Consider the following 57,671-nt stretch of genomic DNA (forward strand, 5'->3'; position numbering starts at 1 on the left):
TAATTTTGAAGTTACCAGGAAGTACAGCGCCAACTTTTGCAACTGGTACTTTTAAACCTTTTGCAATGTTAGCAGCTCCACAAATAATTTGAACCGGTTCTTCTTCACCGATATCGATTAAGCATTTGCTTAATTTATCAGCTTCTGGGTGTTTTTCACATTCTAATACGTGACCAACTACAACACCTTTTACACCTTTATTTAATACTTCAACACCTTCTACTTCAATACCACTTTTCGTGATTTTGTCTGCTAGTTCTTGTGCTGTTACATCTTTAATATCTACATACTCTTGTAACCAACGATATGATACGAACATATTTATCCTCTCCTTCCCTTACGCTCGTTTGAATTGTTGTAAGAAACGTACATCATTTGTATAGAAATGACGAATGTCATCTACGCCGTATTTCAACATTGCGATACGCTCTGCGCCCATACCGAATGCGAAACCTTGATATTCTTTTGAATCATAACCAGCCATTTCAAGTACGTTCGGGTGAACCATACCTGCTCCTAAAATTTCGATCCAGCCAGTCCCTTTACAAGTGCCACAACCTTTACCGTGACACATCATACAAGAAATATCCATCTCTACAGACGGCTCTGTGAATGGGAAGAAACTTGGACGAAGACGGATTTCACGATCTTCACCGAACATCTTTTTCACGAATACTTGCAGTGTACCTTTTAAGTCACTCATGCGAATGTTTTTATCAATTACAAGACCTTCAATTTGCATGAATTGGTGTGAATGCGTTGCATCATCGTCATCGCGGCGATACACTTTACCAGGACAAATAATTTTAATCGGTCCTTTTTCTTTATTCTTTTCCATCGTACGTGCTTGCACAGAAGATGTATGTGTACGTAGTAACGTTTCTTCTGTAATGTAGAATGTATCTTGCATATCACGCGCTGGGTGATCTTTCGGTAAGTTTAATGCTTCGAAGTTGTAGTAGTCTTTTTCTACTTCTGTTCCTTCAGCTACTTCATAACCCATACCGATGAATACATCTTCAATTTGTTCAACAACTGCTGTTAACGGATGGTGACAACCTGTTTCAACAGGACGACCTGGCAGTGTAACATCAATTGTTTCAGTAGCTAATTTCGCCTCAATTACTGCTTTTTCTAAGTTACCAATTTTGTCTTCTAGACGCGTTTGAATCGCTTCACGTACTTCATTTACTAATGCTCCCATACGTGGACGCTCTTCTGCTGATAATTTTCCCATGCCGCGTAATACTTCTGTAATTGGACCTTTTTTCCCTAAATACGCTACGCGTACGTCGTTTAAGCCCTTTAGCTCTTTCGCTTCTTCAATAAGCTCTAACGCTTTTTGCTTTAGCTCTTTTAAACGTGCTTCCATTTGGAACCCTCCTAATTTTAAAAATAAAAAAACCCCGCTCCCAAAAAGGGACGAGGTAAATTCGCGGTACCACCCTAAATTGACAGAACAAGTCTGCCCACTCATTAGTTATAACGATCAATTCTGACCGGAACGCCTTTACATATAAATGGTCCTGGCGCCAACTCCAGAGGTGAATTCACTTCCATCTACCATAAGAATGCTTTCAGTCTACGGCACTCTCTCCCTATATGGCGATTTTGTAAGCTACTCTTCTCTATCAACGTTTTTCATTAATATACTTTTATTATATGTTCAAAAAAGTTCGATACTCATTTCACCACTTTTTTATGAACATGCACTTCAACTTATTATAAGAAGTTTTTTATCGATTCGCAACTGGGCTTTGTAAATAATACGTTAAAATCCCTGCTGCAACCGCAACATTTAATGATTCTGCCCCGCCGTAAATCGGAATATACAAGTTTTGATCACTTTTCGCAAGAATTTCTTGGCGTACGCCGCTTCCTTCATTCCCTACAATTAATGCAAAACTTCCAGCCGGGGTTACTTCAGCAAATGGAACTCCATTTTCAAGAGCTGTTCCATATACAGGGACGTTATTTTCTTTTAACTTGTCTACCCATTCTTCTAAGTTCCCTTTTACAACCGGTAAGTGGAAAATAGAACCTTGTGTAGATCGTAGTACTTTACTATTATAAACATCAACGCACCCTTCTCCAAGCACAACGGCATGAATACCAGCTGCATCCGCTGTACGAATAATCGTTCCCAAATTACCTGGGTCTTGAAGGCCGTCTAATAAAAGAAATTTCCCATCAGTAAGAGCTACTTCTTTCTCATGTTTCTCACAAACAGCAAATACACCTTGCGTTGTTTCTGTTTCGCGAAGTACTTTTACAATTGCTTCAGGCACAATATACATTTCAACATCATTAACTGTCCAATCTTTCGGAAGATCTGTCTGATCTGAAACGATAAGTTCTGTTACAACTCCTGCCTTTAACGCTTCCTCTACTAAATGGAATCCTTCTACAAAAAATAAAGCTTTGTTATCGCGCTCTTTTTTCGTCTGCAGCTTTTTCCACTGCTTCACACGCGGGTTTTGTACTGAATCAATGTTTTTCATAATATGTATTTCCCTCTCTTCTTGTCTTATCATTATAGCCTATTTTTCATACATATTTACATAAAAAAGAACAAAAACTAACGTCAGTTTCAATTCTGAAGAAGAGGTGAAGATAATGAGTTTTAATTTACGCGGCGCGGTATTAGCGAATGTATCTGGAAATTCACAAGACCAATTACAAGAAACGATTGTCGATGCAATTCAAAGCGGTGAAGAAAAAATGCTTCCAGGTCTTGGCGTTTTATTCGAAGTCATTTGGAAAAATGCTGATGAAAATGAAAAACACGAAATGTTAGGAACACTGGAGCAAGGATTAAAAAAATAAGCAATAAAAGGTCACCTTAGAAAAAAACTAAGGTGACCTTTTATGTCTATAAAATTTTTCTTCTCCTAAACATTTCTACTTTACTAACGCTACCCCGATGGAGTACAATGTTCAAAATACATTTAAACCGATCGATTTTTCTTCATGTACATCATTAGATAAAAGGAGTGAATGTTTTATGCAACGTATTACGCTTGAACAAGTTTTTAAACATCACATTACACAAAAATATGTAAACCGTTCTGGAATGGTCCACGCGATTGCTGTCGCTTACCATGCGTTTCACTTAGCCAAAAAGCATCACGCCTCAGTCGATGCTGCGACAAAGGCTGGCTTCCTTCATGATATCGGACATCATACGTGGTACACAGGCGGCGAATGGGACTATGACTTGTATAAAAAGAATGATATACATGCGATTAAAGGGGCAGAAAGATCTCATAAATTGCTTATTAGATTAGGAGAACATCCTAAACTAGCAAAAGAAATTTCTATTGCGATTCTTCTTCATACAGATTCTTTCTTAGTACAGCAAGAAATTGAAAGAACATCTCTTCAAAACATTATTAAATGGGCAGACGAAGCAGATGAAGAACCGGGCGGAGCGCACCATTATAGAACGATTTCTTACGAAAAAGCACTTAAAGCTATTCAGCAATTAGACCGATTGGTAGAGCGTGAATTACAAATAGAGCAAAAGAAATTGAATGACAAGGCAGAACATAGTTATCAATGAGAAAGAGGCATCACTATAGGGTGATACCTCTTTTATTATTTTGCGAAAAATACACCTTTGTATGTAATATTTAAATGTTACACTCAAAAGCAAAATACTTTATAATTAAATATACAAATATAAAGAGGTGATTTTACAAATGCAACCCGCTACACAACTTTCTAATGAACAGAAATACTCTATGTCATGGGGACAATTTATTAGCTCCGTTTTATTCGCTTTTTTCGGAACCGGACTTATTACTGTGTTCCTCGCAATGCCCTTAACAATTTATACAGCCGGTCTTACAGATAAAAAACAAATTGCCCTGTATGAATCTATTGCAAATACTGCAAGTATCGTATTACAACTAGCCGTGTTGTTATTCTTCATTTTTAAATTCGAACCCGCAAAAAAATTACTACTAAAATCTTTTAACTTTAAAGTACTTAAAGAATGGCGTACATACGTATACTTACTTCTTTTCTTCGCTATAAACATTATACTCAATTACATCTTGTTAAATTATGTGTTCCAAGACGCAACAAAGCAGCAATCTTCCGCACTAAACTTAGACGTTTTTAAGCAGTATCAAATATTATTACTTCTCGGCTTCGCTATACTCACACCAATTTTTGAAGAGCTTATTTTCCGTGGTTTTATACTTCGCTTCTTCTCAGAACGCTTTCCATTTTGGATTGCAGCCATCATAACAAGCTTCTTCTTCGGTATCGCTCATACATACTCACTTGGAGTAATGGTAATTACTTTCTTCATGGGATTATTAATGGCTATTTTATGTAAAAAAACAAAATCCATTATTCCAGCTATGTTATTTCATATTATGAATAATATGTTGGCATTCTTGAGTTAAAAAGAGGTATCATCGCGATACCTCTTTCACTCTTTTATCACAACTTCAAACTCTTCTTCCGTTAACACTTTTCGGTACTTCGTTTTCTTTTCTCCCTCTTCACCAGAAGTTAGAACAGGGGTCAGTACAATTTTCGTTACACTGTCCTCTAGCTTTTCAAAACGCCAATAACTATTTTCCGCTAATGTATGACCTGAAACTGGTTTTAACTCTTTTCCATCTTGATCTTTTACAGTAAATGTCACATCTAACTTTGTTCCGTTCATCATTTTATAATTTAACTTCGTAGATACAGGAGACACTTTCAAATCTTCCACTTCTATTGTTTGACCATTTTCCAATTTAAAATGTTTATGGATTGGGATTGTTTTCGTTTCAGCTTTTAATTTGTCTCCAGATGCCTTAAAGGAAAAGCCCCATTCTCCTTTTATTGAGGTTTTATCTTTTAACGGCATAAGTCTTCTATATATAATTTGTATATCTAGTTCCCCATCCAATTCCATTGGCTTCATTTGTGAATCTTTCAAATTTGTAGTAGTAAAAAATGTGTATGTATAATCATTTACTCTTTGTTTACCTCCACCACCACTACCATTTAACTCTTTTCCATTTATATAAACATCTGGGTACGGTAAAAAAATATCTCCCAGATTAACACTGTTAGACTTAAACGTACTATTAACAATAATCTGCCCTTCATCTATCATCACTTCATCTAACCTTACTTCTACACCGTTATCATAAACCGTTTGTCCTATTGTCGTTTTATATTCTTTTAAAGGTTCTCCTCTACTGTTTACGTAGTCTTCCATTTTACTTCCGATTAACGGTATATCTGCAATCATCCTTCTCATATCTACAGTCATCATCATGATAAATAATGCCGCAGCCGATGTTACAATAGCTATATTACGTTTCGTATGACCTTTGTTCTTTCTTATCTTTTTGCTAATTCGCTTTTGTATTTTCTTTTTCTCTATATGAGTTAAGTTAACTTCTTTATATTCATTTTCATCAATTTTTATATCATTTAACATTTCATACGGATCTTTCATTTCCTTCACCTCTTTTCTTATTTACTTCATTCGATTATGTAAAAATAATGCCCTTAGCTTCTTCCGGCCTCTCGACAGACGATTGTATATAAAAGAAGTTTTCATCCCCATTTTCTCTGCAATATCTTCTACACTGTCTTCTTCAACGTAATGCTTCATAAAGATTTCTTTATCGTTCTTCTTTAAATGATCTAATATATGTTCCATATCATTACTAATTTCATTTTTAGTAGTATCGGTATGTACCGCTATTTCACCTATTTGATCTAATCCTTTTTCATTTACTGTCTTCGCATATTTCCTCGCATAATCGATAGATTTATATTTTGTAATAGCTGCAATCCAATTTTTTAAAGTATTTTTCTCCTCATCATACTTTTCAATATGATTCCAAATTGCCAATAACACATCATCCATGCATTCCTCTTGTACATCTTGAAAAGAGGCTAAATGCTTCTGAATAATACTTTTTATAAGTCCGCCGTACCGGTCGATAATAAAATATAATGCTTTTTCGTTCCTTTTCCGTAGTTGCATTGCAACGTTCTCTTCTGTAATTTTCATATGTCCCCTCCTCTCTAACGTTCTCTACATCTATTAATTCGTATCGTTGCTTCTCATTTCTATCAATTTATACATATTTATTAATAATATCCAAAATAAACCTCATGTAGTAAAATATAACTTAATTCACTTAAAGGAGTTTACATATGTTCAGTATTATTTGGATACTTTTTACGCCACTTCTCTTACTATGCGGGATTGCTGGTGGTATTTTTTTAATGGTAACAGGAATTAAATATCGGAAATTACTTGTTATCTTAATGGGGATTATTTGCTTTTCATTCGTTATAATGCCTTTTATTTTTTTGAACAAAGGGATCAATGGAGAGACCGTTCTCCACATTCCACCTGTCCTATATTGGATACTTTTCTCTCTAGCTGGTTTATTAGCAGGATTGAATGGGGTACGTTCAAAAATTAAGAGTATACGCAACATGGGATTCATTATTTTCTCAATAGGACTGTTTGCAGCTATTTGCTATCAACTCATGTCCATGCCTGATTCATCTTTTATTCGTTAAGGAGTTATTACATATGGAATCTACCAACTTATTTATTTGGCTTATCTTAGCCCCTATTTTGTTATTATGTGAAGGCATCGTTGGCATTTTTTTAATTGCTGCCGGAATGAAATATCGAAAATCATTTATCGGTATAGCTGGTTTAATTAGCATATCGCTTATCGTTGTTCCTATCATTTGTATAAGTTTTGGAATAGATTTAGAGGGGGTGGTTCCAATTTCAGGAACTTTATATTGGTGTTTCTTCTCTTTAGCTGGACTATTAGCTATTATAAGCGGAGGGCAAATATCGAGTATTCGTTCTATGGGGACAATTTTGTTTATAACAGGGCTGTGCTCCGTAACTGGTTATCATTTTTTATATCTCACTCTTTAAAAAGACAAAAAAGCAGGGAAATTAATTCCCTGCTTTTCTATTTGGTTTATTGCCTGATGGTAAGAAGAACGATAACACCCAAGCAATACCGGCTAATATAGTTGCAATTAAGAAGGCATCGTTAATACCGTTAATTGCAGATAGCTTTGAAATTTGTCCGAATAATAGTTGTGTACTCATCGCATCTCCTGCTTGAGCTGATCCGGCTAATGCCGCTAAGCTTTGGCCCATACCGTGTACTTTATCAACTAAAATCGGGTTTGACGTTGTTAACATATTGCCGTAATCCGCTACGTGAGCAGTAGTTTGTTGCGTCATAAGCGTGATTAATATCGCTGTTCCAATTGAACCAGCTACTTGTCTTGACGTATTTTGCGTTGCTGTACCGTGAGAAATTAATTTCATCGGCAGTGCATTCATACCAGCTGTCATAATTGGCATCATAATGAATGACATACCAATTGAGCGTATAATATAATCCGTCATAATAACGCTATACGGTGTATCCATCGATAACGTTGTAAATTTATATGTCGCAAATGTTGTAATGGCTAATCCGACAATTGCTAACGGACGAATACCATACTTATCAAATAGTTTACCTGCAACTGGTCCCATGATCCCCATAATTAATGATCCTGGAAGTAATAATAAACCAGATTCCATCGGTGTAAAACCGCGAATGTTTTGCAAGTATACTGGAAGTAATAACATACCTCCGAATAAGGCCATCGTTACAATCGCGTTAATTACTAATGTGAAAGTGAACGTCGGATATTTAAACACTTGTAAATCAAGCATTTTATTGTCTGTTGTTAACTCTCTCCAAATAAATACAGCTAAACCAATGACACCGATGATAAGTGTTATAACAACTTCTGCACTAGTCCAGCCATTATTTCCAGCTTCACTAAATCCGTACAGTAAGCTACCTAGTCCAATACTTGAACTAATAACACCGAATACATCTAACTTTGTTTTAGACACTGGCTGAGCTAGTGTAAAGAATTTAAAAGATAAGAACGTAATAATTAAACCGATAACAAACATCCCATAGAACATTAAGTTCCAGCTATAGTTTTCAATTACCCAACCTGTTACAGTTGGTCCGATAGCTGGTGCTAAAATCATCGCTACCCCAAGTAACCCCATAGCTGCTCCGCGTTTATTAGGCGGGAATAATGTCATGAAGATATTCATACCAACTGGCATTAAAATACCTGCACCAACCGCTTGAACAACACGGCCTGTCATCATCATTGTAAAGTTTCCTGATGTAGCACAAATAATAGATCCTACAGTGAAGAATAACATTGCTGCTATGAATAATTTACGATACGTAAATCGTGAAACTAAAAATGCACTGATTGGTACTAAAATTCCGTTTACAAGCATGAAGCCTGTAATTAACCATTGTGCTGTTGAAGTTGATACGTTAAATTCATTCATTAATGGAGGCAGTGCAACATTAATGATCGTTTGGTTTAAAATAGAAACGAACATACCGAGAATTAATACAGCTACAACTGCCTTTACATTCACATTCTCTACCGGCAATTGTCTCTTCAGCATTTCTTTTTCCCGTTTTACTTGCTCTTGCTTCCCTGTTTCTAATTCCACTACGTTAGAAGCTTCTGTTTCTTGTTTTTGTTCAAGTTCTTTCTCTACTGTTTCTGCTTGACTTACTTCTATCTTACTTACGGCTGGGACTTGTTCTTCTCCCACATTCGTTTTTTTCTTTCGTAAAAGACGATTTACAAGGAAGAAGACGATTATACAAAATAGTGCATATCCTACAATTGCAATTGAGGACATCTCATCTCCCCCTTACTTATGAATACGAACTGACACATTCATTCCAGGAACAATATTTACTGATTTACTATGATCTAAAGAAACTTTAACTGGTACAACTTGCTTTACTTTCGTATAGTTCGCTGTTGCGTTACTTGATGGTAACATCGAGAATGTATTCGCTGTTGTTAATCCAACTTGTTCTACTTTTCCCGTTAACGTTGTATCTGGGTATGCGTCTACATACACATCTACTGTTTGACCTTTTTGAACATCATCAATATTTGTTTCTTCAATATTTGCTGTTACCCATAAATTGCTCATATCAAATGCATAAGCAATTGGGCTACCTGCCCCAACGAACGCATTAGTTGTTGCATTTGATTGTACAACTGTTGCATTTTGCGGAATTGTTACATCTACTGTTTGCTCACCATTTGCTCCTGCTACAGTAACCGCACCTAATTTATCGTTCTCATTGTAGTTTTTTCCTACTTCAGCTTTCCAGTCTGTTAATTTACCTGCTACTGGTGATGCAATTGGGATTACTTTCCCGTCAATCTTTGCATTTTCTGTTTTTAAATAGTTTTCCGATTGATTGTAATAGTAATAACCGCCAATACCGCCGCCAACTAATACAATTAATGTGATAATGTTGATAATTACCATTCTTCGAAACTGATTCATTGCATTCCTCTCCTTATATCGCATATAATTTTTTTCTAAACTATTTACATCCTTAGTGTTTATATTGTTTAATTGTTAATTATATTAACCTTTAAACAAAAAAAGCACACCTTTTACGACGCAAACTATGTTTTGTCTGCATCCTAGCGGTGCTGATTTCTAAAGGACTATCGTTTATAATTATAAATAATTATCCCGAATCTACAACCAACAATTTAAACCTATATGTTGTTTAAACAACATTACACTATACATGTGTTGTTTAAGGTTAAAAAATTAAACGAGGTGAAGTAAAAATGTCTATTAAAAATACAAATGATCCACGTGTAAAACGAACGAGACAACTCATACAGGATGCTTTTGTCGCTTTAGTAGGCGAAAAGGGCTTCGAAAATGTAACTGTGCAACATATCGCGGAACGCGCTCCTGTAAATCGTGCTACATTTTATAGCCATTACCATGATAAATATGATTTATTAGAAAAAAGCATAGAAGAAATGTTAGAAAAACTAGCTGCAGTAATTAAACCACAAAATCGAAATAAAGAAGATTTTCAGCTCACTTTTGATTCACCGCATCCAACTTTTTTAGCTTTATTTGAGCATATCGCAGATAATACTAATTTCTATAACGTTATGCTCGGCGATAAGGCAGCTGGAAACTATTCTTATAAAATGATGAAAACAATTCAAACACATTTAACATTAAGCCTATCTATTTCCCAGCCAGATGATGAAGACCTTATGGTCCCTCGTGATATTCTTATTAGTTATGTTACAGGCGCTCATATCGGAATGATTATGTCATGGTTAAAAAGAGGCATGATTTATACCCCACATTTCATGGCAATGCAATTAACTCGCTTAATTATTTTAGGAGCTCATACTGCAGCAGGATTAGAAAGACCGTTTTAAAAATGAAAAAAGCGAAGGAGGTTATCCTTCGCTTCTTTCTATTAATTAAATGTAATGTTATGTACAGCCTCTTTATCAAGACGTTTAATAACTTCTACAATTAACTTCACTGCGTTTTCATAATCATCACGATGTAACATCGCTGCATGAGAATGAATGTAGCGTGTCGCAATCGTAATTGCCATAGATGGGATACCATTTACAGAAATGTGAATTGCTCCTGCGTCCGTTCCCCCGCCCGCTACAGAATCATACTGATATGGAATTTGTAATTCATCCGCAACATCAACAACGAAATCCCGTAAACCTGTATGACCAATAACCGAAGCATCATATAGAATGATCTGCGGACCATCACCCATTTTACTTTGTGCTTCTTTTGCCGTTACACCTGGTGTATCACCAGCAATACCTACATCTACTGCGAATGCGATATCTGGCTTAATATAGTTTGCAGATGTTTTCGCACCACGAAGACCAACTTCTTCTTGTACAGTCCCAACGCCGTATACAACGTTTGGATGCTTTTCATCTTTTAATTGTTTTAATACGTCAATTGCAATTGCACAACCAATTCGGTTATCCCATGCTTTTGCAAGTAACATCTTTTCATTCTTCATCACTTGGAATTCGAAGTACGGTACAACTTGATCTCCTGGTCGTATGCCCCACTCCATCGCTTCTTCTTGGCTAGAAGCACCAATATCGATGAACATGTCTTTAATTTCAACTGGCTTTTTACGAGCTTCTGGAGGTAAAATGTGCGGTGGTTTTGAACCAATTACACCTGTTACATCTCCTTTACGCGTTACAATCGTTACGCGCTGTGCAAGCATAACTTGCGACCACCAGCCACCCACCGTTTGGAAACGAAGGAAGCCTTTGTCATCAATTTGCGTAATCATAAATCCGACTTCATCTAAATGACCTGCAACCATAATTTTCGGGCCGTTTTCTTCCCCAACTTTTTTCGCAACTAAACTTCCTAAATTGTCAGTAGAAAGTTCATCTGCAAACGGCTCAATATATTTCTTCATTACTTCACGTGGTTCGCGCTCGTTACCCGCAATACCGCGTGCGTCTGTTAATTCTTTTAGCATTGTCAATGTCTCGTCTAATTTTATCATTGCCAACACCCTCCTTTTTCTTCAGTCACTTTATTATACAAAAGGAAATTGAAATATTCAAAAATTAAATTAGTATCCTTGTGTTTGACGCTGATGATTTACTTCATTTTTATCTAAATATGCTTTTTCAATTTCATCTTGTTCAAATTCAAGCGCTTGTCCAAGGCGAAGATAGCTTGTAAATAGTTCAATATAGTTCGTAATAGAAGGTTGATCTGTAAAACGAATTACTTTCGCATATGTGTCTAAGAAAATTTCCACTTGTGTTTTATTCGTTTGCGCACATTTATAGAATAAGAAGTTTTTATCAATTCCTAAATCGATTCCGATTGATAAAATAAAATGTAAACCATCTACGTATTCTTCTAATATTACTTCACGTTCTGAAGCTGGTTTATTGCTCCAATATTTAAAACAACGTGTTTCATTTGCAAGTTCTCCAATTTCTACAAGAAGAGCTAACATTTTTTCTTTTAACAATTTTTTCGGTTGTAAGTCATGTTCTTTCACAATACGGTCATCTAATTCTTTTTGTAATTTAAATAGTTGTAGTAAGTCCATTCTATTGTCCTCCTCCAACATCGCATTTTCCGCAACAATGTTGTTTCATCTCAAAGTTCATTATTATTTTTCGTTTCTTATTAACAAGTCAGCTACCTACATCTTTATAAAGATAGCTTGTCCTTAATTTGCAAATACGTTTCAATCATCACTCATAGATTGTTCACTTGATGAAAGCTCCATATCATCTTTCCATTATAGCAGTGTCGTTTCTGCTAGGAAAGATGCACTTCTCACGAATGAGTTCAAATAAAGTGAAACTTTAATAAGTGGGGGGTTTTGTTCATCCCCACTTATTATTAGCCTTCACCAATCGGGCTTTTACGGGCAGTTGATCTCCCACCTAACTTCTTTGCTCCACCTGAATTTTGAGGTGGGAGTTTTACTGCCCGCAAATAGAGGGATAAAAAAAGTCAGGAGGATTCTCCTGACTTTTTTTATATATTCTTTTATATCGCTATGGCTTTTATATTGATTTTGTCATATCGATAACGACACATCCGTTAATCTTTCCTACTTTCATGTAAAAGTCTCCTCGTTATCGTTACAAAAATTCTTACAAGCACATCTTAATATACTTGAGCAAGAAATAACGATAATAAGTGGAGGATTTTACAATAAATGCAAATAAAAAAACCTTAGAAGAAAATCTTCTAAGGTTTTAAACAATTAGTTAATGTTGTTTTTTGCAACTGTTGCTAATTCAGCGAAAGCTTTTTCGTCATGAACAGCTAAGTCAGCAAGCATCTTGCGGTTAACTTCGATGCCAGCATTTTTTAAACCGTGCATTAAGCGGCTGTAAGAAAGACCATTCATACGAGCTGCTGCGTTGATACGTGTAATCCATAATTTACGGAAGTCACGTTTCTTTTGACGACGGTCACGGAATGCATACATTAGAGATTTCATAACCTGTTGGTTAGCAACCTTAAATAATGTACTCTTAGAACCGTAGTAACCTTTTGCTAATTTTATAACTTTTTTACGACGTTGACGAGTAACTGTACCACCTTTTACTCTTGGCATAATATTACCTCCTAGTTTGTTCTATATATCAGCCGAACTTATTTTAAGTTGTCAAGCATTTGACGAATGCGTTTGAAGTCACCAGCGCTAACTACACCAGCTTTACGTAGTTTACGTTTAGCTTTTGTAGATTTGTTAGCGAATAAATGGCTTGTGTAAGCGTGAGAACGCTTCAGTTTACCAGATCCAGTCTTTTTGAAACGCTTTGCAGCGCCGCGATGAGTTTTTTGTTTAGGCATAGGTATTTCCTCCTCTATCTATTACTTATCGTTTTTCGGTGCTAAAACTAAGAACATACTACGTCCTTCCATTTTAGGCTTAGATTCAATTGTACTAACTTCAGCACAAGCTTCTGAGAAGCGATCTAAAACACGTTGACCGATTTCTTTATGAGTAATGGCACGTCCTTTAAAGCGAATTGACGCTTTAACCTTGTCGCCTTTCTCTAAAAACTTGACAGCATTACGAAGTTTTGTGTTAAAGTCATGTTCATCAATTGTTGGACTTAAACGAACTTCTTTCATGCTAATTACTTTTTGATTTTTGCGCTGTTCTTTTTCTTTCTTCTGTTGCTCAAAGCGGAATTTACCGTAGTCCATAATGCGGCATACTGGTGGTTTCGCATTTGGAGCAACCAATACTAAATCAAGATTAAGACCTGCAGCTAAGTCTAAAGCGTCATTACGAGACTTGATTCCAAGTTGATCGCCGTTTGCGCCAACTAAGCGTACTTCACGTGCACGAATTTGCTCGTTAATCATCATATCCTTGCTAATAGTAAGCCACCTCCAAGGTTTTCTTAGAATACGTTTTGCAATTGTAGAACCCGAACAAAAAAAGTGCGGGCACACGGCACCCACACTTGTAATATCTTTAGTAAGAAATACATTTACCTGCTAACTGCGAATGCGTCCATCAGGTGAGAAGCGGGTGCTTCTACTTGTCAAAACCATATTCTATTATCCTTGATGAGTTTATCATAGGACATGACGTCTGTCAAGAAGACGCGATGTGTTTTACTAACAACAAGAAATATTGTAACAAACAACCAGCATACTTGCAATACTTTTTTATGATAAGTATTGTTTGGTTATTTTTTCTAGATTTTCTTTTTTATAATACATAAAAAAGCCGCGGTATACCGCGGCTCTTTCTTATCGTTTTCCTTCTACCTTAATCATGTCAACAAACGCATCTAATGCGATTGTTTCTGATTTTTGTTCACCATATTTACGTACGTTAACGCCATTTTCAGTAACTTCATTGTCACCTACTACAAGCATGTACGGAATCTTTTGCATTTGTGCTTCACGGATTTTGTAACCAATTTTCTCTTCACGAGTGTCTAATTCAACACGGATACCAGCACGTCGTAATTCATCTTGTACTTTCTTCGCATAGTCTAAATGTACTTGCGGAGAAACTGGAATTACTTGCGCCTGAACTGGAGCTAACCAAGTTGGGAATGCGCCTTTGTATTCTTCAATTAAGAAGGCTACGAAACGTTCCATAGTTGATACAACACCACGGTGAATTACAACTGGACGATGTTGTTTACCGTCTTCACCAACGTAAGTTAATTCAAAGCGTTCTGGAAGTAAGAAGTCTAATTGTACAGTTGAAAGTGTTTCGTCTTTTCCAAGAGCAGTACGAACTTGAACGTCAAGTTTCGGACCATAGAATGCCGCTTCACCTTCAGCTTCATAGTAATCAAGACCCATTTCATCCATAGCTTCTTTTAACATACCTTGTGCTTTTTCCCACATCTCATCATCAGCATAATACTTTTTAGTATCTGCTGGGTCACGATAAGATAGACGGAATGAATAGTTTTCTAAACCGAAATCTTTGTACACTTCTAACGTTAAGTTTACAACACGTTTTAATTCTTCTTTAATTTGATCTGGACGAACGAAAATGTGCGCATCATTTAAAGTCATTCCGCGTACACGTTGTAATCCAGATAATGCTCCAGACATTTCATAGCGGTGCATTGTTCCAAGTTCCGCAATACGGATTGGTAATTCACGGTAGCTGTGAATATCATTTTTATAAACCATCATATGGTGAGGGCAGTTCATTGGACGAAGAACTAACTCTTCATTATCCATTTCCATTGATGGGAACATGCCATCACGGTAATGGTTCCAGTGACCAGAAGTTTCATAAAGCTCTCTACTTCCTAATACTGGAGTGTATACGTGATCATAGCATAAGCTTGCTTCTTTATCAACGATGTAACGCTCGATAATACGGCGAATTGTTGCACCTTTTGGTAACCAAAGTGGTAAACCTTGTCCTACTTTTTGGCTATTAGTAAATAGTTTTAACTCTTTACCTAATTTACGGTGATCGCGCTCTTTCGCTTCTTCAAGCATACGTAAGTGCTCATCTAATTCTGCTTTCTTAACGAATCCAGTACCGTAAATACGTTGTAACATTTTATTATTGCTATCGCCGCGCCAGTAAGCACCAGCAACACTTAATAATTTAAACACTTTAATCTTCCCTGTAGATGGAAGATGAACACCACGGCAAAGGTCGAAGAATTCGCCTTGCTCATAGATTGAAATAACTGCATCTTCTGGAAGATCGTTAATTAAATCTAATTTTAACTCATCGCCGATTTCTTCAAAGCGACGAAGTGCTTCTGCACGTGGTACTTCATGACGAACGATTTCTAAGTTTTCGTTCACGATTTTTTGCATTTCTTTTTCGATTTTCTTGAAGTCTTCAACTGTAATTGCTTCTTCCATATCAATATCGTAGTAGAAGCCATTTTCGATTACTGGACCAATGCCAAGCTCAAGCTTAACATCTTTATATAAACGTTTTAACGCTTGTGCTAAAAGGTGAGCTGTTGAGTGGCGTAAAATATATAAGCCATCTTCAGAATCTAATGTAATAATAGAAACTGCACCATCTTCTTCGATTGGTGTAACAAGATCGATCATCTCATCGTTTAATTTTCCAGCCACAGCTTTTTTCTTTAAGCCTGGGCTAATAGAAGCTGCGATTTCTTCAGTTGTTACTCCTTTTGGAAACTCCTTCACAGCTCCATCAGGGAAAGTAATTTTAACTACATCTGCCATCACTGGTCACTCCTCTTTTTTTTCAAAATAAAAAACACTCATCCCATAAAAAGGGACGAGTGTTGAATTCGTGGTTCCACCCTTGTTCCAATTAACCTTATTGTTAATTGCTCAAGTTCAACATAACGGTGTTGTCCGTTAGCAATTACTAGAAAAACGTTCACTGCTAAAGTTTAGAGGTGGTAAGTAATAATCCCGTACTAGGAAGCTCGCACCCTAAGGCTTCCCTCTCTGAAAATCGTAGATAACTACTCATGTCCTCATCATGACATTTCAATATATTTCATTTATGTAGGTAATTATATGCTCAAAAACTTAGAAAATCAAGGGCGTTACCTTTATTTTTTAAATTTTTCACATTGCGCTCAAACTCATGTAATCCATGTAGTTGCACTCGTTCCTGAAATACATTTCGCAAAGTAATAATCATATTATGATCTTGTTCTTTCGTATATAAATAAATCTTTTTCGGCGAAATAGAAAGAAGTGGTGCAATTACTTTCGTATCGATATATACATCCTGTTTCTTTAATAATTCTTCATCTATATATTGAACCAATTTCTCCTGTTTTAAACGCCTACCTTTATCATCATAGAAAATAAAACTTTCATCAAAAATAAGATGTACACAGGACAAACGTGATTTCCGGCTACTTACTTGTTGGCGAAGTGTCTCAATGAATATTTGGTATTCCTGCTCCATCTTATACTCATCAATTGCAACTTCAGCAAGCTTAGTTACCATTTCCCTATATGTACGAAGACGAAAACGAACGTATGATGAAAACGAGAATGAGAGCGGATCACAAAGCCAATCATTCAAAGACGACGCAATATAAGATTCAAATTTTTGACGTGTTAAATCACTAGATACTCCTTTTCTTCTTTCCTTTAAAATCTCATGTGCCATATGCAATATTTGATGACACTCTTCTTGTTCTTCATAAAAAAACTTTTCCTTTAAAATGGTATGAATCCATTCATTTTGTTTCACATTCATAATGAAATATAGTAATACTGGCAATAAAATCTTTTCAATATAATTTGATTCACATAATGGTATATGAATAACAACCTTTTGTTCGTTTAAATATACACTTGTTTCCTTATATAAGGATTCTGTTCTTTTCGTTAGTTGTCTGTATACGTACACAGCATCATTTTTTTCTTCGAAGCAAATTTCAATCACTTTTGTCCCCCCTTTTATCCCCGCTCTAAAGGATTGCATCTATACGTTACAAATCCTATAAGAGTCCGATCTATGGAAGTTCACTCTTAGTAGAAACCTATCTCCCATTGTTAGAACATCCACTCGATATGGCTTGCTAATTTTATATATATTAAGGGAGGGAGAAAAAAATGATACAAGCTACTCTGAAAAAATGATTAAAATAAAGTGAAACTTTAATCAGTGGAGGTTTTGTCCATCGTTCACTGATTATTAGCCCGCACCAATCGGGCTTTTACGGGCAACAGGGCTCCCACCTAACTTCTTTGCTTTACAGCCGAATTTTGAGGTGGGAGTCTTACTGCCCGCCAATAGCGGGATAAAAAAGAGCAAGCTTCTCAGCTCGCTCTTTACTTATTACGACGATTCTTCCCGCCAATTGGGATTGGCTTCGCTAAATATTTAATTCGTTCCATAATACGGGCCGCTTTCATCTCTTCTGCTTCACCGCGCTGTGTATACGTTAAATGATGTTCCAACTGTTTGAAATCAAAGTTAGATGTAAAGAACGTCGGTAAGTTTTCCAACATACGGAATTGCAAGATTGCACCGAGTACATCATCACGTACAAAACTTGACATCGCTTCTGCCCCGATATCATCTAACATTAATACTTGTACACGTTTGACAGCATCAATCTTTCCGCTAATCGAATTATCTTGAATCGAACTTTTGATTTCACGTAAAAATTCAGGGAAGTATACGAGCATCGAACTAATTTTCTTTCGCGCAAGCTCATTTGCAATTGCCCCTAAAAGATATGTTTTCCCTACACCAAATTTACCGTACAAATATAAACCTTGTGCTTTTTTACCTGGTTCGTATGTGTTTAAAAATTCATTCGTTGCACCTATTGCATCAATACGTGCATCTAAATCTGAAGGGTCTAAATTTTCCATAGTTGCCTGCAAAATGTCAACTGGCATATATACACTTTGAACGAGTTTTTCATATTTTTTTCTCTCATCATATGCTACTTTTCTAATACAACGATCGTATTGAATATCAATCATCTTACCTTGAATGACGAGCTTCGGCTCATATCCTTGTAGCATATTTTTACATGACCCTAAATCTGGACAATCCGCACACCCTACACTTTGTCCAATATATTCATATAACTTCACAAGACTTCGTTCAATCATAGAAGTCGTTACTTCACCTTTATGTTCGTCTATAAATTCTTTCACACGAGGGTGCGCCATCACTTCTGCCTTTAAGACTTCATATCTATTTTTAAAGTTTTTATTTTCCATTAATTTCGTAAATGAATTTTGAATATGCTCCATTTTCTCACCTCAAAGAGCGTTCATTTTCTTTTATTAATCACGCTTATATTTTTTCAATACTTCTTCTAATCGTTTCCGTTCATCTTCTAACGTACTTGCATCTTTTTTCGCACTTACGTCATTTTTTACAGGTTCTTTCTCTTCTTCTTTCGACTCTTCTTTAAGCCAATCTGGTACCATTTCTTTTCGCACTGTTTTCTTCGCTGTACGACCTTTTTTCTTAGTCTCAGCCCACTCTTGATATTGACGATTCTCTTCTTTCGCTAGCGCCATCGCCTCGCCTACTGTACCGACCTTTTTTCGCGCCCAATGTCCAGCAATCTTCTCGACATACGTTTTAGCAAGCTTCATATCTGAGCGTAGCATAACGTAATAAATAAGTACATTCACAACCCCTGGCGTTAACTTTTGATTTATCATTACATCCTCAACGATTTGCAAGTCCGCTTTCGTCGCCTCTGCACCGCCTGAAATCTCTTTCAATAGTTGTTTTGGCGAGATTTCCTCTAACTGTTTCATTAGCATCTCTTCTTGCGTAGATGGCTCTTTCTCTTTCATTGTACGAGCAGCATGAGGTTGCACTCTTTCACTTAATACAGGTAACGCTTGACCATTTTCGAATTGATACCAATCGCGTGCTCCCTTCCGAAGCCTTTCGATATCAATTGTTTGCACTTCTGTCACTGCGCCAAGAACGATATTTTGCATCGATAACACATCCACACCGTACACATAAGCGAGTGTAATAACACATTCTCTCACTTGATCTGTAATCGCCTTTTTAGGAACAAGGGCTGATAGTCCGTCTACAAATAAAGAGAAATCAAAGAAATCGTTCCAAACTTTCGGAGCATCCCCATTCTCGTTACTTGGCATAATTGTTGTTTTCGGGATACGCAGTTCTTCTTGCGCATATTCAAACTGACCTGGGTTAAACGAATCAAATATATCGTTGAAGGAGCGCGTAACATTTTCATAAGAAGCAAAATCGAATTCTTCTTCTAAGAAATATTGCTTTACTTGGTTGTATTTTGTCCGACTCAAGCGATTATATAAAAAGATACTTAAAACAATATCATCAAAAAACTGCTTCGGAGATAAAGGTGGTTGCAATTCATATATAAACATCCGAATATCTTTTTCTTTCTTAATATATACATTTAAAAGGCCAATCGCTTCTAACTTTACTCGTTCCCCATATATTTCAGGAAGTTGCATTTGCATAGTCACCATAAGGGAGTGATGTGTATTCTCTTTTCCAAACACACGATCTTGCTCTAACTCTCCCCATAGTGTCATGTATAAGCTAAAAGCTCTACTACCTATTAACGGCTGATACAACATCGTTAATACTTTCCGGTCGTAATTATGTAACAACCCTTTCGCACTTACTTTATAACGATCAATCGGCAATAGCTCCATCCATGACTGTTTTTCCATTCTTGCTTTTCCTTTCTCTCATCCAATCTAGCCTACATTTCACTCGTTCTATCTTTATTATATAATTTATTAGCGAAAAAGAGCTATTAGCTTCCGCTTCTAGCTCTCTTATCTCGTTTACTTACAGTATATAAAGAGATTCCTTCTACTCTCTCTCTTTTTGCAGTATATCTTTTAATTCTTCAATAAATACATTTAAATCTTTAAATTGACGATACACAGAAGCAAAACGTACGTAAGCAACATCATCAATATCACGAAGTTCTTCCATAACAATTTCACCAATCATATCACTTTTTACTTCTGATATACCTAAGTTACGAAGTTCACGCTCCACACTTTGTGTTACTTCCTCTAACTGCCTTAAAGATACAGGTCTTTTTTCACACGCTTTAATTAAACCGCGTAAAATTTTCTCTTTATTAAACTCTTCTCGTGTTCCTTCTTTTTTAACAACAATAAGAGGTGATTCTTCTACTCTTTCAAATGTCGTAAAGCGACTTAAACAACTTTCACACTCTCTTCTTCTTCGAATAGAGCGCCCCTCGTCTACCGGACGCGAATCTAACACTCTTGTTCCATTATGAAAACAGGATGGACAACGCAATTCATTCACTCCTTTACACTATAATCTTTATTCTTTCGCTACTCACCTACATGTGAAAATATATATACAATATTATATAACTCATTCTTCTATAATGACCACTCTAAGTTATTACATATCGTGATCCTATTTTATATAAACTAAAAAAGAGGTGCATTATACACCTCTTTACATTTTAAATCAATTATGTTCTTTTTTAAAGAGCTTTTGTTTCTCTCTGCTTAATTTCGAAGCTACCAGTGCCTCGAGGAAGCTCGATGCTCTCACGCGTTTTCGCGTTTAAACCTTCTGCAATATATTCTGCAGCAACATTTGGATCAATACGATCCCCACAAGTATAAACATCAATACTTGCGTAACCGTGCTCCGGAAAGCTATGAATTGTTAAATGTGATTCCGAGATAATTACTACTCCACTTACACCTTGTGGTGCAAATTTATGAAAAGCAACCTCACGTACTTCAGCACCAGCTCTTAGTGCTGCATCCACAAATAATTGTTCAATATACGGCATGTCATTAAGCTTGTCGAAATCGCAATCCCAAAGTTCAGCAATCACGTGACGACCCATCGTATCCATAGTATCCATTCTACAGTTCCCCCTTGTAAATTTATTCTAACTGTTCGAATTGAAAACTAATTTGCAATTTGGCTTGCTCCACTACCACGGGGGAAAGTTAGTCCAGAGAGGTCCTAACCCTTTAAGTAGTGACTACGTACCTCAGCTCTTAAGTTTACGAGTGTTAGTATACTTTGTTTATTTTCATTTTGCAACAACAGTTTTTTCGATTTTCTGTCATATTTTCCTCTTTACTTTTCCCTAAAAAAAATTAATGATTCACGAATACAGTAATCCCAACGTTTCGTGGTATGTCCACTATTTAAAAATATACTTATATAATTTTTTTCCTTTTCAGAAAAAAATAAAAAAGAGGGCAAATTTTCACTTGCCCTCTCTCGTTCACTTAAATATGTTGCACATTTTTTTGTTTCGCTAATTCATCAACAACTAACGTTACAAGATCTACAACACGACGAGAGTAGCCCCACTCGTTATCATACCAAGCAAGTACTTTCACTTTACGATCACCCATTACCATTGTAGACAAACCATCAATAATAGCTGAGTGTGTATTTGTATTAAAATCGATAGACACTAAAGGCTCTTCGCTGAATTCTACAATTCCTTTTAATGCACCGTTTGCAACAGTTTTGAATGCTTCATTAATATCTTCAACTGTTACATCACGTTTTACGTCTACTACTAAATCAACAAGAGACACGTTTGGTGTTGGTACACGAAGTGCCATACCATGAAGTTTTCCGTTTAAGTGTGGAAGAACTTTTGCTAGCGCTTTTGCAGCACCCGTCGTTGTTGGAATGATAGACTGTCCGCAAGCACGCGCTCTTCTTAAATCTTTATGTGGGTTATCAATATTTTTTTGGTCATTTGTATAAGCATGAACAGTTGTCATTAAACCGTTTTCAATTCCGAACTGCTCATCTAACACCTTTACAACAGGCGCTAAACAGTTTGTTGTACAAGATGCATTTGAAATAACAGTATGCTTTGTAATATCTAATTGGTCTTCGTTCACACCAACTACGATTGTTACATCTTCATTTTTACCAGGTGCTGTTAAAATAACTTTTTTCGCTCCAGCTTCAACATGAAGAATTGCTTTTTCTTTCGAGTTAAATTTACCAGTTGCTTCAATTACAACTTCAACACCTAGATCTTTCCAAGGCAACTCCTTTGGATCGCGGTTGTTTAAAAGGCGAATCATTTTCCCATCAACTAGTAAGTGATCTTCAAATGCTTCCACTGTTCCGTCAAACTTTCCATGAACTGTATCATATTTAATTAAATGCGCTAACGTTTCTGATGGATAGCTTGCATTTATTGCTACAATTTTGAATGCGCTTTCTTTTATTGCTTGACGAAATACCATTCTCCCGATACGTCCAAATCCATTAATTGCCACACGAGTCATAATATGTTATCCCCCTTGAATGCGTTATACTATTTATCTCCAATCCCAATAATAGTATAACACAAAAAGGAGATATGTCACTAAGCATTTTCATTAATTTCACAATTTTTTAATCAATAATGTTCCATTCTTTCAAAATAGAGGCTAATTGTGTTTTCGTTCCAGTAATTGTGCCATCATTATAAATTACTTCATCTGCCTTCTTTACTTTTTCTTCTAATGGCATTTGAGATTGAATACGAGCCGTTGCTTCTTCTTCTGAAAAGTTATTTCGTTTCATTAAACGTTCCAATTGCGTATTCGGTGTGACTGCTACAACTAAAACACGATCAACGAGATTTGTTAATTTACTTTCAAACAAAAGAGGGATATCTAACACAACCGCTTGCATATCTTCTTTTATGTACATCTCCTTTTGTGCATTCATTTCTTCACGCACTGCAGGATGAACAATTTCGTTTAACTGCAATCGTTTTTCTTCATTATAAAAAACGACACTCCCAAGCTTTGGTCGATCAAGCTCTCCATCTTTTTGTAACACTTCCGTTCCGAACACCTCTACAATTTTGTTATATGCCGGTTTTCCTCGTTCTACAACTTCTCGCGCAATAATATCTGCATCAATAACCGGTATACTCATTTCACGAAACATTTCTGATACCGTACTTTTTCCGCTTGCAATGCCTCCTGTTAATCCAATTACTACTGTCATAATAATCCTCCTCACAATATTAAAGGCGCGAAACTAATGTTCCACGCCCCTACTTACATTTTCCAAATTCCAATAATAATGAGTAATACCCCAGGCAGGAATGTAAATTTTTGTAACCATTTCATATTTGATAAAATCGTACCGAGCTTCATTCCAATAAATAAAAATAAAGAACTCATAACCGCGACTAATACCGCCATCATCGCGGGTGCATAACCTAATAAAGATGCACCAATTCCAGCACCAAACGAATCTATAGAAAGAGCGATACCGAGAAGTAACGCTTCTCCTGCAGAGATAGTTCCTGATTTATCAAAATCCGCAACTGTCGGCTTCCGCAAAATTTGAATCACTAGCCCGAGTGAAGCAATTTCTAATTTCCAAACCTTCTCCTCTTGCTTTGGTTCTTCTTTTTTATCACTTCGAAAAAATTGGTATAATACCCAAATTCCAATTCCAATAAGAACAAGCCCACCGATACGCGTTGCGATAACAGGTGAAAATATTTTCGCGATCATATGTCCAATTCCCATGGAAACGAGCATTACAGCTGCTGAACAGATCCCGATAATTATAATTGATCTTAGTGGAATTCTTACGCTTCTTAAACCATATGTTAGCCCTACACTACAGCTATCTAAGCTTAATGTAAAAGCTAATAAAATAAGAGATAAATAAAGGTACATCGGTAAGCTCCTCCCTTATACATAGCCCTGCTGTATGTATATGACAAATGCCTATCCGATGTTATCTCTTTTCTATATTCTCGGCTGACAAATCGGGCAGTAATGCGTTCCTCTTCCGCCAACAACTGTTTTCTCTAATATCGTACCGCAAGTAACACACGGTTCTCCTTTTTTCCCATATACATTTAGAAGTTCTTGGAACGAACCAATTTGTCCTTGTGAATTAATATACGTTCTAATTGTACTTCCGCCTCGCTTAACAGCTTCGCCCAGCGTTGTAACAATCGCCTCGTAAATTCTTTCTACTTCTTCTTTTGTTAAAGATGCAGCTTCTCGTTCTGGGTGAATTTGAGAACGGAATAACACTTCATCTACATATATATTTCCAAGCCCTACTAAAAGACGCTGATCTAATAATACGACTTTTATTTTACGATTTGTTTTTTGCAATCTTTCTTGTAAATACTGCGGTGTCAATTCAGCATCAAATGGCTCCGGGCCTAAGTCAGCAAGAGGCATTTGATTCAACTCTTCACCTTTCTTAAAGAGATGCATCGTACCAAACTTTCTCACATCTTTATAATGTAATTCAGTTCCATCTGTAAATAAGAAACGGACGTGCGTATGTTTATCAATCGGCTCATCCTCTTGATGAAGTAAAAACTTACCTTCCATGCGCAAATGTGAAACAATTACATAGTTCGTTACATACAAAAGCAAAAACTTACCTCTTCGCTTTATATTTTCAATTGTCTCGCCTCTTAGCATTTCTTTAAAAATTTCTGCATCATCCGGTCGTTTTACTATTTTGGGATAAGTAATAACGACATCTTCAATCGTTTTTCCTGTTACAAGATTTTCAAGCGTCCGTCTAACGTTTTCAACCTCTGGTAATTCCGGCATTTCATCACGTCCTTATTTCGCATCGTACCAAGTTGGACCGTAAGAATAATCAACTTTCAATGGAACGGCTAGTTCAATTGCATGCTCCATTACTTCAGGTACAAGCTTCTCTAATTTTTCAATTTCTTCTTTTGGTGCTTCAAATATCAATTCATCGTGTACTTGCAGAAGTAAGCGAGCTTGTAGACCTTCTTCTTCTAAGCGATCCGCCATAATAATCATCGCTTTTTTAATAATATCAGCCGCACTACCTTGAATTGGTGTATTCATAGCTGTACGCTCAGCAAAGCTACGTAAATTGAAATTACGACTCGTAATTTCCGGAATATAACGGCGACGATTTAATAATGTAACCACATATCCTTTTTGTTTCGCATCTTTTACGATTTCATCCATGTATTCTTGTACACCAGGGAAACTTTCTAAATACTTTTCAATAAATTCCGCTGCTGCTTTTCTTGTAATTCCTAAGTTTTGCGAAAGACCATAATCACTAATACCATACACAATTCCGAAGTTAACAGCTTTTGCTTGTCGTCTCATGTTAGATGTTACTTCATCTTTCCCAACACCAAATACATCCATAGCTGTTTTCGTATGAATATCCATGTCATGTTGGAACGCTTCAACTAACCCTGGATCATTTGCAATGTGAGCAAGCACACGAAGTTCGATTTGTGAATAATCAGCCGCGTACATGATCCATCCTTCTTCTGATGGAACGAATGCCTGACGAATCTTTCTTCCTTCTTCTAAGCGAATCGGGATATTTTGTAAGTTCGGATCTGTTGAACTTAATCGACCTGTTTGCGTTAACACTTGATTAAAACGAGTATGGATTTTAGATGAATCTTCATGTACAACTTTCAATAAACCTTCAATGTAAGTTGAATTTAGCTTTCCTAATTGACGGTAATGTAAAATATTTGGAATAATTTCATGACGATCCATAAGTTTATCTAACACATCCGCCGACGTAGAATAACCTGTTTTCGTCTTTTTAATAACTGGTAAGTTTAAATTCTCAAACAGAATAACCCCAAGTTGCTTCGGTGAATTAATATTAAATTCTGTTCCCGCAAGCTTATAAATTTCCTGTTCCATTTCCTTTAATCTACCTGCAAGTTCTTCTCCCATATTACGAAGACGCTCCGTATCAACTTTTACACCTTTCACTTCCATATCAGCTAATACACGTGCAAGTGGTAATTCTAATTCCGTAAATAATTCATATTGCTCGTTCTTTTTTAATTCTTCTAAGAACGTTTGCTTTACATCATATAATACATGCACTTTACGAGCTACATGCTCCGCTACTACCTCTAGCTCCGGAACAGCACGCTTCGCACCTTTCCCGTAAACTTCTTCGTCAGATTTTACGGCATGCGTTTCTTTCATTTTCGCTACAGTACGGAAATCTTTATCTGTATCGGCTGGATCAAGTAAATAAGCGGCAATTAATAAATCAAAGTCAATCCCTTGAATATCTACACCTTTCCACTTGAGAGCAACGATAGCACGCTTCGCATCAAATGTATGTTTTCTCATTTCTCCATTTGCAAGCCACTCTTTAAAAGCATCCGATTTAAGAGCAACATCGGCCGGAATGAAGTAACAACCATTTTCATTTTGAATACCAAAACCTTGAATATCGGCTTTATGATAATTATCTTCTTGCACTTCAACAATAAGCGCACTATCTTGCTGAAGCATTTCTTCTGCAACTTCTTCTACAATATCAAATGTAATATCATCTAATTCAGCTGGAGCCGTTTCCTCCGGCGTAACACCTAACTTATTTAAAAGGGATGTAAATCCTAAATTCTCGAACATTGGAATCAAATCGCTTGGTTCATACCCTTTATATTCCATATCATCTACATGCACAGTAATCGGTGCGTCTGTAATAATAGTCGCAAGTTCTTTACTCATAAGAGCTTGTTCTTTATTCGCTTCTAACTTTTCTTTTAATTTCTTTCCACTCACTTGATCTAAGTTTTCATATACTGCTTCTACCGTTTCAAATTGCGTTAATAATTTAATGGCTGTCTTCTCACCAACACCTGGTACACCTGGAATGTTATCCGATTGGTCTCCCATTAAACCTTTCATATCGATAATTTGCTTTGGTGATAAGCTATATTTCTCAAATAAAGCTTCTTTCGTATATTCATCTACTTCCGTAATCCCTTTGCGAGGAATACATACGAGTGTATTATCTGAAACAAGTTGCAGTAAATCTTTATCTCCTGAAATAACTTTAACATGAAACCCTTGCTCACTCGCTTCTTTCGCTAATGTTCCCATAATGTCATCCGCTTCATAATTTTCCAGCTCATAACGCGGTACATTGAATGCATCAAGCACCTCACGAATAAACGGGAATTGCTCTGATAACTCAGGTGGAGTCTTTTGACGCCCTCCCTTGTAATCACTATACGTTTTATGACGGAATGTTGTTTTCCCCGCATCAAACGCCACAAGCATATGCGTCGGTTTTTCTTCCTCTAGTATCCTCATTAACATCATTGTAAAACCATAAATTGCGTTCGTATGTATACCTTTGTCGTTATTTAAAAGCGGTAGTGCAAAGAAAGCACGATACGCGATATTATTACCATCTACTAATACGACTTTTTTTTCCAAACTACAAACCTCCCCATACATATTTGAAACGATTTTTTCCACAGAAAAAAACCGTTCCTGTCCTCTCTCTATATTAACATGACTAATAGAGAGAAGAAAAATAACGGTTTTTTTCTATCATATATAAACAGACTTACATTGGCATAAAGGGAAGTGACGAGAATAGCATAACTACTCTCGTCCAAAATTACTCCTTGGATGAAGGGGTTTTCATATATTATATTAACAGAGCTTTATTAATATTTAATTAAGCCATTGTTAATATATTGTAAATATCCTTCATCCTATTTTTCAGTAGCTGATTTTGGTAAAACAACTGTAAATGTTGTTCCTTCCCCAACCTCACTATCCACCGTAATCGTACCTTGATGCGCTTCAACTAAATGTTTTACAATTGATAAACCAAGACCCGTTCCACCCGTATTTCTACTTCTTGCTTTATCCACTCGGTAAAAGCGTTCAAAAATACGTGGGATTTCCTCTTTACTAATACCAATTCCAGTATCAGATACTTTTATATAAGCATTATATTTATCTTCTGCCAATTCAACAGAAACAACGCCTCCAGCCGGTGTATATACAATCGCGTTATTAATTAAATTAATAAAGATTTGTTTCAAGCGGCCTGGATCTCCAATAACGGAAACTCGTTTCAATGCATTCACTTGTAAAGAGATTTCTTTTTCACCCGCTTTATTATCAAGCACCATGTGAATGTCTTCAAGAATCCCCTTCATATCAACCGTACCCATATTTAATCTAAACCCTTGCTGCTCGATTTTTGACAAATCTAATAAATCTTCAATTAATCCTTGCATACGCTCACTTTCTTTTAAAATGATATGTAAGAAATGTTCGCAGAATTTTTTATTATCCATCGCTCCGTCCAAGAGTGTTTCTGAAAAACCTTTAATAGAAGTAATCGGTGTCTTTAGTTCATGAGAAACATTCGCTAAAAAGTCTTTTCTTATTTGTTCTAATTTCTTCAGCTCAGTAATGTCATGGAATACGAGAACAATCCCTTTCCACTCATGGTTCGTCCCAATAATTGGCGCTCCATATACTTCGAAATGCTTTCGCTCAATACTAAGTGGCAATAACATTTGTTTACGCACTTTCACTTCTGTCATAAAAATTTCTTCCACAAGCTCAATAATTTCCGTATGGTGAAATGATTCATAATATAAACGGTCTAAATATTCTTCATCTGTTACGTGGAAAGTCTCCTTATAAGAACGGTTTACAAGGTTTATATAACCACGGCTATCAATTAAAATCATTCCGCTTCCCATATTTTCAATTAATGTGTGCAAACGATCTTGTTGCATTTCTTGTTCGAGTGTCATCTCTTGTAAATTACGAGCTAAAATATTAATTGCTTTACTCAGCATTCCTGTTTCATCCGAATGACTTTCATATGCACGCGCTTTATAATTACCCTTCGCTAATTCAATCGCAACTTTCGTAACTGATTCAATCGGCCTAATATATTGTCCTGTAATTTTGACACCTAGGAATACAACTACAAGACAAGCAATGACAAATCCGATAATTAATAATCCCCACGTTTTTTGGTGAACGTCCCTCAAAGTATCAATTGTACTTTTCACCAAAATGTATCCTTGTTTCCCTTCTACATCCTGGACGAACACAGCATGATAAAATTCATTCTTTTGATCTGTTTCTTTCGTAATGACTTTATTTTCTTTCTTTGCTGTTTCGGAAGAAAGTTCTTTAATCATCTCTTGACTAAATGCAGATGGTTGCCCTCCGCTATATTGAACTTTCTTTTTTTCATCAACAAATATAATAGAAGCTGGTATTTTTTCTTCTAACTTTTCAAATACATAAGGCTTTTTTAAAACAGCATCAAACCCTTGCTCTTCTGCTAATACCGCAACATACTGTGTCTCTTTTATCATTCTCTCTTTAGCATGATCTATATAGTAGTTTTCAAATACAGTTTCTAATAATACACCTAGTCCAACTAAAATAAAAACGATAAGAGAAACAAATGTAAAAAGAAGCCTGGAACGAAACTTATTCATCCACTTTTGGCTCCTCTAATTTATAACCTAAACCACGTATCGTTTTAATGTACGTCGGTTTTTTCGTATTTTGTTCAATTTTATCGCGCAAATGGCTAATATGGACATCAACAATTCTTGTATCACCGGCAAAATCATAATTCCATACAGCACTTAATAATTGGTCACGAGTTAATACACGACTTTTATTTTTCGCAAGATAAACAAGTAACTCAAATTCTTTCGGTGTTAATTCCAGTTTCCTTCCTTGGAAGTACGCTTCATAAAACTCCGGTAAAATTTTAAGTTCTGCAATTTTGATGCTCTCTTCATCTGTCGATTCTGAAACTTGTTCTTCCTGCTGTAATTTCGTACGGCGCAAAATCGCCTTCACACGAGCAACAACTTCCCTTGGACTAAATGGCTTCGTCATATAATCATCAGCCCCAAGCTCAAGACCTAGCACCTTATCAAATTCATCATCTTTTGCTGTTAACATTAAAATCGGCGTCATAATACGCTGCAATCGTAATTCTTTACAAACTTCCATACCATCCATTTTTGGAAGCATTAAATCTAATATAATTAAATCTGGGCGTTCTGTAGTCGCTTTTTGAAGCGCCATTTCTCCATCCATTGCTGTAATAACTTCAAACCCAGCTTGTTGTAAATTAAATTCAATTAAAGTTAAGATAAATTCCTCATCATCAACTACTAAAATACGATTGTTCATTCTTTTCCTCCAAGTTATAGACTTGAAACCTTCTTCATCCTAGTATTTTCCCCGTTATTCTCATCATACTAGAAAACAAGGTCTCCCTCAATATAATTGTCTATTCATGGAGCTCGTTTGTACTAGAGTTTCGGAAAATAAAAGCAATCGTAACTTCATTCCCTCTATCCGGTCGCTATCCAAACTTTATAGATGAATCTATCTTTTTTAAACTCTTCTTCCGTATGAACTATAAACTCTCGATTTTGCGCTAGGAAAAACGAAAGAGCATACGCTATTTTATAATCTGGTGTTTCATATCCATCAAATACTTTCCCGTACATTTCATTTACGATTGAATCGGCCCATACTTCAGCTTCTCTTATCGTTTCAAAGATAACGTCTTCTCTTTTCCACTTCATCTAAAAAAACCTCCCCCTTAATTGACTTCAATTACCAATAATCATATTACTAATTTAAATATATAAATAAATTCGATAAAAGGGGGCTATTATGCGAATATTACTACCTATTTTAACTTTAGTAGTAACATGTTTCCTTACTTTTAACGTACCTAGCTGGGATACGATTAAAACAGGTTGTTCAGAATTTGCTGAAGGGTTCAAAGAAGGATTTTTCAACTAAAATAGCGCTAGCCCCTTATAAAAGGTATGCTAACGCTATTCATATTTTCATATTTTAAAAATTATCTAATGCTTTTTCCATAATGGAAACAGATTTAAAAGGTGGTGTTACTGTTAATGAACCTTTTACAACAGTTTCTCCTTTTTCATCATGAGCAGATACAATCATATCAATTGTATGTTCCTCCTCTGAAACAGCCACAACTTCAAAGTGGATTTGTAACGTTTCATAATGGTGAACATGTTTCACGAACGTAAGGTCCTTCCTAGTAATATGACTACCTGGACCTGGTAAATATTTCGTAACCGCCGTTGTAATCAGCCCCGTTAGCATAATGCTTGGGACAATCGGCTTTTCATACGGAGTTTGGGATGCGTAATCATGCTGAATATATAATGGATTGGCATCATTCGTTAACCCTAAGTACAATAACAAATCTTTATCCTCAATTTTTTCAGTGATAGATAATTTCTCTCCTACTGTAATTTCATCCATTCTACGACCAATTTGAACTTTTTTCTTTAACATGTTACAACCCCCTCCGATTTTTTCACCTTATTATCCTACTAAAAGCGATACCTTATCCGAAATTTACTGTGATGAGGGCAATGTATAGTATAAGTCTATAGTTTCATTATAGGATACACCAAATGATAGCGTTTTCATATTATTTCAAAAAAACATTTCAATATATAGTAGAAAAAGATTCGGGGCCCCGAATCTTTTTCCACTTATATTTAATTATTAAACAAGAACTTTCATAACGTTACGTACAGATTCTACAGAGCGATCTAACGCTTCTTTCTCATCTGCAAGAAGTTCTAATTCAATAATTTTTTCAATTCCGTTACCACCTAGAATTACTGGTACCCCTAAGTAAAGGTCACTATAACCATATTCACCTTCAAGGTACGCAATAGCTGGTAATACACGGCGTTGATCTTTCAAGATCGCTTCTGTCATTTCAACTAAAGAAGCTGCTGGCGCATAATATGCACTACCGTTTCCTAATAAGCCTACAATCTCACCGCCACCTTTACGTGTACGTTCTACGATTGCTTCTAAACGCTCTTTTGGAATTAATGTTTCTAACGGAATGCCACCTGCATAGGAATAGCGTACAAGAGGTACCATATCGTCACCATGTCCACCAAGAACAAATCCTGTAATGTCTTTCACAGAAAGGTTTAACTCTTGTGAAATAAATGTACGGAAACGAGCTGTATCTAATACACCCGATTGACCGATAACACGCTCTTTCGGGAATCCTGCTTCTTTAAATACAGAATATGTCATTGCATCAACTGGATTTGTTAATACAAGAATAATCGCATTTGGTGAATGTTTCGCAATGTCGCGCGTAATACTTTTCATAATTTTAGAGTTTGTTGCTACTAAGTCATCACGGCTCATACCAGGCTTACGCGCAATACCTGCTGTAATAACGACAACGTCAGAATCAGCAGTATCTGCGTAATCAGATGTACCAATAATGTTAGCATCAAAACCTTGTACTGGGCTCGCTTCTAACATATCTAACGCTTTCCCTTTTGTTGGATTTTCCAGCTGTGGAATGTCCACTAATACAACATCTGCAAGTTCTTTTTGTGCTAATAAGAATGCTGTTGTTGCTCCTGTAAATCCTGCACCGATGACTGAAACTTTCTTGCGTTTGATTGTCATAATTTACCCCCCGCTTTAATTATGCGTTTTTGATTATCGCTACATCCATGTTTTTAATAAGTTCATTAGCGAACTCAGAACATTTCACTTCTGTTGCACCTTCCATTAAGCGTGCGAAATCATAAGTTACTACTTTTGATTCAATTGTTTTCTCAACTGAATCAGTTACTAAATTCGCAGCTTCGTTCCATCCTAAGTGCTCTAATAATAATACACCAGAAAGAAGAACTGAAGATGGGTTTACTTTATCTAAACCTGCATATTTTGGAGCTGTACCATGTGTAGCTTCAAAGATAGCATGTCCAGTCACATAGTTAATGTTTGCACCAGGTGCAATACCAATTCCACCTACTTGTGCAGCAAGTGCATCAGAGATGTAGTCTCCGTTTAAGTTCATTGTTGCAACAACATCAAACTCACGTGGACGAGTTAAAATTTGTTGTAAGAAGATGTCTGCAATAGAATCTTTTACGATGATTTTCCCAGCCACTTCTGCGTCTGCCATCGCTTTATTCGCTGCATCTTTTCCATCTTTTTCAACAATGCGATCATATTCAGCCCAAGTAAATACTTTGTCGCCGAATTCTTGTTCAGCTACTTCGTAACCCCAGTTTTTGAAAGCACCTTCTGTAAATTTCATAATGTTTCCTTTATGAACTAATGTAACAGAAGAGCGTTTTTCGTTAATTGCATATTGAATTGCAGCGCGAACAAGACGCTTTGTCCCTTCCTCTGAAATTGGTTTAATACCAATCCCTGATGTTTCTGGGAAGCGGATTTTATTAACACCCATTGCTTCTTTTAAGAAAGCAAGAACTTTTTCTGCTTCTGGAGAACCTTGTGCATATTCAATTCCAGCGTAAATGTCTTCTGTATTTTCACGGAAAATAACCATATCAGTATCTTCCGGACGTTTTACAGGTGAAGGAACACCTTCAAAGTAACGAACTGGACGTAGACATACATATAAATCTAATTCTTGACGAAGCGCAACGTTTAGAGAACGAATACCACCACCAACTGGAGTTGTAAGTGGACCTTTAATTGCGATTAAATATTCACGAATTAAATTTAAAGTCTCTTCTGGTAACCACTCGCCTGTTTGGTTGAATGCTTTTTCCCCTGCAAGCACTTCTTTCCAAACGATTTTCTTCTCACCATCATAAGCTTTTTCAACTGCTGCTTCTATTACGCGAGATGCTGCAGCCCAAATATCAGGACCAATTCCATCTCCTTCGATAAATGGAATAATCGGATTGTTTGGTACATTCATAACACCATTAGTTACAGTAATTTTTTCACCTGTCGTCAATGTGATAACCCCCATGTTTGAAATTTCATATGTATGAAACTGAGGGAATAACCCCTCAGTTCAAACCGTTATTCAAATTTAAATATTCTAATCATTATATCTTCCCAAAAAAATCAGACTTTTGAAAGCGTATTTTCACTATCAAAATAGTGTTTTTCGCTTATCGTTGCGCTAGCGGAACGTACACTTGATGTGTCGGTCCATCATAATCAGCACGCGGACGGATTAAACGGTTGTTTTCATATTGTTCTAGAATATGAGCTAACCAGCCTGACATACGGCTAATTGCAAAGATAGGTGTAAATAAGTCATGGTCAATTCCTAAACAATGGTATACAGAAGCTGAATAGAAATCAACATTTGGTGGAAGACCTTTTTCTTTTGTTACAATGTCTTCAATTTTGATAGACATATTATACCATTTGTCTTCTCCTAAAAGCACGCATAATCTCTTAGACATTTCGCGTAAGTGTTTCGCGCGTGGATCACCATGCTCATATACGCGATGACCAAATCCCATAATTTTCACTTTATTTTGAAGAGCATTATGAATATATGATTCTACATTTTCTTCTTCGCCAATTTCAGTTAACATCTTCATTACATTTTCATTTGCCCCGCCGTGAAGAGGACCTTTTAATGCACCGATTGCTGCTGTAATACCAGAATACACATCTGAAAGTGTAGCTACGCAAACACGTGCAGTAAATGTAGAAGCGTTTAACTCATGATCGGCATGAAGTACAAGTGCCTTATCAAAAGCCTCAATTTCAACTTCATTTGGCTCACGATCATTTAACATGTACAAGAAGTTTGCAGCTAATGATAGATCTTTTCTTGGCTCAACAACATCTAAACCTTTGCGAATTCTTGCATAAGCCGCAATTAAAGTTCCGACTTGAGCCTGTAATTTAACCGCTTTCAAATAATTAGACTTTCCATCCATTATTTCAGCGCTCTCATCATATAATGATAGCATGGAAATCGCAGTTCGTAAAACCGACATCGGGTGCGCGATTTTTAAATCTACTTGTTTCAAATATGTTAAAACCTCACCTGGTACCTTATAGTATTCAGATACTGTTCCACTAAATTCCGCTAGTTCTTTTTCGTTAGGAAGCTTGCGGTGCCATAATAAGTACACTACTTCTTCGAACGTAGCATTCTCAGCTAAATCATCAATATTATACCCAACATAAGTTAATGTATCATCAATAATAGAGCTCACAGATGATGTTGTTGCTACTACCCCTTCTAAACCTCGAATAACAGTCATGACATTCTCTCCTTTTCCTGAAAATTCTCCCAACCTTGCTCCTTATATCTATTTGCTCCCCTTATAAATTATGAACGCTCGTTCACTCTTTAGGCAAGCAAAATGCACGTTCATGCAAATTTATTGCGATGTTCCCCTCTTATTGTCCATTGCTTACATGGAAAGCATGAGCGTGAATGTCTCCCCGAATCCTCACGCTCAGAACAACAAGTTAGTGAGGAAAATGAATTCCGAAGAGTTTATGATAAAAACAACATAAAACAATATCATTATAAAATTGTTTTATGTTGTTTTTATTTTATCTGGTGTAAAGTCTCTGCTGTTATGTAACTTTTCAAAGTTTCTAATCCTATTATAAACAATTATCTGACTTTTGTGAACAGAAAGAATTCAAAAATTTTATATTACTATAAAATTCCTTATTTAAACATCTGTATAATACTCATAACTGCATAGGCAATTCCAGCCCCAATTAATGGACCTACAGCGACTCCATTAAATAAAGCTACAGCTATAATTGTCCCAAAAACAAGTGCGGTTGTAATATGTGGGTCCGTCGTCAATAATTGTACGCCGCCTTTCGCTAACAAAGCGACCGCCACACCTGAGGCTAAAGCAATCCATGCATAATACGATTTCGCTGCTTCTCCGAGTTGTTTAAAGCCTATTTCCCCTGTCGCAATCGGTACGAGCACTGCTATTGTAATGACTGTTACACCAAGGTTAATCCCTTTCGTTTGTAGATAAGGAAAGACTTTATCTCCTAAAAACGTAAATTTCAATAAGAATAACACTCCAATAGCTACAGTAAGCGATTGGTTTTTAGCAATAAGTCCTATAATAAGTAGTATGAATAAAAATAACGTTGACTGACTAATCATGTTTGCACTTCCTTTCTGAAAATAATGAACTCGCTTCCAAACAAAAATACCTTTAAACCTATCGTTATACATGCTATATCGATGTATATGCAACAATAACCACTTCATTTTTTTCATATTTTAAAATGACAAACTGAAACTCTAACCATCAAAAATTTAAGCATGTATACATTTTTAAAAACGGTCGTCTCTCCTTTCTTTTCTATTAAGAAACAGGTAAAATAAAAAGAAGAGAAAATGAAGTTTTTACCATATAGTAGAAGCATCAACACCAAGCTTTTCCGGTCACTCATATATTGAAAAAGCAGGAAAAATCCATCATTCCACTATAACATAAAGTGAAACTTTGATCAGTGAATCTCACTAGTTATAAGTTGAACGAATTAGGATAATCCAAATTGGAATGGGAGGTATACATCTTTGAACCGAAACTTACTATATATGATATTACGACTCATGTTTGTCATTGTAGCAACGGTAGTTGGGTTCTATGCATTGCTGTACATGTCAGGCCTTATCTACCCTTTTATTATCGCTTTTGCATTCGCTTATTTGATTAATCCTGTCGTCAATTTCCTTAATCAAAAACTACAATTCCCTCGCGCATTAGCGGTACTCGTTAGCTTAATTCTCGTATTCGGAGCTATCGTTGGACTTGTTACATACCTTGTAACTGAAGCAATATCTGCCACAACGTACTTACTACAAATTGTTACAGTTAAGTTTCCAGATATCGTTGCATTCGCCCAACAATTTGCACTTAATCATATTATGCCTCTCTATGATGATTTAATCTCTAAATTTAATCATCTCGGAGAACCACAGCGATACACTATTACACAAAACATTCAAAACTTAGGCACCGAAGCAACGACACAAATGAAAGAACTTTTAACCGCCATTATAAGTGGGTTAACAAATTTCATTAGTGCATTACCAACAACTTTAACTGTCCTTGTCTTCGTCTTATTAGCCACCTTCTTCATTAGTTACGATTGGCACCGTCTTGCTCATAAAGTAAGAAAACTTCTACCTAATCGTTTGCATGGATACGGAAAAACTATTTTTGTCGATTTAAGAAAAGCTTTGTTTGGTTTTGTTAAAGCGCAACTTACACTCGTATCTATGACAACTATCATTGTACTAATCGGCCTTTTAATATTACGCGTGCCATACGCAATTACTATCGCGATTATTACAGGGGTTGTAGATTTACTCCCGTATTTAGGAACTGGAGCCGTCTTCGTTCCTTGGGTTATATACGTATTTTTCACAGGCGATACTGCATTCGCCATCGGTCTTCTCATCCTATACATCGTCGTGATTGTCCAAAGACAAATCATGGAGCCAAAAGTACTTTCATCTAATATTGGACTAGATCCATTAGCGACACTCATCGCTCTATTTGTCGGCTTTAAGCTCTTTGGTTTTTTAGGATTAATCATCGGTCCAGTCATATTAGTACTACTTAATACATTACACAAAGCTCATGTATTCCACGACTTATGGAAATTCATTAAGGGTTCACCATCAAAATAATATTTCCTAATTCATACACAATAAAAAATCAACTGTAATCAGTGGGAATTTCCCACTGATTATTCACTGTACTTTTTTGTACTACCTACATCTACAAGAGAATTTCCTAAAAAAGGATAATCCTCTTATTTTTTTGCATAAAAACGCATATTTTAGGACAAAAATACATTTTTATTCTATATACTTTATAATTATTACTTACATTTATTACTTTTTATGTAAACGAATAAATATACAAAACAAGGCGGACGAACCCTTTAATCAGTAATTTTTCTTCTCCTGTCTAACTTCTGCTCACTAGTCGAATCTTACTACAAGCAAAAAACATCATCCTAACGTAACACTTTTCATTCACAAGAACCCTCTGCATCCTATCGTTTAATAACTAACAAAAATCCAACCCGATCAGGAAGCTAACAATTGACTATAAGTGGCAAATAAAAAAATAACGCGTAGATCGCTATAATCTACGCGTTATTTCTGAACAATAATAGTAGTTCTCTTTCTAAATTTCCAATCAATCCACTTCATAACAGCCGGCTTCAATAAAGCCCTCGTTATAGGAACAACAAAGATAAAACCTATTATATCCGTCACATATCCAGGCAGTACTAAAAGAATACCTCCTACGAATATAAAAATACCATCTAGAACCGCATCACCCGGCATTTCTCCTCTATTTAGCCTAAATTGAATCTCTCTAAGTACTTTAAACCCTTGTCGTTTCGCCAAATATACACCCACAATACCCGTAAATACAATCATAGCGAACGTAGACCATAAACCTATTACATGACTCGACCCTATTAACACCGTAATCTCAATCGCCGGCACTAAAATAAGTAAGAACAGTAACCACTTCATAGCTCGCACTCCTTCATATTTCATTTAAAAGGTTTGAAAGTACCACCCTTACAAAACCCCTTATAAGCCCCTTAAAACGCTCATACAAGCTTCACAAAGGACAAATAACCCTCTCCCACTAAACGTTATAATAAACGTTTTTCAAAGCGATTTCAGGTATTTAAAGCTATCTCTATCCTTTTTTGTGTAAAAAAAAGAGAAGGACTCCGATCCTTCTCTCCGTATTACTTCTTATAGCACTTCCGCATGTCCATTATAAACAATTCCGCGTGCTGCATCAACTGTTACTTCTTGGCCATTTTTTAAAGTTGTTGTTACGCCGTTTACACCAACGATAACAGGAATACCGATTGATACACCTACAACAGCTGCATGGCTTGTTAGACCGCCTTCTTCTACAACTAGAGCAGCAGCTTTTTCAATTGCAGGAATCATATCTTTATCTGTGCTTGTTGTAACAAGGATATCACCTTTATTTACGTTCGCTACAGCTTCAGCAGCTGTTTTCGCTACAACTACTTTACCTTTTGCAGATTTACGACCGATTCCTTGCCCTTTAGCAACTTTTTCACCAACAACGTGGATTTTCATTAAGTTTGTTGTACCAGTTTCAGCAACTGGAACACCAGCAGTGATTACTACAGTATCTCCAAGTCCGATTAGACCCGCATCCATACCTGTTTGAATTGCTGTATCTAACATTTCGTCAGTAGAAGCTGCACGTTTCTCAGACATAAATGCTTGAACACCCCAAACAAGTGCAAGACGACGTCCCACTTGCTCGTCAGATGTTACAGCTACGATTGGAGATTTCGGACGGTATTTAGAGATCATTTTCGCAGTATGTCCACTTTCTGTCGGAGCTACGATTGCAGCTACATCAAGAGCAAGTGCTGTGTGCGCAACAGATTGGCTAATTGCATCTGTAATTGTTGGTGTGAACTCTTTAATACGTTTTTTGAACATATCTTCATATTGTAATGATTTTTCAACACGTACCGCAATGTTAGCCATCATTGTTACAGCTTCTACAGGGTATTGACCCGCAGCAGTTTCACCTGAAAGCATGATTGCATCTGTTCCATCGAAGATTGCGTTTGCTACGTCACTTGCTTCCGCACGAGTTGGACGTGGGTTACGTTGCATAGAATCTAACATTTGTGTTGCAGTAATAACTGGTTTGCCTAATACGTTACATTTTTTGATTAGACGTTTTTGTACTAATGGTACTTCTTCTGGTGGAATTTCTACACCCATATCACCACGAGCAACCATTAAACCGTCAGAAACTTCTAAGATTGAATCGATGTTGTCGATACCTTCTTGGTTTTCGATTTTTGGTACGATTTGGATGTATTGAGCGTTATGCCCTTCTAATAATTCACGAATTTCTAATACGTCAGATGCTTTACGTACGAAAGATGCTGCGATGAAATCAACTTTTTGCTCGATACCGAAAACGATATCTTGCACGTCTTTTTCAGTGATACCTGGAAGCTTAATGCTTACGTTTGGTACGTTAACACCTTTTTTATTTTTTACAGTTCCGCTGTTTAATACTTTTGTACGGATGTTTCCGTCAGCTTTCTCGATTACTTCTAGTTCGATAAGACCGTCATCGATTAGAATACGAGAGCCTGGATCAACATCATCATAAAGACCAGCATAAGATACAGAGAACTTCTCTGCAGTTCCTAATACTTGTTCAGTAGAAAGAATTACTTCTGCACCTGTTACAAGCTCAGCTTGTCCGTCTACGAAGTCATGTGTACGGATTTCTGGACCTTTTGTATCAAGTAAGATACCAACTGTTTTACCAGTTTTCTTTGAAGCTTCACGAATATTTTTAATACGAGCTCCATGCTCTTCATGGCTACCATGAGAGAAGTTTAAACGAGCAACGTTCATACCCGCTTCCATTAATTGCTCTAATTTCTCAATACTTTCACTAGCAGGACCTATAGTACATACAATTTTAGTTTTACGCATATTGCACCTCCGAAAATTATGAAACCGTTCCCAAATACAAGGCATTAAGCCGATTAGATAGATAATTCTTTAGATAATTGATACATATCTTTATCGATTGTATGCTTTTGAGCTAACGCTTCGATAATGTCATGATCAACAAGTTTATTATTTTGAATACCAACACAACGTCCGCCATTACCAGCAATTAATAATTCAACTGCTCTTGCACCAAGACGACTAGCTAATACACGGTCTTGTGCACTTGGTGATCCACCACGTTGTACGTGACCTAATACAGTTACACGAGTATCAAAGCTTGTTGCTTCTTCAATGTGCTTACCGATGTCAATTGCACTTCCAACACCTTCAGCTACAACGATAATACTGTGCTTTTTACCACGTTCACTACCGCGTTTCAGACGAGCGATAACATCTTCCATGTCATACTTTTCTTCTGGAATTAAGATAGTTTCTGCACCATCAGCTAAACCAGCCCATAATGCGATATCTCCAGCGTGACGTCCCATTACTTCGATAACATATGTACGTTCATGAGATGTAGCTGTATCACGGATTTTATCAATTGCATCAATAACAGTGTTTAAAGCTGTATCAAAACCAATTGTGAAGTCTGTTCCAGGGATATCATTGTCGATTGTACCTGGTACACCTACACATGGGAATCCTTGCTCAGTTAATTTTTTTGCGCCTTGGTACGAACCATCTCCACCAATAACGACAAGTCCTTCAATACCATGTTTCTTTAATTGCTCGATTCCTTTTAGTCGTACTTCTGGGTCTTTAAACTCAGGACATCTTGCTGTATATAATTTTGTACCACCACGGTGGATAATATCGCCAACAGAACCAAGTTCTAATTTTTCAATATGACCAGAAATTAAACCAGCGTATCCATGGTAAATACCATATACTTCAATATCATGGAAAATCGCTTTACGAACAACTGCACGAATGGCAGCATTCATACCAGGTGAATCTCCACCACTTGTTAATACACCAATACGTTTCATTTGTACTCACCTCATAAAGATTATTTGCCTTATAATAAAATAACACGAAAAAATACAAAAACACAATGGAGAAGATGTGTCTTTTCATAATAAAAACGTGCATTCGCGAAGAGGAACGCACGCTTTTCTTATTTTATCCCAATGGAAGCGTTTGAAAACGAAACTTGCCCAATTTTCATATATTTTTCATAACGTTTTTCGATTAATTCATCTTTCGAAATTCCGCTTAATTGTTCAAAAGTTTTCTTAAGCATTAAATCTATATTTTCTGATTGTTTCAAAACATTACGATGTGCTCCGCCTTTTGCCTCTGGAATAATTTCGTCAATTACACCTAATTCTTTCAAATCTAATGCTGTAATTTTCATCGCTTCTGCAGCTTCTTTTGCTTTACCAGCATCTTTCCAAAGAATCGCCGCCGCACCCTCTGGTGTAATAACAGAATAAGTGGAATTTTCCAGCATATGAATGTAATCTCCTACTCCAAGACCTAACGCACCACCGCTACCACCTTCACCGATAACGATACAAATAACAGGTACAGTTAAACCCGCCATTTCAAATAAATTACGGGCAATTGCCTCACTTTGTCCACGTTCTTCAGCTGCTTTACCAGGATAAGCTCCCTTCGTATCGATGAAACAAATAATGGGACGATTAAACTTTTCCGCTTGTTTCATTAGACGCAGTGCTTTTCGATATCCTTCTGGATGAGGCATCCCAAAATTACGACGAATATTTTCTTTCGTATCTTTTCCGCGTTGGTGCCCAATTACAGTTACGGGCATCCCCTTATATTTCGCAATGCCGCCGACAATCGCTGCATCGTCGCCAAATAGGCGATCTCCATGACATTCAAAAAAATTAGTAAATAAGTGCTCAATATAATCGAGCGTTGTCGGTCGTTCTGCATGACGAGCAATTTGAACACGGTCCCATACTTTCATATTGCCGTATATATCTTCCTCTAGTTTTTCTAGCTTGTCTTCCAAAATACGAATCTCCTCACTGAAGTCCATCTGGCTGTTTTTCGTATAGTCTTTCAGTTCACGAATCTTATTTCTTAGCTCAACAACTGGTTTTTCAAATTCTAGCTCTGCCATACAGCCATTTCCCCCCCTTGATGAACTTCTAAAATCTTACGGAGTGATTCTCTCATATCATCACGATGCACCACCGCATCTAATTGACCGTGCTCTAGTAAAAATTCTGCCGTTTGGAAATCTTCCGGTAGTTTCTCACGCACTGTTTGTTCAATTACGCGTCTACCAGCAAATCCGATAAGTGCACCTGGCTCTGCAAGATTGTAATCACCAAGTGAAGCGAAACTCGCTGAAACCCCGCCCGTCGTTGGGTGAGTCATAACAGAAATAAATAACCCTCCTGCATTACTATGCTTTTTCAAAGCTACGCTTGTTTTTGCCATTTGCATTAAACTTAATATCCCTTCTTGCATACGAGCACCACCCGAAGCAGTAAAGATAATAAATGGAACTTGTAAGTCGTATGCCTTTTCAACCGCACGGGCAATTTTCTCTCCTACAACAGAGCCCATGCTGCCCATTCGAAAACGAGAATCCATTACTGCAACAACAACAAGCATGTCATCAATTGTTCCTTCACCAGTTACAACCGCTTCATTCAATTTAGTCTTCTTACGATCGTTTTCTAGTTTCTCTTCATATCCCGGAAACTCAAGTGGATTTAGTGAAACCATCTCTTTGTCATACTCACGAAATGAACCTTCGTCCAATATACTATCAAGGCGTTCCCATGCATTCATCGGATGATGATATCCACAATTCACGCATACTTTTAAATTTTTAAGAAGCTCTTTCGTATACATGATTTTTTTACATTTCGGACATTTTGTCATAACGCCATCTGGTACATCTTTTCGTACTTGTTCTGAAGGTATTGCAGCGTACTTTTTCTTTTTCACGAATAAATCTCTTAGCACAATTTGACCCCCTTCATTGAGAGCTAAGGTTAGCGTAAGAAGAAAATGGGGCTAACACCAATGTTTGATGTTAGCCTTATCTTCTCAATCTGTCTAATAACCTCTCTCTTTACGTTTAACTTTAACCGCTATGCGGTAGAATGTTTGTCATAACGTGTCATGGTCATTTCGACAAATTTTATACATTACGAGTGAAACTGTATATTCTCTACTAATTCATCGTAAATTTTTAATGCATCATTTTCTTGTTTCACTTCCTAAGTAGCATAAAGCTTTCTATACATTTCGATAGAATCTCCTGAAACTTCACAAGAAAGAGTTGCAACGTAATCATTTACGATCATCCAAATGCGATAGAGTAAATAATTATCGAATTGTTCAATAAGTGTTTTAAAGAACGTTTGATGAAGCACCGGAATTGAGCTTTCATTTTCTTCAAGCACTTTGTGTAATTTACTTAGTACTTCAGAAAACGTTTCTTTCGGTAAATTACATACAAGTCGAATCATATCTTTCTCAAGCAATCGTTTTGTTTGTAATAAATCACGAATTGTTTTCTCATCTTGCAGCAAGAACGGAGCAATTAATTGTACAAGACCGTTATCGTAAAAGTTTCGAATAAACGTTCCCTCACCACGTCTCGTTTCAATTAATCCTACCAGTTCTAACGCACGTAATGCTTCTCTTACAGAGGAACGTCCAACATTTAAGCGTGAACTTAACTCACGCTCAGATGGCAAACGATCCCCTGCTACTAAACAATCCTCTTCCATAATGGAACGGATTTTTTTTACAATTTCGAGATATACTTTTGTATTTGATGATGTCAATGGAAATTCCTCGCTTATTCTTTACCAATCAGCGCTAATTGTTTTGTTTTCTCAGCGACTTCATTTGGATCTACTTGACGGCGAGCTACTCCTGTCTCCATTGCTGCTTTCGCAACGTAAGCCGCTACTTGAGGCGCTACACGCGCGTCAAATGGTGCTGGAATGATATGATCTGCATTCAACTCATCCTCTGATACAAGCTCTGCAATGGCCTGTACAGCTGCCATCTTCATTTCTTCATTAATTTGTGTCGCATGTACATCAAGTGCACCGCGGAAAATCCCTGGGAACGCTAGTACATTATTTACTTGGTTCGGGAAGTCAGAACGACCTGTTCCAACAACAGCTGCGCCCGCTGCTTTTGCCAATTCTGGCATAATTTCTGGAACCGGATTCGCCATTGCAAAAATAATTGCATCGTCATTCATTGTACGAACCATCTCTTCAGTTAATGCACCTGCTGCAGATACACCAATGAATACGTCCGCACCTTGTAAAACGTCAGCTAAAGAACCTTCTATACGACTCTTATTTGTATATTTTGCAACTTCATCTTTCACCGGATTCATACCGACAGGACGACCTTCATAGATTGCACCTTTACGGTCACACATAATAACGTCACGTACACCATAGCGGTATAAAAGTTTAATGATTGCAATACCTGCTGCACCTGCACCATTTGCGACAACTTTAATGTCAGACATTTTCTTTCCAACTAACTTCAGCGCGTTCACAAGGCCTGCTACTGTTACGATAGCTGTTCCGTGTTGATCATCATGGAATATTGGAATGTTTGTCTCTTTTTTCAAACGTTCTTCAATAACGAAGCAGTTTGGCGCTGCGATATCTTCTAAGTTTACACCGCCAAAAGTTGGCTCCATTAATTTTACAGTTTCAACAATTTTATCTACATCGTTTGTATTTAAGGCAATCGGGAATGCATCTACACCAGCAAAGCTCTTGAATAATACAGCTTTACCTTCCATTACTGGAAGAGATGCTTCAGGTCCAATGTTACCAAGACCAAGTACAGCCGTTCCATCTGTCACAACTGCTACCATATTTCCCTTCATTGTATATTCATATACCTTACTTTTATCGTCATAAATTTCTTTACAAGGCTCTGCAACCCCTGGAGAATATGCAAGACTTAAATCTTTTGCATTTTCTACTTTTACTTTTGATACAGTTTCTAATTTTCCTTGATGCACTTTATGCATGTGAAGTGCTTCTTCACGAAGTGTTGACAAACTATCCACTCTCCTCAAATTATGCTTGCTGATATCAATTTCTCCAAGTGGTCTGACCACGAACACTACTACTATAATAATCGAAGTGTAGGGAAATTGTCCATTATATTTTCACAACGACATTTTCGTCACCGACAATTTCACGAAGTGCTCCTAGACATTCTTCACTTGGATGAATCGATAAACTTCGAGATAATTGTACCATTTTATGTTCCTTTTCATAATAAATTAGTACTTTCGTAAAACCTGAATAATCAAACAATATTTTTGTAACTTGATTTACAAGCTTTTTTTCATATTGAGACGGCAATTTCACGTAAACAGATGCTTCTTTCATTCCTTCATAAACATCCATTTCTTCTAGCGGATATAGTCCATTCACGATCCATTGCAACTTATGATTTCTTTGCTCGATCGTACCATCAACTAAAACGATTGCACCTTCTTGTAACCTGTCCGAAAAATGTATATACGTCTCTGGAAAAATAACGGCTTCCATTTCATCATTTTGATCACAGAATGTAATAAACGCCATCTTTTGCAACTTTTTCGTACGAATAACTTTCACACTTGTTATATATACGATCGCTCTTTGTACTTTTTTCTTATGTCGCATCGCCTGAGCAAGAGATGGAATTTCTAATTCTTTTCCTAGCTCCGCATACTGCGCTGTCGGATAGCTAGATAAATAAAAACCGAGTGCTTCCTTCTCTTTATTTAACTGTTCAATAAAGGATAGCTCTTCTCCTTGTACGTATTTTGATTTCGGAACAGCATCCCCTAAATCAAAATCACGTGCAAGATTTGCATACTCCAACGCTCCTTTAAGACTTCTCCATAACGTCGTCCTCGAAACACCAAAACCGTCAAAACAACCAGACCAGACAAATGCTTCTAAATTTCGCTCTGTTACAAATTTTGATGGCATACGAAGACAAAACTCAAATAAATCTTCGAACATTTTTTCCTCTCGTTCTTCGAGTAATGCCGTCACGGTAGCCATTCCGATATTCCGAATCGAAAGTAAACTATATCGAATCGCATTCCCTTCTATTTGGAAGTTGTAACCACTTCTCTGAAGAGACGGCGGTAAAACGTGAAAACCTTTCCGCTTCGTTTCTCGTACATACTGCACAATCTTATCTTCATTTCCAATTGCACTTGATAATAACGCAGTCATAAATTCCAGCGTATAATTTGCTTTTAAATATGCAAGCTGATATCCGATCATACTGTAAGCTACAGCGTGACTTCGGTTAAAACCGTAATTCGCAAATCTTACAATTAAATCATAAATTTGTTCTGAAGATGTCTCATCGTATCCGTTTTCCAAACAACCTTGAACAAAATGCTTACGTTCTTGATCTAAAATATCACGATTTTTTTTACTCACTGCACGGCGCAGCAAATCTGCTTCTCCAAGCGAAAATCCAGCTAACTTCGATGCGATTTGCATAATTTGTTCTTGGTATACAATTACGCCGTATGTTCTTTCTAAAATCGGCTTTAAATCCGGATGTAAATATTCAATTCGTCTTTTCCCATGCTTCGATTCAATAAAGGTTGGAATTTGTTCCATCGGTCCTGGTCTGTATAACGAGTTAACAGCGACTATGTCTTCAAATTCATTCGGTTTTAACCCACGAAGTACATTTCGCATACCACCTGATTCAAGCTGGAATACACCTGTTGTATCCCCTCTTCCTAACAATTGAAACGTCTTTTCATCTTGCAGAGGTAAATTTCTTATATCAATTTGTTGCCCAGTTTTTTCAACAATAAATTTTATAATATTTTCAAGTAACGTTAAATTACGTAAGCCTAAAAAATCCATCTTGAGCAATCCAAGTTCTTCCAATGCATCAGCTGGATATTGCGTAACATAGACATCGTTATGCCCTTCTTGAATCGCTACACTTCCCGTTAACGGTTCTTGGCTCATAATAACGCCAGCTGCATGAATAGACGTATGACGCGGTAATCCCTCTACACGTTTTGCAATTTCAAACACACGCTCATGTAACAGATTCCCTTGTATAAACTCACGGAGCGATTGCGATTCCTCATATGCATCTCTTAACGTTATACCAAGCTTTGATGGGATAAGTTTTGAAAATATGTCAATATCTCTTGGCAGGAGTCCCATTACACGAGCAATGTCTCTAATTGCGGCTTTCGCTGCAAGAGTTCCGAACGTTACAATTTGAGCAACACGAAGCTGACCATATTTATCTTTCACATATCGAATCATCTCATCACGTCTTATATCTGGAAAATCAATATCAATATCTGGAAGTGTCACACGTTCAGGGTTTAAAAACCTTTCAAATAATAATTCATATTCAATCGGATCAATATCTGTAATTTCCAATACGTAAGAAACGAGTGAACCAGCTGCCGATCCACGGCCTGGCCCAGTTAAAATATGATTTTCATGTGCATATTTCATAAAGTCCCACACGATGAGGAAATAATCGCTAAATCCCATACGAGAAATAACATTTAATTCATGATCCAAACGTCCTATATGCGCTTCTTTCGGCGTACCATAGCGTTTCTGCAAGCCTTCTTCACAAACACGGCGCAAATACGTATCATTCGTCTCGTTAGATGGAACAGGAAATTTCGGTAATTGATTTACATGGAAAGGAATTTCTACTTGGCAACGTTCCGCGATTGTTATTGTATTTTGAACCGCTTCCTCAGCATGAGAAAATAATGCTCCCATTTCATCCGATGACTTTAAATAATACTGATCCGTTTTCATTCTCGGTCTATCTGGATCAGTCATTTTCGTTCCGCCTTCAACAGATAATAAACATTCATGAACAAGTGCGTCACTTTGATTAATATAGCGAACATCATTTGTTGCAACGACTGGAACGTTTACCTTATTAATAAATTCAGGCAGTTTTTCTTGTAAAAGCAGTTCATCTTGAATTGCATGATGCTGCAAACTTATATAAAAATTGCTGAACATATTTTGATACGTATGAGCTACTTCTTCAGCCTGACTCTCTTTGTCTTCTAATAATAGCTGTTCAATCTCTCCGTCTTTCCCTGGTGAAATTGCAATTAACCCTTTCGCATAATGAGCAAGCCACTTCTTCGGGATACCTTCTTTTGACTTCGTCATAATGCTGCTAGAGATCTTTAATAAATTTTGATAGCCTATTTCATTCTCAGCAAGTAAGACGAGTGGATAAGACCTTTCTTCTTCTTCACTAAAAATAGAAGCTGTTAAGCCGATAATAGGCTGTATACCATTTTTCTTGCATGCTTTATAAAACGGAATAACTCCATACATAACATTTTCATCTGTAATGGCCAGCGATGAAAATCCAAGCTCTTTCGCCCGAATGACAAGCTCATCAATTTTACAAGCACTTTTTAATAAACTAAAAACGGTTTGACATTGTAAATGCACAAACTTCACTGTTGTACCCTCTCTTTACCTATGTGACTACTTTTATTATAGGTGATGAGGAAAGCGGAAATCAAAACATACTTCTCATACTTTGTCCATATATATGAAGAAGAAAGGGGAATGACGATGGATGTAAGAGAACATACTTTTTTCTCTCTGCTTATTATTAGTTATTTTATTGCCTTTGGAGTTATACTTGGTGGTTCATTAATTGGCGGATTTGGTGCATTTCTCATCGGAAAACCAACTCTAACTTATATTAATCAATTCGCCCAAAATTTAAGGATTTGGGCACTCGTTGCAGCAATTGGCGGAACGTTCGATACCTTTTATAGCTTTGAAAGAAGCTTCTTTGGCGGAGATATGAAAGATATCGTAAAACAAATTCTCCTTATTTTTTTTGCAACTGGCGGTATGCAAACTGGTCTTATTATTATTAAATGGCTTACACAGGAACATGTATGAGAGTACCCAGCGCCAATACAGCCAAAAGGTGGTATTTAGTTTTAGCTGGTGCTGCTGTTGGAGGAGTGTTGAGCTGGTTTGTTTTTTTGTACATATACGGTGTTTTTCAAGAAGAACAAACTAGTAAAATAGCAGAACAAAAAGAAATTATCGAAAAACAAGAAGCAAAACTCCACGTCCTTCTCGAAGACCAAGAGAAATTGAACACAGAAAATAAACGGCTCTTAACAATTCAAGAAATCAAAATAAAAATTATAAATCGAAAAAAATATAATTTAGACAATCTTACACTTGAAAACATGACCACTTCTATCCATAATGATCTCCAGCATCTTTTAACGAAAAACATTCAAAGCATCGCAAAAAATAAAGACCTGCTCAAAAAAGTCATCGAAAATAAAACGTACAAACATTACGATCGTATATACCGCTTTAAAGTAGACACAGTCTCTTTTGATACCGTACTTGAAATTAGTATTGATATAGAGAAAGAAAAATAAAAAAAAGGAGGGCTTCAGTGCCTCTCCTTCTCTTTCGTTCAACATACAATTTTTATCTACACAGCTCACGTAAATCAGCAAACAGGCGATCTGCTTCTTCCCAAGAAGATGCTTTTGCACCAGAAGCCATCGGATGTCCTCCGCCATTATATTGCATTGCTAACTTATTAATAACTGGTCCTTTTGAACGAAGACGAACACGAATAACATCATCTTCCTCTAAAAATAGAACCCATGCCTTTAATCCATCAATATTACCAAGTGCTCCGACAACACCAGATGCTTCAGTAGAAAGTACATCAAACTCTTCTAGTACCTCTTTCGTTAATTTAATGTACGCTGCGCCTTCTTCTACCATTGTGAAGTTTTGTAAAATATAACCGTTTAAACGAGCAATTTTTTCTTTTGTCTTATACATTTCATTGTATAAATCTGTGAATTTCACATCCATGTCAGCGAGCTCACTTACGTAACGAAGTGTTTTCGCTGTTGTATTCGGGAATAAGAAACGACCTGTATCCCCAACAATACCCGCTAAAATAAGACGAGCTGCTTCTTTCGTTATCTGTAATCCTTTATCTTTTCCATAACTGTAAAACTCATAAATCATTTCACTTGTAGAACTTGATGTCGTATCTACCCACGTAATATCTCCGTACGGATCTTCATTCGGATGATGATCAATTTTAATTAACATCTTCCCTTTTGCATAGCGTTGATCGTCAACACGTTCTTGGTTCGCAGTATCACATACGATAACAAGTGCATTTTCATATACACTATCTTCAATATCATCCATTACTCGTAAATATTCTAGTGACGGTTCATTGTACCCAACCGTATAAATATTTTTCTCTGGAAACGATTCTTGTAGAATTGTACCAAGACCGCCCTGTGAACCTAATGCATCTGGATCTGGACGCACATGACGATGAATAATAATTGTATCAAACTCTTTAATTGCTCCTAAAATTTGCTCATGCATATGTATAATCTCCTTTTTATTCAACTTCTTCATTTTATCCCGCATTAACGTGTAGTAAGACTCCCGCCTCAAAAGTATTAAAAACAATGGGGCAAAATTAATTTGGAGCCTGGATGCACGTAAAAGCCCGATTGGTGAGGGCTAATAATTAGTACGTGGGATCTCCCCACACTAATTAAAGTTTCACTTTATCCCTCATTATAACGGAAAACATTTCATACATGCGAACAATTGCTTTATAATAAAAGTTAGAAAGTTTAGATTTTTCTTTTTTCTAAATTATTATTTTTATACCAATCGATGGGAGCGTGTATTATGCCAATATTCGTCTTTTGTATTATCATCTCATTTGTGTTGTACCTCTTCTACAAAACAAAGTTCTTTCGTACAAACCGTCCAATGGAGAAAGGTTGGCTCTCAGGAAAATCCGCAATGGCACTCGGCTTATTCGTCCTATTCTTTGGGATAAACCAATTCTTTTTAGAACTTTCAACTGCACGCATTATCGTTGGTGTTTTGTTTATTTTACTTGGCAGCGCGAGTACATTTAATGGATTCCGCCAATATAAACATTTTCTACCATTAGCAGTCAAAGAAGCCGAATCTTATAAAACAACGTAAAAAAAGCATCAACATTGTGATGCTTTTTTACGTCCCTTCACTTTCAAAATCATATATGCAACAAACGCAGATGGTATATTAAAGGGATTACCTTGCACGTGAAAATGTAATTGTTCTTCTCCAAAAGACATCTGTTTGTATAGTTCTTGCTGAGATAATCCTGTTCGTTTCTTTTTTTCATTTAATCCTTGTAAGTATAAGTATTGAATTGGTATCATCACAAGGAAATAAAAGAGTGCGATACCACCAAAAAAGAGTAATTCTGATGACATATTGCATCCCCCTTCCGACATCCATTATCTTACAATCTAATTATATCATAGTATACAATCTAAATGAATTAATATTCTGTTTTTTCTAATTATAAAATCATCTCTCCTTATATATATATTTCCCGCTAAAACTCTTCCACATCTTTAGCAACAGCTTCCAAACCCAATAAAACAAAAAAGATGGAACAAACCAAAACGATTTGTTCCATCTTTTTATTTATCGATCAATTGCACCATAAGTAATGCTTTCCCGACAACATTACCTTCATGATGCACTTCTACATCAATCTTACCAAATTTACGCCCAATTTCTAATACTTTCGGATGAACTGATACAACATTATCAATTTGAACTGGCTTTACGAAATAAATGGTTAAGTTTTCAACAATTAAATCGCTCTTCTTCTGCGCACGAATGACACGGTTTGTTGCTTCTGTCACAATTGTTGTGAATACACCGTAAGATAACGTCCCGATTGAATTCGTCATTTGTGGCGTCACTGAAAATTGATACAAATGCTCATTTTTCGCTTCTTTCGGCGTCATAAATTGGTTCGTTACAATGTCATCAATTGTTTCTCCAACTTGCGGTTGACGTTGAATCATTTGCAGCGCCTGAAGTACATCTTGGCGACTAATGATCCCTTGCAATTTATTCCCTTCTTCCACAACAGGAAGTAACTCAATACCTTCCCACACCATCATACGTGCTGCAGCTGCGACAGACATTTTTCCGTTTACCGTAATTGGATGCTTTGTCATCACTTTATCAATTGGTGTTTCTTTCACGACACCAATCATATCTTTTGAAGTTACAATACCTAACACCTTTTTATTTTCATCAACAATTGGATAACGTCCATGCATCGTTTCTTCATTATACGCATGCCATTGCTGTACTGTATCATTTGGCTTTAAATATAACGTTTCTTCAATTGGCGTTAAAATATCTTCAACGAGTACAATTTCTTTCTTGATAAGTTGATCATAAATTGCACGGTTAATTAACGTTGCGACCGTAAATGTATCATAACTACTTGAAATAATTGGAAGTTTTAATTCGTCTGCTAATTTCTTCACATGATCTTCCGTATCAAATCCGCCCGTAATTAACACTGCTGCCCCAGCTTCTAGTGCTAATTGATGTGCGTTCGTACGGTTACCGATGATAAGTAAATTCCCTGCTTCTGTATAGCGCATCATCGCTTCTAATTTCATAGCCCCGATTACGAATTTATTTAATGTTTTATGTAGTCCTTCTCTGCCTCCAAGTACTTGACCATCGACAATGTTAACGACTTCTGCATATGTCAGTTTTTCGATATTCTCTTTCTTCTTTTGTTCAATTCGAATTGTTCCGACACGTTCAATTGTACTAACATATCCTTTATTTTCTGCGTCTTTAATTGCACGGTAAGCTGTCCCTTCACTTACACTCAAATCTTTCGCAATTTGCCTCACAGAAATTTTATGCCCTACCGGCAGGCTATTAATATGTTCTAAAATTTGATTATGTTTGGTAGCCAAATGGTTTCACCATACTTTCTTTTCCCTAAATTCTTCATGTGTTGTATTTTCAGTATACTATATTTTCAAAACTGTTACACTCTCTCTTTATATGCCTGTACCATTTTTTTTATAACAAAATACCCCTTACATTCCACCAGTCATTCTATTACAACAATGTAATGCTGTTGTCATCTCGTTCGATAGTTTGTCCAGACGCTTCAATATACAATTAAGACAAGACAAGAAATGAAACAAAGGAGCGAATACATGATGAAAAAATTTTTAGAGGTTGTAGGTGCTGTATTTTTAGCTTTCGTAGATGGGAAAAAAGTTGCAATGGAGTTGAATGAAACACCCGAACAGCCACTTCCAAAAAGAAAAGAATCACCAAAACAAGCGCAAACTTTAAAAACTGTACTACACACATAAAAAACCCTTCACTTGTCATTTCAAATGAAGGGTTTCTTTTTTATAGTGTAATACTTTCTCCAGCTTCTAATACTTTCCCTGTACAATTTTGTAGCTTTTCTACAAATTGATATGGATCTTGTTCAATAACTGGGAACGTATTGTAATGCATCGGTACAACTGTTTTCGCCTCTATCCATTTTGCTGCTAACACAGCATCTTCTGGCCCCATTGTGAAATTATCGCCAATTGGTAAAAATGCTACATCAATATTATTCAGTTCTCCAATTAACTTCATATCAGAGAATAAAGCAGTATCTCCTGCATGATATACCGTTTTCTCCTCTGCTGTAAACAAAATACCAGCTGGCATACCTGTATATGTAATCGTCTTATTTTCTTCATCAATATAACTAGAGCCGTGGAATGCTTGAGTAAATTTCACCTTTCCAAAGTCAAATTCATGTGAACCACCAATATGCATTGGATGTGTATTTACACCTTGCCACCCTAAAAATGTCGCTAATTCAAACGGTGCCACAACGACCGCATTATTGTTCTTTGCTAACGCTACTGTATCCCCAACATGATCACCGTGTCCGTGCGATAAAATAATCGCATCAACTTTTACATCTTCAGCCTTTAAATCTGTTTTCGGATTTCCCGTTAAAAATGGGTCAATTAAAATAACTTTTCCATTCGTTTCAATCTTTACAACTGAATGCCCGTGATACGATACTTTCATCATTACATTCCTCCCCTATTCACATTCTCACTTTTTATTCTACATGATTTCTCAATTCCCTGTCTTTTCTAACATCGATTTACTTGTCATAACGCTTTCCTCCGATGTAAAGTTATATTTGTAATTAAATATCTCGGGGGTGCCAATCGATGAATGCTAGATTAGAAAATTTAATGCAATGGCTAAAAGAAAAAAACGTAGAAGCTGCGTTCTTAACTTCTACACCGAACGTCTTCTACATGACAAACTTCCACTGTGAACCACATGAAAGACTACTTGGTATGTTTGTATTCCAAGAAAAAGAGCCTATTTTAATTTGTCCTAAAATGGAAGAAGGCCAAGCACGTAACGCTGGCTGGGCACATGAGATTATCGGATTTACTGATACGGACAGACCATGGGATATGATTGCAAAAGCAATTAAAGATCGTGGTATTGATGCAAATGCAGTTGCAATTGAAAAAGAACATTTAAACGTAGAACGTTACGAAGAATTAACAAAGTTATTCCCAAATGCAGCTTTCAAATCAGCTGAAGAGAAAGTTCGCGAACTTCGCTTAATTAAAGACGAAAAAGAACTTTCTATTTTGCGTGAAGCGGCTAAAATGGCAGATTATGCTGTTGAAGTTGGTGTAAATGCAATTAAAGAAAATCGTAGTGAGCTAGAAGTATTAGCAATTATTGAGCATGAATTAAAAACAAAAGGCATCCATAAAATGTCATTCGATACGATGGTATTAGCAGGCTCAAACTCTGCTCTTCCACACGGTATTCCAGGTGCAAACAAAATGAAACGCGGCGATTTCGTACTATTTGATTTAGGTGTAATCATTGAAGGTTATTGCTCTGATATTACGCGTACAGTAGCATTTGGTGATATTTCTGAAGAACAAACTCGCATTTACAACACTGTACTTGCTGGACAACTACAAGCAGTTGAAGCATGTAAACCAGGCGTTACATTTGGTGCAATTGACAACGCCGCTCGCTCTGTTATCGCAGATGCAGGTTATGGAGACTTCTTCCCACACCGACTTGGTCACGGACTTGGAATTAGCGTACACGAATATCCAGATGTAAAAGAAGGCAATGAGTCTCTATTAAAAGAAGGTATGGTCTTCACAATCGAGCCAGGTATTTACGTACCAAACGTAGGCGGCGTTCGTATTGAAGATGATATTTACATCACAAAAGACGGATCAGAAATCTTAACGAAATTCCCGAAAGAATTACAATTTGTGAAATAATAAAAAAGGTAGCGTGATCGCTACCTTTTTATTAAAGAAGGCCCTTTAAAAAGTGCCTTCTTCTATTTCACTAATATTAATTTGAAATTTCACGATCCAAACTGAGAAAAGGTGGACAAGACACGCAAACGCCATACATGCTCCGCTTAAAAAAGTTAGTATAGGATGCGAATACACGTGCCCTAATCCATAGGATATCGCCACGAAAAACATTGTTATGTAAATATAAATTGCTCCATGTATTTGCCTCATATAAACCTCCTTTTCCCATATTATAACATATTTTTTCTGATTATTCACATTAATTAACTGTAATTAATATTTCTCCACTGTTACACCTCTAACAGCCGCTTTAATATATGGCGCTCCTTGTAAACCTTGTAAACCTTGTAAACCTTGTAAATCTTGTAAATCCTCTGTTTTCCCTGTTACAACTACACCGTATATTGGTAGGTCTTTTGGTTTGATGTTTTTTATTTCTTTATAATATTGTTCAAAATAATCACTTGGTATACCTTCACTATTTTTTTGCTAAAGACTTCATTTGGTACAGAAACTCTTTTGAGTTTATTGTTAAATCATTTTTCGTAGAGTAGAAAACTGAAACAGATTAAATTTTCTTTAGGGATGGCTTTGCCATCCCTTTTCTGTTTCAGCTTCCCCTCATCAAACCGTACGTGAGGTTTTCCCTCATACGGCTTTCCGATGTTCTTCCTTCTTTGGCGTTCAGTTTTGTTCTATCCTCCTACTTTCACGAGTGCATATGTTGTTTTCTTCATCAAGTCCTTGATACGACCATGTTTCTTTCGAACATTTCTTTTCTTATTCCAAAAAAGGTTAAGTCGTTCTAGGACGTACCAGTCTATTTTACAGAGCCACTTCTGTCCAATTGAAGATAAGCTATAATAATTCTTGAATCCTTGCAGAATTCTATTTAAACCTTTCACCATCTCTTCCAATTGTAAATACAGTTTGTTCCTCGGCTCTGTGTATCTTTTAATGCGTTCCCGCATTTTCCTCATGGCTTTCTGGCTCGGAATATGTGCCATCACATGCACTTTCTTCCCGCCTTTCACATGTTTAGGGTATTTTCGGTGGTGAAATCCTAGAAAATCAAATCCCTCGTTTCCATCCCACGTATTCACTAGCTTCGACTTTTCTGTATGGATTGTAAGTTCTAACTTATTCATAATGGATTGTAGTATCCGAATACTCTCTAATGCTTGTTGTTTTGTTTGACATACGATGACAAAGTCATCCGCATATCGAATTAGTTCCCCCAAATGTTTACACTTCTTTTCCCAAATGGTATCCATATAGTTTAAATATATATTAGAAAGTAATGGAGATATCACGCCACCTTGTGGTGTACCTAATGTCGTTTCATGAAATTGCGCATGTTCCATGATTCCCGCTTTCAACCATTTTCTAATGAGTTTTAACACTCTTCGGTCACTGATTCTTCTTTCTACAAGCCTCATTAATTTGTCATGATTAATATTGTCAAAGTATCCTTGTATGTCTACATCTACAATCCAATGAGATGTTTTACTCGCTTTCCGTATCTTCGATATCGCTTGATGTGCGTTTCGTTTCGGGCGAAACCCATACGAACAGTCTTGAAAATCGGCTTCGAAGATAGGTTCTATCACCAATTTCGTTGCCATTTGTACAACCCTATCCTTGATCGTGGGAATTCCAAGCGGTCTTTGTTTTCCATCACCTTTTGGAATATACATTCTTCTTACAGCTTGTGGATGGTATGATTTACTTTTCAATTCTATATATAATTCATTGAGAAAGTTTCGTTCTCCATATTGATACACGATTTCTTCAATCGTCTGTCCATCAATTCCACCGCTTCCTTGATT

General features: G+C 36.6%; 57 protein-coding genes, 2 pseudogenes and 3 other annotated features (2 of these 62 only partly in view). Of the genes and pseudogenes, 13 read left to right on the forward strand and 46 right to left on the reverse strand.

Going from position 1 to position 57,671, the window contains the following annotated elements:
• The 3 genes from pheT to QCI77_RS23225 form a co-directional block, all read right to left on the reverse strand.
• Positions 1 to 319, reverse strand: the beginning of a protein-coding gene (gene pheT, locus QCI77_RS23215) for a phenylalanine--tRNA ligase subunit beta (protein WP_340778686.1). The gene continues 2,102 nt to the left of window position 1, outside the view; only the first 319 of its 2,421 coding nucleotides appear in the window; it begins with the start codon at positions 317 to 319; its stop codon lies off the left edge, out of view.
• An 18-nt stretch (positions 320 to 337) separates the two neighbouring features.
• Entirely contained in the window at positions 338 to 1,372 is a 1,035-nt protein-coding gene (gene pheS, locus QCI77_RS23220) for a phenylalanine--tRNA ligase subunit alpha (RefSeq protein WP_002015457.1), read from the reverse strand.
• A gap of 43 nt (positions 1,373 to 1,415) precedes the next feature.
• Positions 1,416 to 1,644, reverse strand: a binding site (T-box leader).
• Between the two features lie 92 nt (positions 1,645 to 1,736).
• Complete coding sequence (locus QCI77_RS23225) at positions 1,737 to 2,534, reverse strand: TrmH family RNA methyltransferase (RefSeq protein WP_002034240.1); 798 nt, start codon at positions 2,532 to 2,534, stop codon at positions 1,737 to 1,739.
• Positions 2,535 to 2,616: 82 nt separating this feature from the next.
• On the opposite strand from QCI77_RS23225, the gene sspI reads away from it, so the two are divergent.
• The 3 genes from sspI (at position 2,617) to QCI77_RS23240 (ending at position 4,415) form a co-directional block, all read left to right on the forward strand.
• On the forward strand, positions 2,617 to 2,826 hold the full coding sequence (gene sspI, locus QCI77_RS23230; RefSeq protein WP_000009511.1) for a small acid-soluble spore protein SspI: 210 nt from the start codon (positions 2,617 to 2,619) through the stop codon (positions 2,824 to 2,826).
• A 178-nt stretch (positions 2,827 to 3,004) separates the two neighbouring features.
• Positions 3,005 to 3,562, forward strand: coding sequence for an HD domain-containing protein (locus tag QCI77_RS23235; RefSeq protein ID WP_002143328.1), 558 nt, complete (start codon positions 3,005 to 3,007; stop codon positions 3,560 to 3,562).
• A 139-nt stretch (positions 3,563 to 3,701) separates the two neighbouring features.
• Positions 3,702 to 4,415 carry a CPBP family intramembrane glutamic endopeptidase gene (locus QCI77_RS23240; RefSeq protein WP_002167594.1) on the forward strand — a complete coding sequence of 238 codons (714 nt, stop codon included), beginning with the start codon at positions 3,702 to 3,704 and terminating at the stop codon, positions 4,413 to 4,415.
• Positions 4,416 to 4,441: 26 nt separating this feature from the next.
• Here the strand turns inward: QCI77_RS23240 and QCI77_RS23245 are convergent, their stop codons facing one another.
• Together QCI77_RS23245 and QCI77_RS23250 are read right to left on the reverse strand one after the other, a co-directional pair.
• Complete coding sequence (locus tag QCI77_RS23245) at positions 4,442 to 5,470, reverse strand: DUF4179 domain-containing protein (RefSeq protein ID WP_353825519.1); 1,029 nt, start codon at positions 5,468 to 5,470, stop codon at positions 4,442 to 4,444.
• A gap of 21 nt (positions 5,471 to 5,491) precedes the next feature.
• Positions 5,492 to 6,034, reverse strand: a complete 543-nt coding sequence (locus QCI77_RS23250; protein WP_002034234.1) for a sigma-70 family RNA polymerase sigma factor — start codon at positions 6,032 to 6,034, stop codon at positions 5,492 to 5,494.
• A gap of 146 nt (positions 6,035 to 6,180) precedes the next feature.
• Here QCI77_RS23250 and QCI77_RS23255 point away from each other — a divergent pair, with 146 nt between their 5' ends.
• Together QCI77_RS23255 and QCI77_RS23260 are read left to right on the forward strand one after the other, a co-directional pair.
• A complete protein-coding gene (locus tag QCI77_RS23255; protein ID WP_002034233.1) occupies positions 6,181 to 6,555 on the forward strand; it encodes a hypothetical protein in 375 nt (124 codons plus the stop codon).
• Between the two features lie 13 nt (positions 6,556 to 6,568).
• Positions 6,569 to 6,931, forward strand: coding sequence for an ammonia permease (locus tag QCI77_RS23260; protein ID WP_240380533.1), 363 nt, complete (start codon positions 6,569 to 6,571; stop codon positions 6,929 to 6,931).
• Positions 6,932 to 6,952: 21 nt separating this feature from the next.
• Here the strand turns inward: QCI77_RS23260 and QCI77_RS23265 are convergent, their stop codons facing one another.
• Both QCI77_RS23265 and QCI77_RS23270 read right to left on the reverse strand, forming a co-directional pair.
• Positions 6,953 to 8,746: a DHA2 family efflux MFS transporter permease subunit gene (locus tag QCI77_RS23265; protein WP_353825520.1), complete on the reverse strand. Its 1,794-nt coding sequence runs from the start codon at positions 8,744 to 8,746 to the stop codon at positions 6,953 to 6,955.
• 12 nt (positions 8,747 to 8,758) lie between these two features.
• Positions 8,759 to 9,412 carry an HlyD family secretion protein gene (locus QCI77_RS23270; protein WP_002143336.1) on the reverse strand — a complete coding sequence of 218 codons (654 nt, stop codon included), beginning with the start codon at positions 9,410 to 9,412 and terminating at the stop codon, positions 8,759 to 8,761.
• A 296-nt stretch (positions 9,413 to 9,708) separates the two neighbouring features.
• Here QCI77_RS23270 and QCI77_RS23275 point away from each other — a divergent pair, with 296 nt between their 5' ends.
• Complete coding sequence (locus tag QCI77_RS23275) at positions 9,709 to 10,326, forward strand: TetR/AcrR family transcriptional regulator (RefSeq protein ID WP_002015467.1); 618 nt, start codon at positions 9,709 to 9,711, stop codon at positions 10,324 to 10,326.
• A 41-nt stretch (positions 10,327 to 10,367) separates the two neighbouring features.
• Here the strand turns inward: QCI77_RS23275 and QCI77_RS23280 are convergent, their stop codons facing one another.
• The 19 genes from QCI77_RS23280 to QCI77_RS23370 all read right to left on the reverse strand — a co-directional run bounded on the left by QCI77_RS23280 (position 10,368) and on the right by QCI77_RS23370 (position 30,798).
• On the reverse strand, positions 10,368 to 11,453 hold the full coding sequence (locus QCI77_RS23280; RefSeq protein WP_002088917.1) for a M42 family metallopeptidase: 1,086 nt from the start codon (positions 11,451 to 11,453) through the stop codon (positions 10,368 to 10,370).
• A gap of 69 nt (positions 11,454 to 11,522) precedes the next feature.
• Positions 11,523 to 12,014: a dUTP diphosphatase gene (locus QCI77_RS23285; RefSeq protein ID WP_002015469.1), complete on the reverse strand. Its 492-nt coding sequence runs from the start codon at positions 12,012 to 12,014 to the stop codon at positions 11,523 to 11,525.
• Positions 12,015 to 12,683: 669 nt separating this feature from the next.
• Positions 12,684 to 13,040, reverse strand: coding sequence for a 50S ribosomal protein L20 (gene rplT / locus QCI77_RS23290; protein WP_001138364.1), 357 nt, complete (start codon positions 13,038 to 13,040; stop codon positions 12,684 to 12,686).
• 38 nt (positions 13,041 to 13,078) lie between these two features.
• Positions 13,079 to 13,279 carry a 50S ribosomal protein L35 gene (rpmI, locus tag QCI77_RS23295; RefSeq protein WP_001125945.1) on the reverse strand — a complete coding sequence of 67 codons (201 nt, stop codon included), beginning with the start codon at positions 13,277 to 13,279 and terminating at the stop codon, positions 13,079 to 13,081.
• Positions 13,280 to 13,300: 21 nt separating this feature from the next.
• Positions 13,301 to 13,804, reverse strand: coding sequence for a translation initiation factor IF-3 (infC, locus tag QCI77_RS23300; RefSeq protein ID WP_002015470.1), 504 nt, complete (start codon positions 13,802 to 13,804; stop codon positions 13,301 to 13,303).
• 63 nt (positions 13,805 to 13,867) lie between these two features.
• Positions 13,868 to 13,988: a sequence feature (ribosomal protein L20 leader region), on the reverse strand.
• 206 nt (positions 13,989 to 14,194) lie between these two features.
• Positions 14,195 to 16,132: a threonine--tRNA ligase gene (thrS, locus tag QCI77_RS23305; protein ID WP_353825521.1), complete on the reverse strand. Its 1,938-nt coding sequence runs from the start codon at positions 16,130 to 16,132 to the stop codon at positions 14,195 to 14,197.
• Between the two features lie 48 nt (positions 16,133 to 16,180).
• Positions 16,181 to 16,408, reverse strand: a binding site (T-box leader).
• A gap of 31 nt (positions 16,409 to 16,439) precedes the next feature.
• Complete coding sequence (gene ytxC, locus QCI77_RS23310; protein ID WP_061673936.1) at positions 16,440 to 17,321, reverse strand: putative sporulation protein YtxC; 882 nt, start codon at positions 17,319 to 17,321, stop codon at positions 16,440 to 16,442.
• Between the two features lie 389 nt (positions 17,322 to 17,710).
• Positions 17,711 to 18,649, reverse strand: coding sequence for a primosomal protein DnaI (gene dnaI, locus QCI77_RS23315; protein WP_002015473.1), 939 nt, complete (start codon positions 18,647 to 18,649; stop codon positions 17,711 to 17,713).
• A 33-nt stretch (positions 18,650 to 18,682) separates the two neighbouring features.
• Complete coding sequence (locus QCI77_RS23320) at positions 18,683 to 20,089, reverse strand: replication initiation and membrane attachment family protein (RefSeq protein ID WP_002015474.1); 1,407 nt, start codon at positions 20,087 to 20,089, stop codon at positions 18,683 to 18,685.
• Between the two features lie 145 nt (positions 20,090 to 20,234).
• Positions 20,235 to 20,696, reverse strand: a complete 462-nt coding sequence (gene nrdR, locus QCI77_RS23325) for a transcriptional regulator NrdR (protein ID WP_001203686.1) — start codon at positions 20,694 to 20,696, stop codon at positions 20,235 to 20,237.
• A gap of 196 nt (positions 20,697 to 20,892) precedes the next feature.
• A complete protein-coding gene (gene speD / locus QCI77_RS23330) occupies positions 20,893 to 21,276 on the reverse strand; it encodes an adenosylmethionine decarboxylase (protein ID WP_002003660.1) in 384 nt (127 codons plus the stop codon).
• 385 nt (positions 21,277 to 21,661) lie between these two features.
• Positions 21,662 to 22,690, reverse strand: a complete 1,029-nt coding sequence (locus QCI77_RS23335) for a glyceraldehyde-3-phosphate dehydrogenase (protein WP_002129350.1) — start codon at positions 22,688 to 22,690, stop codon at positions 21,662 to 21,664.
• A 109-nt stretch (positions 22,691 to 22,799) separates the two neighbouring features.
• Positions 22,800 to 23,402, reverse strand: a complete 603-nt coding sequence (coaE, locus tag QCI77_RS23340) for a dephospho-CoA kinase (RefSeq protein WP_088034060.1) — start codon at positions 23,400 to 23,402, stop codon at positions 22,800 to 22,802.
• A gap of 53 nt (positions 23,403 to 23,455) precedes the next feature.
• Positions 23,456 to 24,088 (reverse strand): sporulation membrane protein YtaF, encoded by a 633-nt coding sequence (gene ytaF, locus QCI77_RS23345; RefSeq protein WP_002034279.1) that lies wholly within the window; start codon positions 24,086 to 24,088, stop codon positions 23,456 to 23,458.
• A gap of 72 nt (positions 24,089 to 24,160) precedes the next feature.
• Positions 24,161 to 24,991 carry a DNA-formamidopyrimidine glycosylase gene (mutM, locus tag QCI77_RS23350; protein ID WP_002034280.1) on the reverse strand — a complete coding sequence of 277 codons (831 nt, stop codon included), beginning with the start codon at positions 24,989 to 24,991 and terminating at the stop codon, positions 24,161 to 24,163.
• A 12-nt stretch (positions 24,992 to 25,003) separates the two neighbouring features.
• The gene (gene polA, locus QCI77_RS23355) at positions 25,004 to 27,637 is read right to left on the reverse strand and encodes a DNA polymerase I (protein WP_016102973.1); all 2,634 of its coding nucleotides are present in this window, start codon (positions 27,635 to 27,637) and stop codon (positions 25,004 to 25,006) included.
• Between the two features lie 284 nt (positions 27,638 to 27,921).
• A complete protein-coding gene (gene phoR, locus QCI77_RS23360; protein ID WP_088293480.1) occupies positions 27,922 to 29,685 on the reverse strand; it encodes a sensory box histidine kinase PhoR in 1,764 nt (587 codons plus the stop codon).
• Positions 29,678 to 30,397: a two-component system response regulator PhoP gene (gene phoP / locus QCI77_RS23365; RefSeq protein ID WP_113770274.1), complete on the reverse strand. Its 720-nt coding sequence runs from the start codon at positions 30,395 to 30,397 to the stop codon at positions 29,678 to 29,680. The genes phoR and phoP overlap by 8 nt, the downstream gene beginning before the upstream one ends.
• Before the next feature lie 164 nt (positions 30,398 to 30,561).
• Positions 30,562 to 30,798, reverse strand: coding sequence for a hypothetical protein (locus QCI77_RS23370; protein WP_002015485.1), 237 nt, complete (start codon positions 30,796 to 30,798; stop codon positions 30,562 to 30,564).
• A 91-nt stretch (positions 30,799 to 30,889) separates the two neighbouring features.
• Here QCI77_RS23370 and QCI77_RS23375 point away from each other — a divergent pair, with 91 nt between their 5' ends.
• The gene (locus QCI77_RS23375; RefSeq protein WP_002015487.1) at positions 30,890 to 31,021 is read left to right on the forward strand and encodes a hypothetical protein; all 132 of its coding nucleotides are present in this window, start codon (positions 30,890 to 30,892) and stop codon (positions 31,019 to 31,021) included.
• Positions 31,022 to 31,075: 54 nt separating this feature from the next.
• Here the strand turns inward: QCI77_RS23375 and QCI77_RS23380 are convergent, their stop codons facing one another.
• The 5 genes from QCI77_RS23380 to QCI77_RS23400 all read right to left on the reverse strand — a co-directional run bounded on the left by QCI77_RS23380 (position 31,076) and on the right by QCI77_RS23400 (position 36,173).
• Entirely contained in the window at positions 31,076 to 31,549 is a 474-nt protein-coding gene (locus QCI77_RS23380; RefSeq protein ID WP_113770275.1) for a MaoC family dehydratase, read from the reverse strand.
• Between the two features lie 216 nt (positions 31,550 to 31,765).
• A complete protein-coding gene (gene mdh / locus QCI77_RS23385) occupies positions 31,766 to 32,704 on the reverse strand; it encodes a malate dehydrogenase (RefSeq protein ID WP_002034284.1) in 939 nt (312 codons plus the stop codon).
• A 19-nt stretch (positions 32,705 to 32,723) separates the two neighbouring features.
• Positions 32,724 to 34,016 (reverse strand): NADP-dependent isocitrate dehydrogenase, encoded by a 1,293-nt coding sequence (gene icd, locus QCI77_RS23390; RefSeq protein WP_002088934.1) that lies wholly within the window; start codon positions 34,014 to 34,016, stop codon positions 32,724 to 32,726.
• Positions 34,017 to 34,176: 160 nt separating this feature from the next.
• Positions 34,177 to 35,292 carry a citrate synthase gene (citZ, locus tag QCI77_RS23395; protein WP_012261808.1) on the reverse strand — a complete coding sequence of 372 codons (1,116 nt, stop codon included), beginning with the start codon at positions 35,290 to 35,292 and terminating at the stop codon, positions 34,177 to 34,179.
• Positions 35,293 to 35,711: 419 nt separating this feature from the next.
• Complete coding sequence (locus QCI77_RS23400; protein ID WP_000625507.1) at positions 35,712 to 36,173, reverse strand: DUF441 domain-containing protein; 462 nt, start codon at positions 36,171 to 36,173, stop codon at positions 35,712 to 35,714.
• Between the two features lie 420 nt (positions 36,174 to 36,593).
• Between QCI77_RS23400 and ytvI the strand changes: the two genes are divergently transcribed.
• Positions 36,594 to 37,712, forward strand: coding sequence for a sporulation integral membrane protein YtvI (gene ytvI, locus QCI77_RS23405; RefSeq protein WP_002143350.1), 1,119 nt, complete (start codon positions 36,594 to 36,596; stop codon positions 37,710 to 37,712).
• A gap of 474 nt (positions 37,713 to 38,186) precedes the next feature.
• Here ytvI and QCI77_RS23410 read toward each other — a convergent pair whose 3' ends face one another.
• The 8 genes and pseudogenes from QCI77_RS23410 to dnaE all read right to left on the reverse strand — a co-directional run bounded on the left by QCI77_RS23410 (position 38,187) and on the right by dnaE (position 49,057).
• Complete coding sequence (locus QCI77_RS23410) at positions 38,187 to 38,576, reverse strand: FxsA family protein (protein WP_002088939.1); 390 nt, start codon at positions 38,574 to 38,576, stop codon at positions 38,187 to 38,189.
• Positions 38,577 to 38,807: 231 nt separating this feature from the next.
• Positions 38,808 to 40,565 (reverse strand): pyruvate kinase, encoded by a 1,758-nt coding sequence (pyk, locus tag QCI77_RS23415; RefSeq protein WP_002015497.1) that lies wholly within the window; start codon positions 40,563 to 40,565, stop codon positions 38,808 to 38,810.
• Between the two features lie 53 nt (positions 40,566 to 40,618).
• The gene (gene pfkA, locus QCI77_RS23420) at positions 40,619 to 41,578 is read right to left on the reverse strand and encodes a 6-phosphofructokinase (RefSeq protein ID WP_002034288.1); all 960 of its coding nucleotides are present in this window, start codon (positions 41,576 to 41,578) and stop codon (positions 40,619 to 40,621) included.
• 128 nt (positions 41,579 to 41,706) lie between these two features.
• A complete protein-coding gene (gene accA / locus QCI77_RS23425; RefSeq protein WP_000818787.1) occupies positions 41,707 to 42,681 on the reverse strand; it encodes an acetyl-CoA carboxylase carboxyl transferase subunit alpha in 975 nt (324 codons plus the stop codon).
• On the reverse strand, positions 42,669 to 43,538 hold the full coding sequence (gene accD, locus QCI77_RS23430; protein ID WP_002015500.1) for an acetyl-CoA carboxylase, carboxyltransferase subunit beta: 870 nt from the start codon (positions 43,536 to 43,538) through the stop codon (positions 42,669 to 42,671). The genes accA and accD overlap by 13 nt, the downstream gene beginning before the upstream one ends.
• 185 nt (positions 43,539 to 43,723) lie before the next feature.
• Positions 43,724 to 44,368: pseudogene (locus tag QCI77_RS23435) on the reverse strand (FadR/GntR family transcriptional regulator).
• A 14-nt stretch (positions 44,369 to 44,382) separates the two neighbouring features.
• Positions 44,383 to 45,591 (reverse strand): NADP-dependent malic enzyme, encoded by a 1,209-nt coding sequence (gene ystJ / locus QCI77_RS23440; protein WP_161793975.1) that lies wholly within the window; start codon positions 45,589 to 45,591, stop codon positions 44,383 to 44,385.
• A gap of 133 nt (positions 45,592 to 45,724) precedes the next feature.
• Entirely contained in the window at positions 45,725 to 49,057 is a 3,333-nt protein-coding gene (gene dnaE / locus QCI77_RS23445) for a DNA polymerase III subunit alpha (protein ID WP_085312488.1), read from the reverse strand.
• 42 nt (positions 49,058 to 49,099) lie between these two features.
• Here dnaE and QCI77_RS23450 point away from each other — a divergent pair, with 42 nt between their 5' ends.
• Positions 49,100 to 49,513: a YtrH family sporulation protein gene (locus tag QCI77_RS23450; protein ID WP_002015507.1), complete on the forward strand. Its 414-nt coding sequence runs from the start codon at positions 49,100 to 49,102 to the stop codon at positions 49,511 to 49,513.
• Positions 49,510 to 50,013, forward strand: a complete 504-nt coding sequence (gene ytrI / locus QCI77_RS23455) for a sporulation membrane protein YtrI (RefSeq protein WP_002190855.1) — start codon at positions 49,510 to 49,512, stop codon at positions 50,011 to 50,013. The genes QCI77_RS23450 and ytrI overlap by 4 nt, the downstream gene beginning before the upstream one ends.
• 52 nt (positions 50,014 to 50,065) lie before the next feature.
• On the opposite strand, the gene QCI77_RS23460 is transcribed toward ytrI, so the two are convergent.
• On the reverse strand, positions 50,066 to 50,998 hold the full coding sequence (locus QCI77_RS23460) for a DHH family phosphoesterase (RefSeq protein ID WP_353825522.1): 933 nt from the start codon (positions 50,996 to 50,998) through the stop codon (positions 50,066 to 50,068).
• A 315-nt stretch (positions 50,999 to 51,313) separates the two neighbouring features.
• Between QCI77_RS23460 and QCI77_RS23465 the strand changes: the two genes are divergently transcribed.
• On the forward strand, positions 51,314 to 51,619 hold the full coding sequence (locus QCI77_RS23465) for a YtpI family protein (RefSeq protein ID WP_002138595.1): 306 nt from the start codon (positions 51,314 to 51,316) through the stop codon (positions 51,617 to 51,619).
• Between the two features lie 8 nt (positions 51,620 to 51,627).
• On the opposite strand, the gene QCI77_RS23470 is transcribed toward QCI77_RS23465, so the two are convergent.
• Positions 51,628 to 51,891 (reverse strand): DUF3949 domain-containing protein, encoded by a 264-nt coding sequence (locus QCI77_RS23470; RefSeq protein ID WP_002034294.1) that lies wholly within the window; start codon positions 51,889 to 51,891, stop codon positions 51,628 to 51,630.
• Between the two features lie 213 nt (positions 51,892 to 52,104).
• Entirely contained in the window at positions 52,105 to 53,418 is a 1,314-nt protein-coding gene (locus tag QCI77_RS23475; protein ID WP_002088951.1) for a CBS domain-containing protein, read from the reverse strand.
• Positions 53,419 to 53,667: 249 nt separating this feature from the next.
• Between QCI77_RS23475 and QCI77_RS23480 the strand changes: the two genes are divergently transcribed.
• Positions 53,668 to 53,829 carry a hypothetical protein gene (locus QCI77_RS23480; protein ID WP_100248390.1) on the forward strand — a complete coding sequence of 54 codons (162 nt, stop codon included), beginning with the start codon at positions 53,668 to 53,670 and terminating at the stop codon, positions 53,827 to 53,829.
• Between the two features lie 40 nt (positions 53,830 to 53,869).
• Here QCI77_RS23480 and QCI77_RS23485 read toward each other — a convergent pair whose 3' ends face one another.
• Positions 53,870 to 54,553 (reverse strand): metal-dependent hydrolase, encoded by a 684-nt coding sequence (locus QCI77_RS23485; RefSeq protein ID WP_193662813.1) that lies wholly within the window; start codon positions 54,551 to 54,553, stop codon positions 53,870 to 53,872.
• 149 nt (positions 54,554 to 54,702) lie between these two features.
• Between QCI77_RS23485 and pepQ the strand changes: the two genes are divergently transcribed.
• Complete coding sequence (gene pepQ / locus QCI77_RS23490) at positions 54,703 to 55,800, forward strand: Xaa-Pro dipeptidase (RefSeq protein WP_002143359.1); 1,098 nt, start codon at positions 54,703 to 54,705, stop codon at positions 55,798 to 55,800.
• Positions 55,801 to 55,845: 45 nt separating this feature from the next.
• Here pepQ and QCI77_RS23495 read toward each other — a convergent pair whose 3' ends face one another.
• The 3 genes and pseudogenes from QCI77_RS23495 to ltrA form a co-directional block, all read right to left on the reverse strand.
• A complete protein-coding gene (locus QCI77_RS23495) occupies positions 55,846 to 56,052 on the reverse strand; it encodes a hypothetical protein (RefSeq protein ID WP_113770278.1) in 207 nt (68 codons plus the stop codon).
• Positions 56,053 to 56,115: 63 nt separating this feature from the next.
• Positions 56,116 to 56,386 (reverse strand): annotated as a pseudogene (locus tag QCI77_RS23500) (anti sigma factor C-terminal domain-containing protein); the annotation flags it as partial.
• A 151-nt stretch (positions 56,387 to 56,537) separates the two neighbouring features.
• Positions 56,538 to 57,671: the 3' portion of a group II intron reverse transcriptase/maturase gene (ltrA, locus tag QCI77_RS23505; protein WP_088031616.1), read on the reverse strand. It continues 165 nt past the right edge of the window; the window shows 1,134 of its 1,299 coding nt (coding positions 166–1,299); the start codon falls outside the window, past its right edge; its stop codon occupies positions 56,538 to 56,540.

It is taken from the genome of Bacillus cereus group sp. MG9, assembly GCF_040459995.1.
GTDB lineage: Bacteria > Bacillota > Bacilli > Bacillales > Bacillaceae_G > Bacillus_A > Bacillus_A mycoides.

Excerpts from the sequence above, each read along its gene's own strand:
- ytrI (WP_002190855.1), top strand. The coding sequence starts at position 49,510 with ATGAGAGTACCCAGCGCCAATACAGCCAAAAGGTGGTATTTAGTTTTA.
- QCI77_RS23410 (WP_002088939.1), bottom strand. The coding sequence starts at position 38,576 with ATGAAGTGGTTACTGTTCTTACTTATTTTAGTGCCGGCGATTGAGATT.
- QCI77_RS23235 (WP_002143328.1), top strand. The coding sequence starts at position 3,005 with ATGCAACGTATTACGCTTGAACAAGTTTTTAAACATCACATTACACAA.
- QCI77_RS23465 (WP_002138595.1), top strand. The coding sequence starts at position 51,314 with ATGCCAATATTCGTCTTTTGTATTATCATCTCATTTGTGTTGTACCTC.
- phoR (WP_088293480.1), bottom strand. The coding sequence starts at position 29,685 with ATGAATAAGTTTCGTTCCAGGCTTCTTTTTACATTTGTTTCTCTTATC.
- QCI77_RS23400 (WP_000625507.1), bottom strand. The coding sequence starts at position 36,173 with ATGATTAGTCAGTCAACGTTATTTTTATTCATACTACTTATTATAGGA.
- phoP (WP_113770274.1), bottom strand. The coding sequence starts at position 30,397 with ATGAACAATCGTATTTTAGTAGTTGATGATGAGGAATTTATCTTAACT.
- ytaF (WP_002034279.1), bottom strand. The coding sequence starts at position 24,088 with ATGTACCTTTATTTATCTCTTATTTTATTAGCTTTTACATTAAGCTTA.
- QCI77_RS23320 (WP_002015474.1), bottom strand. The coding sequence starts at position 20,089 with ATGGAAAAACAGTCATGGATGGAGCTATTGCCGATTGATCGTTATAAA.
- mdh (WP_002034284.1), bottom strand. The coding sequence starts at position 32,704 with ATGACAATCAAACGCAAGAAAGTTTCAGTCATCGGTGCAGGATTTACA.
- mutM (WP_002034280.1), bottom strand. The coding sequence starts at position 24,991 with ATGCCGGAATTACCAGAGGTTGAAAACGTTAGACGGACGCTTGAAAAT.
- dnaI (WP_002015473.1), bottom strand. The coding sequence starts at position 18,649 with ATGGAGCATATTCAAAATTCATTTACGAAATTAATGGAAAATAAAAAC.
- QCI77_RS23470 (WP_002034294.1), bottom strand. The coding sequence starts at position 51,891 with ATGTCATCAGAATTACTCTTTTTTGGTGGTATCGCACTCTTTTATTTC.
- speD (WP_002003660.1), bottom strand. The coding sequence starts at position 21,276 with ATGGATACGATGGGTCGTCACGTGATTGCTGAACTTTGGGATTGCGAT.
- coaE (WP_088034060.1), bottom strand. The coding sequence starts at position 23,402 with ATGACAGTAGTAATTGGATTAACAGGAGGCATTGCAAGCGGAAAAAGT.
- QCI77_RS23485 (WP_193662813.1), bottom strand. The coding sequence starts at position 54,553 with ATGAAAGTATCGTATCACGGGCATTCAGTTGTAAAGATTGAAACGAAT.
- QCI77_RS23460 (WP_353825522.1), bottom strand. The coding sequence starts at position 50,998 with ATGCATGAGCAAATTTTAGGAGCAATTAAAGAGTTTGATACAATTATT.
- QCI77_RS23245 (WP_353825519.1), bottom strand. The coding sequence starts at position 5,470 with ATGAAAGATCCGTATGAAATGTTAAATGATATAAAAATTGATGAAAAT.
- citZ (WP_012261808.1), bottom strand. The coding sequence starts at position 35,292 with ATGACTGTTATTCGAGGTTTAGAAGGGGTAGTAGCAACAACATCATCT.
- QCI77_RS23255 (WP_002034233.1), top strand. The coding sequence starts at position 6,181 with ATGTTCAGTATTATTTGGATACTTTTTACGCCACTTCTCTTACTATGC.
- QCI77_RS23265 (WP_353825520.1), bottom strand. The coding sequence starts at position 8,746 with ATGTCCTCAATTGCAATTGTAGGATATGCACTATTTTGTATAATCGTC.
- QCI77_RS23270 (WP_002143336.1), bottom strand. The coding sequence starts at position 9,412 with ATGAATCAGTTTCGAAGAATGGTAATTATCAACATTATCACATTAATT.
- pepQ (WP_002143359.1), top strand. The coding sequence starts at position 54,703 with ATGAATGCTAGATTAGAAAATTTAATGCAATGGCTAAAAGAAAAAAAC.
- QCI77_RS23280 (WP_002088917.1), bottom strand. The coding sequence starts at position 11,453 with ATGATAAAATTAGACGAGACATTGACAATGCTAAAAGAATTAACAGAC.
- infC (WP_002015470.1), bottom strand. The coding sequence starts at position 13,804 with ATGATGATTAACGAGCAAATTCGTGCACGTGAAGTACGCTTAGTTGGC.
- QCI77_RS23250 (WP_002034234.1), bottom strand. The coding sequence starts at position 6,034 with ATGAAAATTACAGAAGAGAACGTTGCAATGCAACTACGGAAAAGGAAC.
- thrS (WP_353825521.1), bottom strand. The coding sequence starts at position 16,132 with ATGGCAGATGTAGTTAAAATTACTTTCCCTGATGGAGCTGTGAAGGAG.
- QCI77_RS23260 (WP_240380533.1), top strand. The coding sequence starts at position 6,569 with ATGGAATCTACCAACTTATTTATTTGGCTTATCTTAGCCCCTATTTTG.
- rplT (WP_001138364.1), bottom strand. The coding sequence starts at position 13,040 with ATGCCAAGAGTAAAAGGTGGTACAGTTACTCGTCAACGTCGTAAAAAA.
- rpmI (WP_001125945.1), bottom strand. The coding sequence starts at position 13,279 with ATGCCTAAACAAAAAACTCATCGCGGCGCTGCAAAGCGTTTCAAAAAG.
- QCI77_RS23225 (WP_002034240.1), bottom strand. The coding sequence starts at position 2,534 with ATGATAAGACAAGAAGAGAGGGAAATACATATTATGAAAAACATTGAT.
- QCI77_RS23335 (WP_002129350.1), bottom strand. The coding sequence starts at position 22,690 with ATGACTCGTGTGGCAATTAATGGATTTGGACGTATCGGGAGAATGGTA.
- QCI77_RS23495 (WP_113770278.1), bottom strand. The coding sequence starts at position 56,052 with ATGAGGCAAATACATGGAGCAATTTATATTTACATAACAATGTTTTTC.
- QCI77_RS23380 (WP_113770275.1), bottom strand. The coding sequence starts at position 31,549 with ATGTTAAAGAAAAAAGTTCAAATTGGTCGTAGAATGGATGAAATTACA.
- QCI77_RS23285 (WP_002015469.1), bottom strand. The coding sequence starts at position 12,014 with ATGGACTTACTACAACTATTTAAATTACAAAAAGAATTAGATGACCGT.
- pheS (WP_002015457.1), bottom strand. The coding sequence starts at position 1,372 with ATGGAAGCACGTTTAAAAGAGCTAAAGCAAAAAGCGTTAGAGCTTATT.
- sspI (WP_000009511.1), top strand. The coding sequence starts at position 2,617 with ATGAGTTTTAATTTACGCGGCGCGGTATTAGCGAATGTATCTGGAAAT.
- QCI77_RS23480 (WP_100248390.1), top strand. The coding sequence starts at position 53,668 with ATGATGAAAAAATTTTTAGAGGTTGTAGGTGCTGTATTTTTAGCTTTC.
- accA (WP_000818787.1), bottom strand. The coding sequence starts at position 42,681 with ATGGCAGAGCTAGAATTTGAAAAACCAGTTGTTGAGCTAAGAAATAAG.
- pyk (WP_002015497.1), bottom strand. The coding sequence starts at position 40,565 with ATGCGTAAAACTAAAATTGTATGTACTATAGGTCCTGCTAGTGAAAGT.
- QCI77_RS23275 (WP_002015467.1), top strand. The coding sequence starts at position 9,709 with ATGTCTATTAAAAATACAAATGATCCACGTGTAAAACGAACGAGACAA.
- QCI77_RS23240 (WP_002167594.1), top strand. The coding sequence starts at position 3,702 with ATGCAACCCGCTACACAACTTTCTAATGAACAGAAATACTCTATGTCA.
- QCI77_RS23370 (WP_002015485.1), bottom strand. The coding sequence starts at position 30,798 with ATGAAGTGGAAAAGAGAAGACGTTATCTTTGAAACGATAAGAGAAGCT.
- ystJ (WP_161793975.1), bottom strand. The coding sequence starts at position 45,591 with ATGCATAAAGTGCATCAAGGAAAATTAGAAACTGTATCAAAAGTAAAA.
- QCI77_RS23375 (WP_002015487.1), top strand. The coding sequence starts at position 30,890 with ATGCGAATATTACTACCTATTTTAACTTTAGTAGTAACATGTTTCCTT.
- pfkA (WP_002034288.1), bottom strand. The coding sequence starts at position 41,578 with ATGAAACGTATTGGTGTATTAACAAGTGGTGGAGATTCACCTGGTATG.